Source organism: Exiguobacterium sp. KRL4 (assembly GCF_001870785.1).
Classification (GTDB): Bacteria; Bacillota; Bacilli; order Exiguobacteriales; family Exiguobacteriaceae; genus Exiguobacterium_A.
The window spans coordinates 57,672-115,000 of sequence record NZ_MOLV01000011.1 but is presented as its reverse complement, the minus strand read 5'-3'; the positions used below and the strand labels follow the sequence as shown (position 1 = coordinate 115,000).

Genomic DNA, 57,329 nt, shown 5'->3' with positions numbered 1-57,329 from the left:
TTTCAGTTCAGTTGCTTTCTGTCGTTGTTTTTTTTTGTTGTGCTTTTAATTATTTTTTTCCGTCAATCATACTGATGAATACCCATCAGTGATAAAAAAATCAGATCATTATCTACTCGATTTTAGCTAAGTTGACATCTATGGGCTCGTGTTTCGCCTGAGGAAAGCGAGTACAGGAACAAGATTTATTCGAGAGCGTCACGTGTCGGAGCTTGCAGCTGATGTGTCATTTGAACCAGTTTCCGGCGGGAGAAGAAACGGGTCATGAAGACGTAAATGGCGTTACTTCGACCCGGTATGACAAGCGTTTTTCCTTGCATATACCCAGTAAACGACAGCTGAGCAACGGTTGGTGCGTCCATGATTCCCGGTCGTTTAAACAGTCCGGACGTCGCAAGATCCGCTGTCGCAGCGAAATCAGTATGGGTGGCACCCGGACAAACGGCCGTCACTTGAATATTGTACGGGGCGAGCTCGTCCGCCAATGCTTCCGAAAAACTGAGGACATAAGCTTTTGTCGCATAATAGACAGTCATCAAAGGACCACCATGAAAAGAGGACGTTGAAGCAATCTGAATGATGCGACCTCCGCCTTGTGTTGTCATCCGCTGGGCGAATGCTTTAGTGAGATACGTCAGCGCACGAATATTAACATCGATCATGTTCAATTCACGCGAGAGATCCGTTTCGAGAAATTCACCGTAAAGCCCAAATCCTGCATTATTGATCAAGATGTCGACTTGGATGTGTTCGGTAGCCCGTAACAAGGCTTGGATATGAAGTATTTGACCAATGTCATATGGAAAGACTGTTGCCGAACCACCGCGTTGTTCGACGAAGTGTTTGGTTTCAAACAGCTGTTCGACGTTTCGTCCGACGAGTAACAGGTGGTGTCCTTGTTTTGCATGGAGATAAGCTAGTTCCCGCCCAATTCCGGCAGAAGCGCCGGTGATCAATACGTTCATGATACGTCCTCCTTTTTAAATGGGATAGAAAAAAAGCGATCGAGCCGATGCTCAACCGCTTGGTCATTTGTGAATTAAAGGTATGAACCCGCGCCGACAAGGCGTGAACCCCAGTACCCTGATTTGAAGCTAGAGTATTTAACGCCACCCGTTTCCGAGTTGACCATACTTGTTTTGTTTGTCGCCATACCGACGTGTTGAATGCCGTTACCGTGTGAGAAGAAAACAAGATCTCCTGGTTGAACGTTTGAAACACTGACTTTTTTAGACGATGCGTATTGTGAAGAAGACGTACGTGGTAATGTTTTCCCTGCTGCTTGCTTGTAAACATAGCTTGTAAAACCAGAGCAGTCAAATCCACGAGTCGTTGTTCCGCCCCAAACATAAGGAGTTCCTTTATGTTTTGCTGCTTCGCTTAGAAGGCGTGTCCGTGTTGATGACGAAGTCGTTGATTTTTTAGCTGTTGCAGTAGAAGCTTTGTATGTTTTCGTGTACTGCGTAGACACATAACGTGTTTTTCCGCCGTATGAAATTTTTGTCCAGCTGCCTGATTTACCTTTGTATGTAAATGATTGGCCTGCGTTTACTTTACCGACGATACTTGCTTTTGTAGAAGGAGCTGTACGAACACGTAATCCGCTGTCTGTGATCTTGACTTTCGTTACTGTAGAAGCAGCCTCAACCTTATCTGTTCCCACTGTTGCAAATCCTGAAACCACTAATGCTGCTGTCGCGACCGATGCTAGAAAACGTTTCATATGTGAAATCCTCCATGTCATTTTAAAGTAGTTTTGAAAACCGGGTTATATGATCAATCTCATTAAGTGTTTGTTTAAGCAGTTTTCCTTACAACTGTGTAAGTTTTTCTCTGCACGATTATCTTAGCATGCGGAGACATGAAAACGTTTTTTCAGTTCCGCTACAAAACATGACGTTTTTGTAACATAACTGCAATAATATGCTCGAATATTACAAAGAAGAAATTCCCATTCTTTAAATCACGACGAAAGAGGTGCAAATGTGATACCTTTAATGCACAAAGAAATTATTAAGCTACATTTGTAAAATAAACAGCGAGATCTTTGCAACTGAATTTATATGAAGAATAGGTGAATGCATATGCCAACTGAAAAAACCGACAAACCAGAACGTTCCTATACACTTGCTCAACTGAGTAACCTGACATTAAAAGACTTATATGAAATCGCAAAAACGAAAAATGTGCCGCAGTACCGAGAAGCCCGTAAACGTGAACTGATGTTCAAGATTCTGAAAGCGCAAGCGGAATCGACTGGCCTTTATTTCCTCGAAGGGGTATTAGAAGTCATCCCCGGTAACCCACAGATGCAAAATGACGGTGGCTTCGGCTTCCTTCGTCCTATCAACTATTCGCAATCCTCTGAAGACATCTACATTGCAGCCTCACAAATTCGCCGTTTTAACCTCCGTAATGGAGACGTCGTGACCGGAAAAGTTCGTCCGCCAAAAGAAAATGAGCGGTTCCAAGGTCTATTAAGTGTGGAAGCTGTTAATGGAGAAGCACCGGATACGGCACGAAATCGGTTGTTTTTCCCGGCATTGACACCGATCTATCCGGATCGTCTGATGCGACTCGAAACCGAACCACGTCATCTGTCCGTTCGTGTCATGGATATGATCGCGCCGGTTGGATTTGGACAACGGGGATTGATTGTCGCGCCGCCTAAAGCAGGTAAGACATCTCTATTAAAAGAAATCGCCAATTCGATTCAAGTTAATCATCCGGACGTCGAGCTGATTGTTCTTTTAATCGATGAAAGACCGGAAGAAGTGACGGACATCGAGCGGTCCGTACCGGGAGCAGACGTCGTCAGTTCGACGTTTGACGAAACACCGGACAATCACGTTCGGATTTCAGAACTCGTACTCGAACGAGCGATGCGTCTTGTGGAACATAAAAAAGACGTCGTCATCTTAATGGACTCCATCACACGTTTGACGCGTGCCTATAACTTAACCGTCCCGCAAAGCGGCCGGACGTTATCGGGTGGGATCGATCCTGCTGCTTTCCATAAACCAAAACGCTTTTTCGGTGCCGCGCGTAACATTGAGCATGGTGGCAGTTTGACGATTCTTGCAACGGCACTGGTCGAGACGGGCTCACGCATGGATGATGTCATCTATGAAGAGTTTAAAGGGACCGGCAACATGGAGCTCCATCTGGACCGGAAACTATCCGAGCGCCGGATTTTCCCGGCAATCGATATCCGGAAGTCGGGAACACGGAAAGAAGAGTTGCTGTTACCGCAAGATCAGCTTGATGCCTTGTGGACGATTCGCCGGACGATGAACGAGTCAAATGAGTTTGTCGACAGCTTCTTACGGAAGATTCGTGATACAAAAAACAATGAAGAATTTTTTGTGGAACTGAACAAAGAAAAGAAGAAACCGGTCCGACGTGCGCCTGTCAAACCGCGTGTGACGAAAACAGACACAATGACATGAAAATAGGTATTGCGAGTCGTCAAAAAATCGTTTAGTATAGGAAGGTAACTTACTCTGGCTCAGCAAATGAACCAGGGCGGAAGGAGAGAAAACAACCATGAAACAAGGAATTCACCCAAAATACAACAAAGTTGTGTTTATGGATTCAACTACTGAGTACAAATTCTTGACTGGTTCTACACGTTCTTCGAACGAGACAATCACTTGGGAAGATGGAAACGAGTACCCACTCATCCGCGTGGATGTGTCTTCGGACTCGCACCCATTCTACACTGGTCGTCAAAAGTTCAACGCTGCAGACGGTCGTGTCGATCGCTTCAACAAAAAATACGGCCGCAAGTAATTGCGACTTCTGTATTAAAAAACAGCCTGTCTCCATCACTGGAGCAGGCTGTTTTTGTATAGGCTGAACTTAGCGCGATAAGCTAAATACGTTTTCAAGACAAACGATAACCCAATCGCTCCAGCGGCACCAACGAGGTACGGAAGCGTATCCGGATTGTTCGCAAAATGTTCGAACAGCAAACCGAAGGAAAAGTGACGACCCAGGAAATAACCGGCTCCTAAAAAGAGACTGATCCAGATCAAAGCTCCTGTATAAGCATAGGTCGCGAAAACTTGAAACGGCATCTTCGAGACACCGGCAAAAAAAGCGGACAGCTGACGTAATCCGGGTATGTAATAGCCGATGATTAAAACGGATTTTCCATAACGTAAAAATCCGGCTTCTGCTTGAAAGATATGTTTTTCGGAAATTCGTAATTTCGGGGCAACCCGGTGTAGCAACGGCATACCAAGTTTCAGACCTAACAAATAGCTGATCGTCATGCCGATACAACTTCCAGCATAGGCTGCGAGAATCGTCCCGATCAGTGGTAAATCACCGCGATGCATCCAGAAACCAGACATGACGAGTAACGTCTCATCAGGAACAGGTAACCCGACGATACCACCAGCGAGTAGAATGGCGAGTCCGAACGCTCCATATTGATGGAGGACTTCATGTAGCATGTGATGAATCGGAGTCACCTTCCTTCAAAGAAACTTCTCTTTTATTGTACAGGAAAGAGATACCAGTTGAAATGACAAGATGAAGAATAAGGGAAATCGGAAATAGGTTTTTGATTTTGAGAAGTCAACTCTTTTTCTCAATTTAGATTCGGGCTATACTCGTTAAAGTGACTAATTTAGAGGACGGTGTTTTCGATGATGCATGTGATCAATCAATATGGTTGGATCGAAGTGATTTGCGGGAGTATGTTTTCCGGAAAATCAGAAGAGTTGATTCGTCGTGTCAGACGGGCACAGTACGGAAAGTTACCGGTTCAGGTCTTTAAACCGGCGATTGATGACCGGTACCACGAAGAACATGTCGTGTCGCATGGTGGCAATTCGGTCATCGCGATTCCGATGGCGACAAGCCGTGACGTGTACGCGGCGGTAGCAGAAGAGACGCAAGTTGTTGCAATTGATGAAGTTCAATTTTTTGACGATGAAATCGTCGCGGTCATCGAGGCACTGGCGCAAGACGGAAAACGTGTGATTTGTGCGGGGCTCGATCAGGATTTCCGGGCAGAACCATTTGGGAAGATGCCTGAATTATTGGCACGTGCGGAGTTCGTGACGAAATTACAGGCGATTTGTTTATCGTGTGGCGATCCGGCTTCCCGGACCCAACGCCTGATTGACGGGCAACCGGCCAACTACAATGATCCGATCATCTTAGTCGGGGCTTCTGAATCCTATGAACCACGTTGCCGTCATTGTCATCAAGTCCCGGGTAAACCACAACCGTTGCAGGAATGGAAAAAACAACAGCAAAATTAAGAGTACACGATATGAAAAAGCGAACGATTCTCTGGCCTCACTGCCTGAAATCATTCGTTTTTTTTTTGAACATCAACCGGTCCGTGTCAACTGACTGTACTGCTCGACGAAATAAGCCGTTTCGCGGATAATCGTCTCTTGGTCATGGTCGAGTGTCGCGACGTGATAGGAATCGAGTAGACAATAACTGCGTTTATCCGTCGAACCAATCGTCCGGTGCAGGTAATCCGAACAGGTCGGTGGGACGACATGATCTTCAGCAGAATATAAAATAAGCGCCGGAATTTGAATGGCGGGAAGGGTTGGAATGGTTTCGCGAATCAAGCGTAAAAGTTCGGACGCAGAGACCGCAGGCACAACATCATAGATGATTTCAAAAGCGGTTTGTTTGATATCGGGTGGGCTTTCCGGCAGATAAACCGGACAATCCGTAAATGATAACGCTTCGTAAGCGGGTACGGATAAAGCAGCATTGATCGTGATGATTCCTGCGACCGGAAGACCTTCGGCAGCGAGAGCCAGCGCAAGCGTCGCGCCCATCGATTGACCGACGATGAAGATGGATTCGCACTGGCGGGACAGTTGAGCAAAGCCCTCACGGACACTTTGTTTCCAGTCTTCGGCCGTCGCCGTTTCAAAGTCACGTACATCTGTCCCATGCCCATGCAGACGGGGGGCATAGACGGAAAAACCGTGTTCTGCGAAGCGTTCTCCTACAGCCCGAACACTTTGTGGTGTCGCATTAAAGCCGTGACACAGCAAAATGCCGACTGATCCACGTTCCAAGAAAAAGGCTTCGGCGCCCGGTAAAACAGGATAACTCATACTCATCATCTCATCCTCCATTTCAAAATAAAAACCCGTTTGGCTTTGGACGGCAAACGAGTTTCTCGTGTGTATCATCCAAAGCGGTTGCTTTGCTGGTCGGAGCACCTTGCAAATCGCAGGTTGCCGTGGAGTCCTAGAGCCAGGTCTCTCGTCCACTCTTGATATAACATATAGGAATTGTCGGATTAATCATTGAGAAGATGATAGCACTGACGGAAAAGGATTGTCAAACGGTCCTTGACCGGCGACAAGAACTTTTCTATGATGAAGCCCAACCCGGGAAACCAATCGATATGGGTCATATGGTTTATTTTTGAAAATATGGTTGACCTTTAAAAGATCTTTCTGTAATGTAAAAATTAGTTTTACGACATAAGTTTGAACAGCAACAACACACATATGAATATCATACCGCAACACTTATCCAGAGAGGTGGAGGGACTGGCCCTACGAAACCTCGGCAACAGACTCATTATGAGCACTGTGCCAATTCCATCAGACGATTGTCTGAGAGATGAGTCGAGTGGATTCTGCCTTTGTGCGGATCCAGGTCTCTTCTTGTTTCTTAAGAAGAGGCCTTTTTGTATTTTTAAGGGGGGAAACGTGGTGATTACATTCAAAAATGTAAAAAAAATCTATCAGACACAAGATCAGTCAATCGCTGCCTTAAACGGTGTCGATCTCGAAATCCGAAAAGGTGAAATCTTTGGCGTGATTGGGTTCAGCGGGGCTGGAAAAAGTTCTTTATTACGGTGTGTCAATCTTCTTGAACGTCCAACATCCGGCAGCGTGACGGTCGACGGGCAAGAACTGACGACACTTTCGGCGAAACAACTACGGGAAGCGAAACAAAACATCGGGATGATTTTCCAACATTTCAACTTACTTGATTCGAATACGGTCTTTGCGAATGTCGCAAAACCACTGGTCTTACAAGGCGTCAAAAAAGAAGAAGTCCACCGGCGCGTCACCGAGCTGCTGACGTTCGTCGACTTAGCGGACAAAGCCGATCATTATCCGGATCAGTTATCGGGAGGGCAGAAACAACGGGTCGGAATAGCGCGAGCACTCGCGATCCAGCCGTCGATTCTGTTGTGTGACGAAGCGACATCAGCGCTTGACCCGCAGACGACACAACATATCCTTCGGTTACTGAAACAGATCAACGCGGAATATGGCATCACGATTTTATTGATTACACACGAGATGGGCGTCATCCGTGAGATTTGTGACCGGGTCGCGGTCATCGAAGCCGGCAAGTTGATTGAATCGGGTACCGTGTTCGACGTCTTTTCGAATCCCCAGACGGCGACGGCGAAAAACTTTGTCCGGTCCGTCATGCAAGATGAGATTCCAGCGTCGGTGCAACGACTGATCGAACGACGTGAAGCAAATCATCATATTTATAAAATCAACTTTCTCGGAGCACATACCGGACAGCCGCTCTTGTCGCAAGTCGCCAAACGGTTTGATGTCGATGTCAACATCCTGCACGGGAGTATCACGGAACTGCAAAACATCCCGTTTGGCAGTCTGCTCGTCGAACTGATTGGTGAAACGGCAGAAATCAGTCGGGCCTTGCAATACATTGACCAGTCAGATGTCAACGTCGAGGAGGTGCTCGCAGATGCTGGTTAACTACACGGATATTTGGACCGCGTTCCTGCAGACCTTGACGATGGTTGGTCTGTCGTTACTCTTTTCAACCTTGATTGGTTTACCGCTCGGAATTCTATTGGTCGTCACACGAAAAGGGGCGTTGCTTGAACAAATCCCTTTCTTCAATGTCTTAAGCGGCATCGTCAATATCTTCCGGTCGGTTCCGTTCATCATCTTACTTGTCGCAATCATTCCGCTGACGCGGCTGATTGTCGGTTCATCGATCGGGACGCAAGCAGCAATCGTCCCGCTGGTCTTTTATGCGGCGCCGTACATCGCCCGATTGATTGAAAGTTCACTGCTCGAAGTCAGTACGGGCGTCTTAGAAGCGGCGGAAGCGATGGGCGCGACACCGTTGCAGACGATTTTCCGATTCCTGTTGCCGGAAGCACTCAGCTCGCTTGTCCTGAACTTGACGATCGCGACGATCGGACTGATCGGGGCGTCGGCGATGGCCGGGGCGATCGGCGGCGGAGGCCTCGGGGACTTGGCCATCACCTACGGCTACCAACGGTTTGATACGACCGTCATGATCATCACGGTCGGGATTCTCGTCATCTTGGTGCAAGGGTTACAGACGACAGGTAACCTGTTGGCACGAAAAATTCGGAGACACTAAAAAAAACATAGAGAAGATAAGGGAGAGATGAAGGATGAAAAAAGGATTAGCGATTGGTGCAGCATTGACGACGGTATTATTTGCAGGGTGTGCGGCGTCCGGTGAAGAGGATCAAAATACGGTCAAGCTCGGCGTCAGCAGTTCGGATACGCAAGTTTGGGAATACGTCGCGAAAAAAGCGGAAAAAGAGGGCATCACGATTGAACTCGTCAAGTTTTCCGACTATGTGCAACCGAACCTGGCACTCGCAGAAGGCGAAATCGATGCCAACTCGTTCCAGACAATTTCGTACTTCAATGCCTTTAAAAAAGAACATGACTTAAAGCTGTCGCCGATTGCGACGACTGTCATCGCACCGATGGGGATCTATTCGGATAAAGTCAAAGACGTCAAAGATATCCCGGTCGGTGGAAAGATTGCCGTCCCGAATGAAGCGACGAATATGGGACGGGCACTGCTGTTGCTGCAGGAAGCAGGCCTAATCAAGCTGCCGGAGGACTTTGACGGGAACGGATCCGTCGACAAAATCGTCGAGAATCCGAAAAAGCTGAAGATTGTTCCAGTCGTCGCCGGACAGACGCCACGTGTCCTACCGGATGTATCCGCCTCAATCATCAACAACGGAATCGCCGTTGATGCCGGCTTCAATCCGATCAAAGACTCGATTCTCCATGAAAATGAAACAGCGAAACCGTACATCAATATCATCGCGACACGAACGGAAGACAAAGACAAAAAGACGTTGAAGAAAATCGCTTCACTCTACCAACAGGATGATGTCGCGGCCTTCATCAAAAAAGAGTACAAAGGAAGCACGATTCCGACGTTCGTCCCACTCAGTGACATCGGCGAATAACTAAAAACCCAAAGGAGCGTGACCCAAATGACGGTTCAGACAAAACGGGAAAACCTAACACAAACGATCGAACAGGACATCGAACAAAAACGCGAGTCGTATCTCGAGACGAGTCACCGGATTCATGCGACACCCGAGATTGGGAACGAGGAATATTTTGCCTCGCGCCATCATGCAGAACGTCTGACGGCAGAAGGGTTCACAGTTGAACTCGGGGTCGCGGGACACGACACGGCGTTTCTGGCACGAAAGACTTCGGATAAACCGGGGGCGACGATTGCCTTCCTCGCCGAATACGATGCGTTGCCGGGGATTGGTCACGCCTGCGGTCACAACATCATCGGCACGACGAGTGTCGCAGCGGCAATCGCACTCAGTAAAATCATCGATGAAGTCGGGGGCAGTGTCGTCGTGCTCGGAACACCGGCAGAGGAAGGTGGACCAAACGGCAGTTCGAAAGGCAGTTTTGTCAAACACGACCTCTTGACGGGGATCGATGCGGCACTGATGATCCATCCGTCCGGACAAACGCGCATCACCGGTTCCTCGCTTGCCGTCGATCCACTCGATTTTGCCTTTACCGGCAAGCCGGCTCACGCGGCAGCGTCACCGGAAGAGGGCATCAATGCACTCGACGCCGTCATCCAACTCTTTAACGGCATCAATGCCTTACGCCAGCAATTGCCAAGCGACGTCCGGATTCACGGCATCATCACGGATGGCGGCGACGCGCCGAACATCATCCCAGAATACGCCAAAGCCCGCTTCTTCATCCGGGCGACGACGCGCGAACGGCTGAATGCCGTGACGAAGAAGGTCAAAGCGGTTGCCGAAGGGGCAGCGCTTGCGACCGGGGCGACGCTTGAGGTCATCGCATTCCAAAATGAGGTCGACAATCTCCTGTTCAACCGGACGTTTGACGAGATTTTCCGGGAAGAAGCGATTGCACTTGGGGAAAACGTCAAGACGGATGAACGTCCCGGACTCGGCTCGACGGACGCCGGAAATATCAGCCAAGTCCTGCCGACGATCCATCCGTACATCAAGATTGGAGCGGACGATTTGGTCGCCCACACGGAAAGTTTCCGGGAAGCGGCGCGGTCGGAACAAGGCGACGAAGCCCTGATCACCGGCGCAAAAATTCTGGCTCGGACGGCGTTACGTCTGTTGACGGACGGACAGTTACTCGGGACGGTCAAGCAAGAGTTCCATGACCGGAAAAACGGCTATTTGGCGTAACAGACAAAATGAAAAGTATGTTTCTGTTCGACGGATTATGTTTTTGAAGTCCGTCGGATAGCACATACTTTTTTTCGGAAATGGAAGTAAAAACAAATTCTTTTTTGTATTTTAAAATAACCTGTGCTAGTCTTGAGCTGTACAACTGAATAACCAGTTCTTCGGGGTAGGGTGAAAATCCCAACCGGCGGTGATGCGATTTCCGAATCGACGAGCCCGCGACCCATAGTGTACGCACTATGGCTGACTTGGTGTGACTCCAAGGCCGACGGTAAAGTCCGGATGGGAGAAGAACGAAAAAATGTGCTTGAAACCATTTTCTGAAAAAATCTGTTCAGGAAAAGGTCTATTTCTGTATGCTTTTAAACAGAAAAACAAGACGTTTCTTTCGTGACCCTTCAATCATGACGCCCTGCAAATGCAGCGGCGTCTTTTCTTTTGAAAGGAGCGAAACGATGAATAATAGAATGCATCAGGCGATGCAATTGGCAGAGATGTTAGACGGACAAACCAGTCCGAATCCGAGTGTCGGTTGTGTCATTACGAAACATGGAAAAGTGATCGGCTTCGGTGCGCACCGGTTTGCGGGTGGTCCGCATGCGGAAGTCGAGGCGTTGAAAATGGCGGGAGAAGCAGCGCGCGGTGCCGATCTCTACGTCACGCTCGAACCGTGCAACCATCACGGAAAGACACCGCCGTGTACGGAGGCGATTTTAGCCGCCGGCATCAAGCGGGTGTTCGTCGCAACGGAAGATCGACATGCAATCGTTTCGGGTCAGGGCATTACGCGTCTCCGCGAAGCCGGACTGACGGTCGAAGTCGGATTACTGGAAGACGAAGCAGTTCGTTTTTATACACCGTTTTGGCAAAGTCTCGAGCGAAAACGACCGAATGTCACCGTGAAAGTCGCTCAAAGTTTAAACGGGATCGTGACGACAGGTGAACAACGCTTTATTACGTCAGTTGCGGCACGAGTTGCAGGACGTGGGCTGCGGGCAACACATGACGCCATCTTAGTCGGGAGTGAGACGATTTTAGTCGATGATCCCGCGTTGACGTTACGCACGGAAACGGGAGCTGAACCGATTCGGGTCGTCGTCGACCGTCGCGGACGGTTGACGGAAACAGCCCAAGTCTTTCGGGACGGCTTGAATCCGACGTACTGGCTGACGGAACAACCACGTGTCTCAGCTCAATCGAACGTCACGGTTCTCGTCGGTACGTACGTAACACCAAATCAGATTTTAGACACATTGTATGACCAAGGTATCCGCAGTTTATTGATTGAAGGTGGACCCACGATTCAGTCGGCGTTTTTAGAAGCGGACCTTGTCGATCGTCTTGAAATCTATCAAGCCCCGTCGGTCTTACAAGGTACGACTGGATTGACGAGCCCGATCGAGATTGAAGACCGGTTCGATTTAACGGATGTCGCGAAAATTGGACAGGATGTGCATCTAAGCTATACGCGGAAAGGAGACGGCTCATGTTCACAGGATTGATTGAAGAAGTCGGGACGATTAAACGGAAAGTCCCGCGTCCGAACGGTCTGGCGCTTGAAATCGAAGCGAGGCATATTCTTGAGGGAACGAAAATCGGTGACAGTATCGCGGTCGACGGCATTTGTTTGACGGTCACGGCGATGACGGCGACGGGATTTACGGCGGATGCGGTTCACGAAACGATTCGGGCGACGTCTCTTCAGACATTGCGTGTCGGCACACCGGTCCAACTGGAACGGGCGATGCCGGCAAACGGACGATTCGGCGGTCACTTCGTTAGTGGTCATATTGACGGGACGGCCCGGCTGTTAAGCCGTCGACCGGACGGTGAAGCGATGGAATATCGGTTTGAGACAGGCGACTGGAGCAAATATTGTATTCCGAAAGGGTCAATTGCGATCAACGGAACGAGCCTGACGATTCAACATGTCGAGACGAACAGTCTGACCATTTCATTGATTCCGCACTCACGACAAGTGACGACGTTCGATCGGCTACAAAGCGGAGCCCTCGTCAATATCGAGTGCGATTTAATGGCGAAACACCTGTATCACTTTACGCAACAGGAGCAAAAGACGGATTGGTCGGCATTTTTAGGAGGCGGAGCAGGATGAACGGATTTGATCTCATAGAAGAAGCCATTGAAGAGTTAAAACAAGGACGTCCGATTATCGTCTGTGACGACGAAAATCGGGAGAATGAAGGCGACTTGATTCTCCTCGCGGAACACGCGACACCGGAACAAATCAACTTCATGATCACCTACGGCAAAGGACTTGTCTGTGTACCGGTCAGTCCGCAACTGGCAAAACGATTGGAACTGAATCCGATGACGGACGTCAATACCGATCCGCATGGAACAGCCTTTACCATCAGTATCGACCACGAAGAGGCGAAGACCGGTATCAGTGCGGCGGAACGCGCGTTGACGATCCAACGGATGCTGACGGATCGATCCGGTCAATTCAAACGACCGGGGCATATCTTTCCCTTGATCGCAAAAGAAGGCGGTGTCCGCGAACGGCGTGGTCATACAGAAGCTGGTGTTGACTTGGCACGACTCGCGGGAAGCGCAGAAGCGGCCGTCATTTGTGAAATCATCTTAGAGGACGGGACGATGGCACGTGTTGACGATTTGCTGACGTATAAAGAAGTCCATGGACTGAAGATGATTACGATCGACGCGCTTGTTTCTTACCTGGAACGTCCGGTCCGACGCGAAGCGGCCGTCTTGCTGCCGGCGGATCATGGGGCATTTCGGATGCTTGGTTACACGACTCCGGATGCGAAGGAACACGTCACCGTCTTGTCCGGTGAGGCAGAGGATGGCATGCTCGTCCGGCTTCATTCGGAATGTCTGACGAGAGACGTCTTTGGCTCCAAACGCTGTGATTGTGGACCACAACTCGACGCCGCCCTCGAACGAATCGGTCAAGAAGGAGGCGCCGTCCTGTATTTGCGACAGGAAGGGCGGGGCATCGGCTTGATGGCGAAACTCAAAGCCTATGAGTTGCAGGAGCAGGGGCTCGATACGGTCGAAGCGAATCACGCGCTCGGATATGCGACGGACTTACGCGACTACAAAGTCGCAGCCGCGATGTTACATGATTTAGGTGTGACGAAGATCCGCTTGATGACGAATAACCCGGATAAGCAACAAGCGCTTGAACAATACGGCATCACAGTACTCGAACGGGTGCCGCTTGAAATCGCACCGGTTCCGGAAAACAAACATTATCTGCAAACCAAACAAACGAAACTCGGGCACTTGCTCGACATCCAAGGAGGACAATAACATGGTATTCGAAGGATTTTTAACAGGCGAGGGACTACGCGTCGCAATCGTCGCGGCACGATTCAATGAATTGATCACATCAAAATTAGTCGGAGGCGCAAATGACGCATTCCGTCGACATGGTGTCGCGGCCGACGCGGTCGATACGGCGTGGGTGCCGGGTGCGTTTGAGATTCCGCTCGTCGCGGAGAAGCTTGCGAAAAGCGGCAACTACGATGCGATCATCACGCTTGGTGCCGTCATTCGTGGGGCGACGTCGCATTATGATTATGTCTGCAATGAAGTCGCGAAAGGTGTTGCGACTGCGTCACGTGAGACAGGCATACCGATCATCTTCGGCGTCCTGACCACCGATTCGATTGAACAAGCTGTTGAACGGGCGGGGACGAAGGCAGGCAACAAAGGATATGAAGCGGCCGTTTCAGCGATTGAGATGGCAAATCTGTTACGGACGATTTAAGGATAATCTGTAAGTCTTGAGACCTGTTTCTAGCAGAAGCAGGTCTCTTTTTTGTCGTTGTGCAGGACTTTGAAGGCTCCATCCCTAATGGAAGGGGAAGGACTTTTTCATGAAGGAGGAAGAGCCATGATCAGTCTTAAAAAATCTTATTATCTGCCGGGTATCTTGATCTTCATCGCGATCTATTACCTCTGGATCATTCTTTTAGAGGACCGACCGGCGTTGTCGGCTTTGGGAAACAATCTATTTTCCATCATCGGTTGCTTACTGGCAACAATTCTCCTGCTCCAGGCACATCAAAAATTCCGTCAACACGAAGGACGGTTTTTTCTTTATCTTGCGTGTGGGACAGGAAGTTATCTGATTGCCGAATTGATTTGGATGTCGTATGAGAATATCCGTCAAGTCGAGGTCCCGTTTCCGGGAGTGTCAGATATTTTTTATGTTTTTCAATCCGTTTGGTTTTTAGTGGCGTTTTTACATCTGATTCGCAGACATGTCACGAAAAATCGGCTGATCAGTTTTATTTTTGATATTGCGATCGTCATGACGGTTGCAGTCACCTACAGTTGGTTTTTTTTGATCCGTCCTTTATTTGATACACCGTTTGCGTCACGCGGGGAAGTGATTTTAGCATTTGCGTATCCGATGTGTGACATCGTGTTGCTGTTTTGTATGATCAGTATCTATTATCTGTTTGAGAAACGGGAGTGGCAGCAACGTCTCCGGTTGTTTCAATTTTTGTTTATCGGTCTGTTGCTTCAGGTCGGAGCGGATACGATGTTCGTCTATATGACGACGGTCAGCGGCAATGAAGCCGTCCGGCTGATTGATCCGTTATTCATCCTTGGCTTGTTGATGATAGGTGTCGCAGGACACATCGGTAGTCCGGTCGCCGAAGAGCCGCGGCAGGAAAGACTTTCGAGTGGGACGATGCAATTGGGAAAGTTGTTTCTACCGTATGTGTTGGTGATTCTCCTGTTTTCGACGATGGCGTTGTATGCGCGACGGGATGAGGGCTTAACAGGATTGATGCTCGGTTGTGCAATTACGATTCTTTTGATTTTGATCCGGCAGATTTTGATGATCTTGAGCAATCAAGACTTGATTGAGGAAATTCATCATAAGGCAGATGAACTGGAAGTAAGCGAAGAGCGTTACAAGTCCTTGTTCACGTATCATCCGGATGCGGTTTATTCGCTTGACCTGAAAGGACGGATCGAGAGTGCCAATCCGTCGTTTGAAAAATTGACGGAGCAAAGTGCAAACGAGTTAGTCGGCAAGTCATACCGTCAGTTGATGGAACAACAACAGGCAGCGACCGATAAGACGACCGCCCATCAATTTGAGACGATTTTTCGGAAATCGAGTGGAATGGACGTGTTGCTGAATGTGACGAACATCCCGATTCGTGTCCGGGACCGTTTCGTCGGCATGTACGGGATTGGTCAGGACATTACGACCGTCCGCGAAAATGAATTGAAGATCCGCCGTCTTGCCTATTACGATCATTTGACCGGAGCGATCAACCGGACGTATTTTGAGGAAGTCTTACACCATTTGGTTGAAGGGGAACAAGAGGATGAAACGATCATTCTCTGCTTTATCGACCTTGATGATTTTAAACTCGTCAATGATTCATTTGGACACCACGTGGGTGATCAGCTGTTGATTCAAGTCGTGCAGCGGCTGACAGAAGCCGTCGAACCGGAGGACATCGTCGCTCGTCAAGGCGGCGATGAGTTCACCGTCATCCTGCGAAAGGTCATGTCAGACGAACAGGGCCGAAATCGAACGGCCCGGTTGCTCGACCGCTTAAAGAAGACGTATTCGCTTGACGGAATCGAACTGATCTCAAATCCAAGCATCGGAGCCGTCAGCTGTCCACGGACTACGGGTAAACATGTCGTGACCTTGTTGAAACAGGCGGACCTCGCGATGTATCAAGCGAAGTCAAGCGGCGGTAAATCCATCGTCTTTTTCGAAGATATTGCCGAGAAGGCATCGTACCGCCTGCGGCTGGAGTCAGAGCTACCGATCGCAATCGAAACGGACCAATTGATTTTGTATTACCAACCGCAAGTCGATACGGTAACGTACCGGATGGTCGGTGTCGAAGGGTTGATCCGTTGGAATCATCCGGAACTTGGGATGATTGCCCCAAACGATTTCATTCCGATGGCAGAAGAAGCGGGGATGATCATTCGCCTGGGCGAATGGGTATTACGTGAAGGGTTTTTACAAGCGAAACGGTGGGAAGATGACGGCTTGATGCTGAAGGTCGGATTGAATGTCTCGATGCAACAGTTCCATCATCCAACGTTTGTCCTGACACTGATCCGCTTAGTGGAAGAAACGAAGGTTAATCCGAAACGAATCGACCTCGAGATCACGGAAGTCTCGGCGGTCGAAGATATCGAAGAGACGGTCGAGACGATGAACCGACTGAAGGAGCTCGGTTTTACGATTTCGATCGATGACTTCGGAACCGGCTACTCTTCCTTATCCCGTTTAGCGGATTTTCCGATTGACACACTGAAGATTCCGCGTGAGTTCGTCGAAAAAATCCAGCCGGCAACAACCGGCTACTCGATGATTTCTTCCATCATCCATTTAGCGAAATCGCTTGAGCTCGAAGTCATCGCCGAAGGAGTCGAGACGCTGGAACAGGTCAACGTCCTCAATCGTTTGGAATGTTCACGGATGCAGGGATATTACTTCGGTCGTCCGATGCCGCACGAACAGATTCCGGCGTTGTATCAAAAATAGGCAATCCCTTCCGCATCATTCGGAATGGATTGCCTGTTTTTTTGTTTTCACTTAAGTTTGGTTGAGACCGAAACGCCTTTTTCGATGACGTCGCGTTTCTCGTTCAGGACGTCACTTGTCAATAATTCAACAGACTCGAGCGGTTGTTCGATGATGAAACCGAAGTTACCGGTCCGTGTCTCGGCTGGCGCATACGTCGTCGCGAGTGACTCGAGATAGACATCGTCCTCGATCGTCTTCTCGGTCTTCGCGTCGAGTTTGAAATGGGCGACAGGGTTAAATGTGACCGGCTCGTCACCCGTGTTGGTGATGGTCACACGCGTCTTGACGAGGTCGAATGATTCCTCATGGGTAAAGCCATGGAAAAAGTCGATCATCCCGTAACTCGGACGGGCATGAAAAACCTTCACCTCTTCAATCGTCATCGTAATCGGTCCGATGGTGCGTGTCACGTCGGGCTGGACCATCTGTTTTAACGTCAATTCACCTTTATCGTCAGATACCGATTGGTTGACGGTCGTCAGTTCGCGATCATCTGGTAATTGTGGGTTCGGGACGTAAGCGGCAGACTTTTCGATCGATACCGGCGTCTCCTGTTTCGGGGACGATTTCTCTGACGACTTCTCTTGTGTGGTGTCTGGCGCATTGCCGCAACCCGAAAGGATCGTCCCGAGCATCAAGGCAGCAAGTATCTGTTTCATGGAAAGTCTCCTTATTTCTTCGATTTCAACAGGTCGAAGATGATTTTGGCGTGATCCGTATTATCGACTTGACCGGCGAATCGTTCTTTCGCTGGACCAAAGGCATAGACAGGGACATCTTCACCGGTGTGACCACCTGTCGTCCAGCCTGTGTGTGAACGTTCATTGAAGATGGCTTCGATCGCATTATCAACGTCGAGTAATTTCTTCGACTCCGCAGCACGTGAGACCGACTGGATCTCGTCTTCCGTCAAAGCGAGTCGGTTTTGGTCGATGTACGTCGTCAAAGTCTTCTGGACATCCGCGCCCTCGATGATTTTTGCCGCCATGAAGTCCGGCGTCTTTTTCGCGGCTTTGATCGGCTCGGCGAACCAGTTGTAGATGCCGTCTGCTCCGATTGAGTAACCACCGGTCGAATGGTCGGCTGTTGCGACGACGAGCGTGTGTTTATCTTTTTTGGCGAAAGCGATCGCTGCTTTGAAGGCACGTTCGAAGTCTTCCATCTCGCTCATCGCCCCAACGATGTCGTTATCGTGACCCGCCCAGTCGATTTGGCTACCTTCGACCATTAGGAAAAAGCCTTTTTTGTTCGAATCAAGACGCTTGATGGCCGAGTTCGTCATCTGCTCGAGGGACGGAACGGTGTTCTCGCGGTCGATTCGTTTTGGCAGTCCGCCATCCGCAAACAGACCAAGAACCTGTTTATTCTTATCCGCCTGCATTTGATCAAGATCCGTGACGTAGCTGTAACCATCTTTCTTGAACGATTTCGTCAAATCGACATCCGGACGGACAAAGTTCGATTTCCCGCCGCCGAGCAGGACGTCAATTTTATGTTTGCCGTTGACCCGCTCCTTGAAATAATCGTCGGCGATGGCGTTCATGTTCTTGCGGTTCTCATCATGCGCACCGAATGAGGCCGGCGTCGCGTGTGTGATTTCGGACGTCGCGACGAGTCCCGTCGATTTGCCGCGCTCTTTTGCAGCTTCGAGAACGGTCTTGACTTCTGATTTATCGTTATCGACAGCAATCGCCGCATTATATGTTTTGACACCGGACGACATTGCCGTCGCGGCAGACGCCGAATCGGTGATGTTTTGCTCCGGGTCTTCCGGATAGGTCATCTGTTGACCGACAAGGTATTGATCGAATGCTGTTTTCTCAGCAATCGGCGTCGATGGATCGTTTTTCAGATAACGGTGGGCAGACGTATAAGAAACACCCATTCCGTCACCAATCAAAAAGATGACGTTACGGATTTCTGGTGATTTTGGTTGTTTCGTCTTCGCCTCGGCATCGCTCATCGAGACCATCGTGCTGAGGGAAAGTGTGGATAACGCCATAATCGGAATGATTCGCTTCAATTTCATGGGTGTTCCTCCTTTAGGAAAATGAGTACTGGTTGATATGGGGTACGACCTACAGACCTAACTGTAGCGTTCAAATGTAAAATGAACATTTTTCTGATGTAAATTTTCATGAAGAACGTATATCAATTTAATGAGTAGAAAACTTGAAGAACGGTAATAAGGTACTATGTGGATTTGAAACATTTTCCAGTGAGAGCGGGTAAATACAGATAATCCGTTTAGAGGAGGAATGACGATGAAGAAGATGAGATGGATGACGATCGGGATTGTCACGGCAACGATTGGTTTAGCAGGCTGCAGTCAGACCGGCGACAACAGTGGAGCTTCAACTGATTCCAGCCAGCTGTCGAATACGGAGCTGTTAAAAAAAGCTACAGCCGCACAGGAGGACATAAAATCGTTTCATATGGACAGTGAGATGATGTCTGAAGTTGGCGGTATGCCGATCAGTCAACAGATTTCGGCAGACATCATCCAAAAGCCGATGACGATGTACCAAAAAATGACGATGAAAAATGCAGAAGACGGGACCGATATGGAAACGGAACTATATCTCGTTGATGACAAGATGTATATGTCGCAAGCGGGTCAGTGGTTAGTACAAGATACATCCGAACTCGGTGACATGTTAGAAAACATGGAGTCATCCGCATCGACGGAACAAAGTTTACAGTTACTGAAAAAATATAAAGAGAACTGGACGATGAAAAAAGACGGCGATGTCTATCAAATCGATGTTGATCTAAAAGGGGATCAATTGAAAGCCTTCATGAAGGATTCTCTCGAGCAGTCGGGACAGCTTGCGCAGATGAAAGATGTCATGGACCAGGTCGACTACAAAAAGATGGAATACTCGATGACGTATGACGCAAAAACCTACTATCCGAAGACGCTTGACATGGAAATGGCATTTGAGATTGAAGAAGGAACGGAATTCACGATGAAAAATGCCTCGACGTTCTCGAAATTCAATGAGATTAAATCGATTGCATTGCCGGCAGAAGCGAAAGACGCTCAAGCGTTACCGACCGGCGATCAATAAAATTGATTGCCTGATTCATACGTTGATTGAAATGTGGATGACGACGAACTTGAATATGGTTTGGGCGATCTCCGATGTCTTAACGGACTGATGGCAATCCCGAACTTGATCGGATTGATTGGATTGTCCGGTTTCGTCATTGCCGAAACCCGGCTGTTCCGTGAACAGTTGAAACGGGAGGAAGCGAATCGATGAGTCTCGTAGTAAGTTAATCAAAAAAACCCCGCACTCTCAGTCGAGAATGCGGGGTTTTTGAAATTCAAAGCGTCTTATACAACATGACCGATTCGTAAGGACGTAACGTGACTTGTTGCGCCTCATGCAAGAAATCGGGATAGTTCTGAATCAATACCTGATGGTCCAGCCACTCGTTTGGTAACGTGAACGAAGCTGCCGTACCGTAAAAGTTCGACAGGACAAGTAATTGTTCTTCATCCGTCGTTCGTTCGTACGCCCAAAGCGCAAGGTCGTCCGGTGTCAGCAGTCTGTAACTCCCGTGCGTCAAGACATCATACTGTTTGCGTAATTGAATCAACTTTTGGTAATGATAAAACACAGAGTCAGGATCAGCGAGTGCCGCTTCGACATTGATCGTCGCATGATTCGAAGCGATCGGAATCCATGGTGTCGCCGTCGAGAAGCCGGCATGCGTCGAGGCATCCCATTGCATCGGCGTTCGCGCATTATCACGTGATTTTTGACGGATTGCAGCGAGAATCTGGTCCTCTGCTTCGCCTTGAGTGACTTTTTCTGCATAAGCGTTCAGCGTCTCGACATCCCGGTAGTCGGTCATATCAGTGAAGTCCGGATTCGGTGTCCCGATTTCTTCCCCTTGATAGATGTACGGCGTGCCTTGCAGTCCGTGTAATGTCGTCGCGAGCATCTTCGCACTTTCGACACGATAGACTGTATCGTCGCCAAACCGGCTGACGACACGGGGTTGGTCGTGGTTGCACCAGAAGATGGCGTTCCAGGCACTCCCCTGCATCCCGACCTGCCAGTCTGACAGAATCCGTTTTAATTCTAAGAAGTCGAACGGGGCAGCCGTCCACTTTTGACCATCCGGATAATCGACCTTTAAATGATGGAAGTTGAACGTCATCTTGAGTTCCTGCTCGTTCGTGTTCGAGTAACGTAAGCAGTGATCGAGTGTCGTCGAGGACATCTCACCGACCGTCATCAAGTCGTGACCGTCAAATACCCGTCGATTCATTTCCTGCAGGTAGTCATGGACATGGGGGCCGTCCGTATAAAACTGTCGTCCGTCTCCCGTCGGATCATTTTGGAAAGACCCGTCTTTTGAAATCAAGTTGATGACATCGAGCCGGAAGCCGCGGACTCCTTTGTCGCGCCAGAAGCACATCATCTGATAGACGGCTTCCCGGAGTGCCGGGTTTTCCCAGTTGAGATCGGCTTGTGTCTCGTCAAACAAGTGCAGGTAGTACTTATTGGCGACGTCATCAAACGACCAAGCCGGTCCGCCGAATTTTGACACCCAATCGGTTGGCTGATCGCGCCAGATGAAGTAGTCATGGTAGGGACTTTCCGGATGCCGTCCCTGCTTAAACCAGACGTGATCCGTCGAACAGTGATTGACGACGATATCCATCATGACGGAGAGTTGTCGTTTGTTCGCTTCAGCAAGCAACTCATCAAAGTCCGCCATTGTCCCGTAAGACGGATCGATCGCGTAGTAGTCACTGACATCATAGCCGTTATCCCGTTGCGGGGACGCATAGACCGGTGTCAGCCAGAGATAGTCGACACCGAGTTGCGCCAAGTAATCAAGTTTTGCCGTCACACCGCGGAGCGTGCCGGTCGCGGTGCCTTCCGGACTGTAAAAACTTTTCGGATAAATCTGGTAGACGGCGGATTTGCGCCAGTCGGTTGTCGTAAGGGTCATGCCAGGTCACACCTTTCTAAAAACGGTTAAGCCGCGTCTTTGAGTGCTGCTTTTCGGGCGCGTTTCGTCGAGACATAATGGAACAGGAACGTACAGACGATCGGAACGATGACCGCGATTACCATCCCGATGATGAAGGAAAGAATCGAGCCAGGGACGATCGAGATGAAGGCGGGAAGACCACCAACACCAATCGCTGGTGCCAAGACACCACTGACCGCGATGAACGACGATGCGATGGCGGATCCGACAAGTGCCGCATAAAACGGATACTTGAACCGGAGATTGACCCCGAACATGGCGGGTTCGGTAATGCCGAAGTAGGCAGAAATCGCTGAAGTCGATGCCATATTCTTATCGTTGGCATTTTTCGCAAGGAACAGCATTGCAAGTGTCGCTGAACCCTGGGCGATGTTCGAAATCGCGATCATCGGCCAGATGAAGGTCGTGCCGCTTTGTCCGATCAGCTGTAAGTCGACGGCGATGAACATATGATGCATCCCGGTGATGACGAGTGGGGCATAGAGGGCACCAAACAATAGAGCGCCGAGCAACGGAACGGCTTCAAACGTATTGACGACACCGATCGTGATCCAGTCACCGATTTGACGGGTGACGGGACCGATGACGGCAAGGGCGAGGAACCCGGTCAACGTGATCGTCGTAATCGGGACGACGAGGAGCTGGATCGCATTTGGTACCCTGTCTTTTAACCAACGTTCAATCGTACTTAAGACGTAAGCGGCTGCGAGGACGGGTAAAATCTGTCCTTGGTAGCCTACTTTTTCGATTTCAAATAAACCAAGGATATTAAAGGTCGGAATGTCACCTTTTAAAGCACTTTGTCCGTAATTCCAAGCGTTCAAGAGATCCGGGTGAACAAGCATCAACCCCATGACGATCCCCAGGATTTCACTGCCGCCAAATCGTTTCGTGGCGGACCAACCGACAAGTGCCGGCAAGAAGACGAAGGCGGTATTCGCCATCATGTTGATCAAATCCCATAACCCTTGGAGGTTCGGATACCGTTCAATCATCGTCTTGCCGCCGAACTCGATGCCGAACAAATTGTTGATCCCCATTAAGAGTCCGGCAACGATGATGGCAGGAATGATCGGCATGAAGACATCAGAAAAGACTTTGATCAGTTTTTGGAACGGATTCATTTTTGACGCACCCGACGATTTGACATCGGCGATTGTCGTGGCCTGCAAACCTGTCAATTGAATGAATTCAGCATAGACACGGTCGACGTCACCGGCTCCGATGACGATTTGATAGACACCTGCGTTCAGGAAGGCACCTTTGACGAGCGGGACTTCGAGTAATGCCTCCTGCTCGACGAGGCTTTGATCTTTAAGTGTTAAGCGAAGGCGGGTGACACAATGAGCGGCTTGTTCGACATTGTCTTTGCCGCCGATCCGTTCGATGATTTGTTCTGCGATGTGCCGGTAGTTGGGTTTCATCTCACATTCTCCTTTTGGATTGAACTGAAGACATCCTTTGAAATGAAAACGTTTTCTTATCTGCGCCCATTTATCTTAACTTATCTATATAAGTTAAGTCAATCACTTATATAGATAAGTTTATTCGGGTTCGAAATGAAGGTTGGAAAGGATCGTAAATCAGTTGTTCGCTAGAAAAAGCCGTTCTTCCGATTCACATCGAAACAACGGCTTTTTAGGAATGAAATGAGTGAACGATTAAGAGGACTGCAGTGCTTGAAAGACAAGGTGGGATTGGGTCAAATCGAGATACTGGCATTCGTACTCCATCAAGCCGTTATCAAGTTCAACCGTTTGAATCGGTCGGACCGGAATCGGCTGTTGGTTTAAAATTAAAACGAGTTCAATGCCTTCGTGGACGGGAAGGTGCAACGTCGAATAAAAGAAGACACTGTGCATCGTTCCTTTCGAGACGGAGATGTCCGTCCGGCCTACGGTGATGTCTTGTCCGTTTAAGCGTTGGATCGTGATGGACGCATCGATCGTCCGATTGTTCGTGGCGATCGTCATCGCCTCCGTCGCACGGATTTGCCGTGCTTGCATCGTCCGTTCGAAATCGGCTTTCGGTAACGGTTTACTGAACAAGTAACCTTGGATCGTCGTGCATTGTAACTGCCGGAGGAAGTGCAGTTGTTCCATCGTTTCGACACCTTCTGCGACGACATCCATCCCGAATTCCTTTGCCATGAAGAGGATACTGCGGACGACGGACTGGGTTTTCTTGTCTTGAATGAGCGTCGTTGCGAACTGACGATCGATTTTGATCGTATCAATCGGGTATTGTTGCAGATAAGAAATCGATGAATACCCTTTTCCGAAATCATCCAAAGCAATTTTGATGCCCATCTGACTGAGTGTCTGAAGCGATTGATGGATTTTACTGTTGTCGAACAAGACATCGGTTTCGAGAATCTCGATTTCGAGCATGCTCGGGGAAACCCCAAACCGATTAAGCGTTTCCTGGCAAGTCTCGGCGAAGTTTCCGTGAATCAATCGTTTCGGTGAGACATTGATCGAAATCGGGACAATCGGCAGACCGGTCAAAATCCATTGATTGATGTTCCGGCACGTTTCCTCGAGCACCCAGTCGGCAATCAAGATATGCATTTCGCTTTCTTCTGATAGCGAGATAAAGTCGTTGGGCGGAATCCGGCCCCATACGGGATGCTGCCAGCGGATCAATGCTTCCGCACCGATGATCGTCCCGGACCAGGCGTTGACCTTTGGTTGGTACTCGAGAAACAGCTCGTTTCGTCGAATCGAGGTCCGAATACTTTTCTGAAGCTGATGGCGGCGATATGTCTCGATATTGAAGGTCGACGAATAGACACTGTAGTCATTTGCCCGTGCCCGTCCGAGCGCGATGCTCGCTGCCTTGACGAGTTCCTCCGCTGAATCGGCATCTTCCGGGAAGCGGCTGACGCCGATAGCGATCGACGGATACCATTCGTACGAATCGATGATGATTTTTTGTTTGGATAGTTCGAGTAACTGCTCACAAATCTTGTTGATGGAACATTCCGCGACGACGTTCGGAAAGAGGATGATGTACTCATCACCATAGAGATGACCGAAGTAAGAAGCGGTCGGTAGATGATATAACAATTGTGTCGCTGTTTTCGACAACCACTTATCACCGATCGAATATCCGAAATCATGGTTGATGTCCTGGAGGGTGTTATAGCTGACCGTCAGGACACTGAATGTCGGATACGTCGCGATCCATTGCGTCATCTGCTCGAGGACGAGGGTACGGTTCGGCAGTCCGGTCACCCGGTCGTGCATCGCGAGCTGAAAGATTTTTTCTTCTTGTTGTTTTAACTGAGTGATGTCTTGGATGACACTTTGAAAGGCAAATACCGCACCACTCGGATTGCTGATCGGTGTCCGATTTTCCAAAATCCAGTGAATCGCACCATCATGCTGAATGCGGTAAGAGACTTCCGTTTCATGATGAGCAAGGATCCGTTGGTAACTCGCTTCGACTTTCGATCGGTCTTCCGCCAGAATCAATCCGTTTTCCCAGATGCCATCCACTTGTTCGTGTCGGTGCAGTAACCCGTCGAAGATGTTTTCAAATCCCCGGGTATGAAAATCAATTTTGTGTTGTGTGATGTCATAACGATAGATGGCACTCGTCGAAACTTGTTGGAACGTCAAAAATTTTTCTTTTTCCGCATGAAGTTGCTTGTCCAACGATTTATGATCGGACAAGTTATAGAGGACATATGTCAACTCCGCCTGAGGATGATGTTCCGCTTGGTGGAAAGCGCAGCGGCAAAAAACATCCTGATAACCATACTGTGAATGAAGCAGACGGGTTTCGATATCCAGTGACGACAAGCAGCGATTGGTTTTCAACAAATCCAGATACTCACGGAACTCCTGCTGGTCGGCAGGATGAATCCGCTGTAACAAGTCTTGGTTCGACAATGTTTTGAGCTGCTCCGGATGCAATCCAAATAGTTCGGCGAAGGACTCGGACGAGCGGACCAATTGCCCTTCTTCGCTGAAGGTGGCGAGGGCGATTCCAGGTAACGTCTCGACCAACTGTTGATCAAACTGGATCGCATCCATCTGTTGTTTCATCAATCGGCTCGTCGTTAAATCCCTAGCAATTCCATAAGCACCAACAATCAATCCGTTTGCAAAAATCGGAATGTTGACGATCATCAGCTCCAGATACTGTCCTTTCGAATGCCGGATCCGTGCTGTATACGTTTCGCTTTTTCCTTGCATGACCTGTTGGAAATGGTACACCGTACTATCTTGATCGTCCGGATGGACAAAGTGTTTAAAATGGTTCGTTAAAACCTGTCTCGTATAGCCCAGTAACAGGGACGTTTTATCGTTTAGACGCGTGACACGTCCTAATACATCAAGGGTATAAATCGCATCTGGATGGTTTTCCACAAAATGTTCATCAATGACGGATACATCCTGACCACGTTTTAGTAGGGCGTGTAGTCCTTTCTTCAATGGCAACAGCAAAACCTCCAGTTAAAAAATATCAAAATAAACCTAAAAATTGGTTCGTATTTTTATAATATAACATCGAAATGGGAGAATGAACGATTCGTTTTTAAAAAAAGGGGAGAACGGAATTCGAGTTCCGTTCTCCCCTTTTCATCTAAGGATAATCTTACAGTTTGAGCCATCAACGCCGCGCGATGTCGGTGAATTGGAATTTATCAAGCCGGTGACGCGACTGCGTCCTCTCGAAATGTTGCCCTTCGTAATAATACGTATCGTTCGTGATGACGATGACATGCGTCGTCCCTTCAAGATCGAGGTGCTGTTGATCATCGATCGTTGCCGGTTGCGCCTCGATTTTCCGTTTCGCATAACTGATTTGCCGGCCTAACGTCTGTTCGATGTAAGCGTAAATCGATCCGCCGGCAATGTCTGTGGTCAGACCGGGAACAAGTGACGTCACGAACAGGTTGATGTCGTAGATGACCCGCTCTCCGTCAATCGTCCGGACGCGTTTGACTTCTGTCAGAGGTGTCCCGGGTGCGACATGAAACTGGTAGGCCAGTTCAGCGTTCGCTTCGATCGTCGTACAGGAGATGACATCGGTTTTGACGTCATGTTGTCCCATTTGACGGTGGGCTTCAGAAAAGCTGACGATGCCGTTGAACTGAAAGGCGATCGCGTCTTGACTAAGGACGAACACCCCTTTGCCTTGGTGTTTGCGGACAAAACCTTTTTCTTGCAGAGCATCGATGGCCTTTCGGACTGTCCCGCGACTGGCTTCGAATTCCTGCATCAACTCCGTTTCAGACGGCAGTTTTGTGTCGGCAGGTAACGTGCCGTCTTGAATCCGGCTGACGAGTTGGTGATAGATGTGTAGATATTTTGGCATCATACATTCCGTCCTTTATCCAAGAGTTTGGGCATAGTGTAGCACGGAATCAACGTTTCCACCCAATCATCCGGCGGTAGGAGCTGAATGCCGGCCAAGCAAGAATCGCGACGGCAAGCCAGTATAGAAATTGATTTTCAGACGAGATGATGCCGATGACGGCAGCGAGTAAAATCGTCGTATAGACGGAGAACACGATGATCAGGAACGGATGGATCTTCGGGAAGACGGTGAAACGACCAAGCCGTTCATTTTCGCTCCGTACATACAAGAGACTGCCGAAGCTGACTAAAATCACAAGTAACACGGCATGAAACAAGAGGGCACCCGTTAGTTGCTCACCTTGGAACAACAACGTGAACGGTGAAGCGATCGTCATCAAGACATCAAACAAGGAAGCACCTTCTTCAGTCTGCCCTAGCCCAAGCGTCATGACCGCCATGATGGCGAAAAACGTTAGGTAGTTCAAGAACAGGAAAAAGAGTCCGAGCAACAATTGTCCGATGACATCGCCGGCAATCGTTCCTGCCAACAAAAAGATGCTGAAGACGACGAGATCAAACAAGAAGTACGACATGAAGTCGAAAGCCAGATCAGCTAACGTCACATAATCAAACGGATGGATACCGCCGAGACCTTGTAAAATGAGCCAACTGACGAAAAAACCAAGCAATGGAAGAACCAATAAGACAACGACACCAAGTCCCCATTTGACCCAGTAGAGGTTTCTTTTCTTAAAAGGCAAGGCGTGGAGCATCAAGCTCCGGCCACTGCCACGTTCTTGTCCGAGCATCAGGATTGCGAAGACGGCGATCAAAATCGCACCGAATCCGGCAAAGCTTGGGCTGACGAGGACGGACTGGATGATTTTTGCCTCAGCTCCGCCATACGTATCGAAGTTATCGATGACCGTATAGCTGCCGAACGCGTAACTGAAGACGGCGAGCAGGAAAAATGAAGCGAGTGGCCAGATGCCTTGTTTGATATGATACCGAATCAACTGTTTATACATGATGATCGCCTCCGAACGTGCCTAAAAAATAATCTTCCATTTGAACCGGTAACATGTCTTTAAGTAAGGGGTACGTTTGTTCGACATACTGGGCGCCTGCTTCCGAGCGGACAATCAGTGTGACGACCCGTCCTGTTTGCGATAAGACATGGACATCATTATGTTGGAATTCAGGAACGATTTCGTAAGCGAGTTGCCACTTTTGCATACTCGATTTCGCATCTTCCAGTAATTTTGGTTCTTTGACGAGGTGTTGTTCGATCGTCATCACTCGGTCCGCGAGTGAGTCCAGTTCCTCGAGTTGATGCGAAGCGATCAAGACGGCTGTCTGGCGTTCCGCGAGCAAGGCGACCAGTTGTTTGAGGTAATCCCGTTTATTGATCCGGTCGAGACCGTCCGTCGGCTCATCGAGCAACAAGACGGGAGCATTCGTCGCAAAAGCCAGCTGAAGTAAAAACAGTTGTGCTTGTCCTTTTGAGAGCGACGTCACACGACGTCCACGATCTAGATTCGACGACCGGCAATAGTTTTCGATATAGGTCCGTTCGAAGTTCGGATAAAAGGCTTGATAAAATTCCATCAGTTCGCCGAGTGTCATCTGACGGTAGACACTGACGGAGTCCGGAACTAAAAACAGATGTTGCCGGGTAGCCGGAACATGGTGGATCGACTGCTGGTTCCATTCGACCTTCCCGCGTGACGGCTCGAGCGATCCGACCAGTGTCTTGAGCAACGTCGTCTTCCCGGCGCCATTGCGTCCGATCAATGCCGTGATCGTTCCGGCGGGTAATGTAAACGATGCATTCTCATAAATCATCTTGGAATCAATCTGTTTGGTCAGGTGAGACACGGTCAACATGATAAATCCTCCCTTGTCTGAATCAGTAATTGATACAGGTCGTCGTTTGATATCGATAGTTCGTCAGCGACGGTACACAGTGTCACGATATGACTCTGGATTGCTGCGTGTTTGACCTGTTCGAGCGGTAGGTCAGAGATAAAGGATCCTTTGCCGCGCATCGTGACGATGAAGTTGCAGCTCTCGAGTTCCTGATAGGCGCGCGAGACCGTGTTCGGATTGACGAGTAAGTTACTCGCGAGTTCGCGGACAGACGGCATCTGTTCGCCGGACCGGAGCAGACCACGGGCAATCGCACGGATGATTTGGGCGACCAGCTGCTCATAGATCGGCAATGAACTTTTGGGATCGACCGTAAACATTCAATTACCTCCTTAAGTGTATTAATTCAATTAGTACACTAATTATAGGAAGTTTCCTTTAGTAAGTCAATAGAGGGGGATGAGGCTCATATCAAGGTAAGTTTAATGAAGAAGAAACGGTTCTTCTGCGCAACGTTCTCATAAATATTTGCTATACTGACGACAGAAGAACCAGCAGGAAGGATGACCGATAATGTTAGAACGATTGAGCGCTTTGGAAGATCGATATGAAAAATTAAATGACCTGTTGGCTGACCCAGCCATCATTAAAGATACAAATCAATTGCGTGAGGTGTCAAAAGAACAATCACAGCTGGCACCGACCGTCGAAGTCTACCGGGTCTACCGCGACAAGATGGAAGCGTACCAAGAGGCGCGTCACATGCTGACGGACCCCGAGATGCGCGATCTCGCGAAAGAAGAGGTTTCGATCCTCGAGCCGGAAATCAAGGAACTCGAGACGAAGCTGAAGGCACTACTGTTACCAAAAGATCCGAACGATGATAAAAACGTCATCGTCGAAATCCGTGGTGCAGCGGGTGGAGACGAAGCGGCGTTGTTTGCCGGTGACTTGTTTAAGATGTATTCGAAGTTCGCGGAAAAACAAAACTGGAAGATTGAGATCATCGACGCCAGTTATACGGAACTTGGCGGCTACAAGGAAATCATCTTTATCGTCAAAGGAACGGGTGCGTATTCGAAGCTAAAGTATGAGAACGGGGCGCACCGGGTTCAGCGTGTCCCGTCAACCGAGTCGGGCGGACGGATTCATACCTCGACCGCAACGGTTGCTGTCTTGCCGGAAGCAGAAGACGTCGAAGTCGAGATTCACGACAAGGATGTCCGCGTCGATACATTCACGTCAAGCGGTCCGGGCGGACAGTCGGTTAATACAACCCAGTCCGCCGTCCGTGTCACGCACGTACCGACGGGAATCGTCGCCAGCTGTCAGGATGAAAAATCACAAATCAAAAATAAAGAAAAAGCGATGAAGGTCTTACGGGCCCGCGTCTACGATAAGATTCAACGCGAGCAACAGGCCGAGTACGACGAAAAACGGAAATCGGCGGTTGGAACAGGCGACCGTTCGGAACGGATCCGGACGTATAACTTTGCGCAAAACCGGGTGACGGATCACCGGATCGGTCTGACGATCCAGAAGCTCGACCGGATTCTGCAAGGCGAGATGGATGAAGTCATCGACACGCTCGTCATGGAGTACCAGGCGCGGGCATCGGAGGCGGCAAACTGATGCGGATCGCAAAACGTCTCAATCAGGCACAAACGATGCTCGTGACGGCAGGACGCGAGGCCTCGAGTGCCGAATGGTTACTTATGCACGTTTTACAGGTCGACCGGACCGGATTGTTGATCCGCTTGTCGGACGAACTTCAGCCGGAACAGGACCTGTTGTTCAGCGAATATTTACTGGCCCATTTAAATGGTGTCCCGGTCCAGCATTTGATCGGATACCAGCCGTTTTACGGACGCGACTTCCGCGTTTCCCCCGCTGTTTTGATTCCGCGGCCGGAGACGGAAGAATTGATTGAATTCGTGACGGGACGCCTGCAAGGGGAATCGTTTCAAGCAGGGGAAATCGTCGATATCGGGACCGGAAGCGGAGCGATTTGTCTGACGCTTGCGCTTGAACTCGGACAACCCGTCACGACGGTCGATATTTCAGCGGACGCCATCGCTGTCGCAAAAGAAAACCAACAGGCACTTGGCGGAGAGGTCACCTTTTTAGAAGGAGATTTACTCGCACCGCTTGCTGACCGATCAGTCCGGGTGTTGGTCTCGAATCCTCCTTATATTGAAGAAGATGAATTACTCAGTGATGTCGTGTTTGACCATGAGCCCCACCTCGCCTTGTTTGGAGGGAAAGATGGCTTAGTATTTTATCGCCGATTGATTGAGGACAGCAGCCGGGTCTTACGCGACGATTTTCGACTGATTGCGTTTGAAATCGGACACAATCAAGGCAATGAAGTGCAAATGATGTTAAAAAAACGTTATCCAACTGTAGAAACGGGTATTTTAAAAGATATAAACGGTAAAGACCGTATCGTGTATGCGGAACGAAAGGATTGTACGGAGTGAAGACGGAAATGATTCAGCAAGAGACGTTAAATGAAGCGGTACGACTGTTACTGGAAGGAGAGGTCGTCGCGATTCCGACCGAGACCGTCTATGGTCTGGCGGGAGACGCAACGAATCAAACGGCCGTTCGGCGAATTTTCGCCGCGAAGGGTCGACCTTCCGACAATCCGTTGATTGTCCATGTCGCATCCATCGAACAGGCAAAGCAGTTCGTCACTCATATTCCGGATGTCGCGACCCAGTTGATGGATACGTTTTGGCCGGGTGCCTTGACGATCATTTTGGATTCAAACGGGCGCGCGTCCTCACTCGTCACCGCAGGACTGGATACGATCGGATTACGGATGCCGGACCACCCGCTCGCGCTTCAATTGATCGAAGCGACCGGACTGGGTCTAGCCGCACCGAGTGCCAACCGATCCGGTAAACCCTCACCGACGTCATCTGCGCACGTCGCACATGACCTCTCGGGACGCATCGCTGCAATCGTCGATGGTGGGGAGACCGGGATTGGTGTAGAATCGACGGTCATCGACTGTACAGCGAACCCGCCGGTGATTTTACGACCGGGTGGTGTGACACGCGAACAGATTGAAGCGGTGATCGGCACGGTGGCACTTGATCCTGCCTTATCGATGAAGAATCAGACACCGAAGGCACCAGGCATGAAGTACACGCACTACGCACCGGAAGCGACATTGTCCGTCGTAGTGGGCGACCTCTCATTCCTGCAACAACTCATCGATGAAGCACGCCAAACTGGACAAAAGACAGGCGTCATTCTCTTTGACGGAGAAGACATCGAAGCCGATGTCCGTTGTTTCCTCGGTTCAACGATGGAAACGGCAGCGCAACGTCTTTACGATTGTTTACGGCGATTTGATCAGACGACGGTAGATCAGATTTTTGTACGAGACCTATCAGAAGAAGGGGTTGGGCTAGCAGTCCGAAATCGGCTCCACAAGGCAGCAGGTGGTCGGATCATTCGCCCGTAAAGAAGGAGGATACTGAGATGAGCACACGTCGTGTATTGTTTATCTGTACAGGAAACACATGCCGAAGCCCGATGGCGATGGCGTTACTTCGTTCAAAAGTCGCTGATCAAGAATTTGATGTCCGTTCGGCTGGATTACGTTCGATGCAAGGATTCGATGCTTCTGAAAACGCGTTGCAGGTCTTGCGCGAACGAGGGATCGAACTCGAACATTATACGCAAGTGTTTGACGACGTCCTCGGACGTTGGTCGGATATCATCTTGACGATGACGCGGAGTCATAAACAAGAAGTCGGCGAACGGTACCCGGAACTGAAGGACCGGACGTTTACGCTCTATGAATATGTGACGGGACTTGAACGGGACATCAACGATCCATACGGTGGATCGATGAACGTCTACCGGCAGGTCCGAAATGAACTCGAACCCCTCGTCAACCGTCTTGTGTTAAAATTGACGCAGAACGGAAACGGAAGAAAAGCACCGGACAACCGGAAACTTCCGAAAAAACAACCTAAACAAACGGGGGAATAGTTAACGATGAATGTAGCAATTGGAGCAGACCATGGTGGCTTTAAGCTGAAAGCAGAACTGACTGAACTCTTACAGGAACTTGGAATGGATTATACCGACTTCGGCACGTATTCATCCGACTCGATCGATTATCCGGACGTCGCGATTCCGGTCGCGGAAGCGGTCGCAAACGGTGAGTTTGACCGCGGAATCTTGATTTGCGGGACCGGAATCGGAATCGGAATTGCTGCAAATAAAGTCAAAGGTATTCGGGCAGCGCTTGTCCACGATACGTTCAGCGCAAAAGCGACACGTCAGCACAACAACTCGAATATCTTGACGATGGGCGAACGCGTCATCGGACCGGGTCTTGCGCGTGATATCGCGAAGATTTGGCTTGAGACCGAGTTTGAAGGTGGACGTCACGAAAACCGTGTCTGCAAAATCTCGGATTATGAGGTGAAGTAAATGGATATAGAACAAATCAAACAAGATCTCGAAGCTTCGTTGACCGAGCTGAATGAGCGCTTCCCTTTAAAAGGAAAGTTGCTTGTGATTGGTTGCTCGACCAGTGAAGTCATCGGCAAACAAATCGGTAAGGCAGGATCACCCGAAGTCGCGGAAGCATTGTTTGACGTGTTCGACGCGTTCCGTCGTTCGCATCAAGTCGATCTTGCGTTTCAAGGGTGCGAGCACATCAACCGTGCCTTGACACTCGAGCGGCAGATCGTCGAACGTCTAGGACTTGAAGCCGTGACGGTCGTCCCCGTACCGGAAGCTGGTGGCTCGATGGCAAGTGTCGCTTATCAACGGTTTTCCGCTCCGGTCGTCGTCGAAGCGATTCAGGCGGATGCCGGGATCGATATCGGCGATACGTTCATCGGGATGCATTTGAAACAAGTTGCCATCCCAGTTCGTCTGCCGCACCGTGAAATCGGTGAAGCGCACGTGACGGCCGCCGTCACACGACCAAAACTGATTGGTGGCGCTCGCGCTAAATACGAATGATTTGCGCAAGGGGTTGCATTCCCCTTGCTTTTTTAATGTGTTTTTAGAGGATGCGCGTGATCAATTATTCGTGTTAAGATAGCTGTATCGAAATGAATGGGGGAATTCAGATGGAACAAACACCGCTTACGTATCTGAAACAGCAAGATGAGGAACTCTTTTCAGCCATGCGCAAGGAACTGGGACGTCAACGCGATAATATCGAATTGATCGCTTCAGAAAACTTTGTCTCACAAGCTGTCATGGAAGCTCAAGGTAGCATGCTGACGAACAAATACGCAGAAGGTTACCCGGGTCGTCGTTATTATGGAGGTTGTGAGTTCGTTGATTTGGCTGAAAACTTAGCGCGCGATCGGGCGAAGGCGATTTTCGGAGCTGAGCATGCCAACGTGCAACCGCACTCTGGTGCACAAGCGAACATGGCTGTCTACTTCACGATTCTTGATCAAGGTGATACCGTCCTCGGGATGAACCTGTCACACGGTGGTCACCTGACACACGGCAGTCCTGTGAATTTCTCCGGTGTTCAATACAACTTCGTCGAGTACGGCGTCGATCCAGAAACAGAGATGATCGATTACGATGTCGTCGCGAAGCTTGCGGAAGAACACAAACCTAAACTGATTGTTGCGGGAGCATCGGCTTATCCGCGCGTCATCGACTTCAAACGATTCCGTGAAATTGCGGACAGTGTTGGTGCCTACTTGATGGTCGACATGGCCCACATTGCGGGACTCGTCGCAGCAGGCGTGCACCCGAACCCGGTCGAACATGCGCATTTCGTCACGACGACGACGCACAAGACACTTCGTGGACCGCGCGGCGGAATGATTCTTTGTAAAGAGGAACATGCCAAAGCAATCGACAAATCGATTTTCCCAGGGATCCAAGGTGGACCGCTGATGCACGTCATCGCAGCGAAAGCCGTAGCGTTTGCAGAAGCACTGGCACCTGACTTCAAGGACTACATCAACCAAGTCGTTACGAACGCAAAAGTCCTCGGTGAAGAGTTGACGGCACGTGGTCTGCGGATCGTCTCGGGCGGTACGGACAATCATCTGCTTCTTGTTGACCTGCAACCACTTGGGATCACAGGGAAGCTAGCGGAACATGCCCTCGACGAAGCCGGCATCACGGTCAATAAAAATACGATTCCGTTTGATCCGGCAAGCCCGTTCGTCACAAGCGGCATCCGGATCGGAACGGCGGCAATGACGTCACGCGGTTTCAAAGAAGCCGAGATGAAACAAATCGCAGAACTCATTGAACTCGTTCTGAAAAATCCAGAAGATCCAGAAACACTGACAAGTGCCCACAAGCAAGTCCTGGCCTTGACAGGTCGTTTCCCGCTTTACCCGGAACGCGGTTAAGTTTCGGACGCATCAGGACCACCTCTACCTTTTCGATCGATGAGAAGTGCGGGGTGGTTTTTCTGATGGCATGAACCAGACACGAAAGGAGTGAGCACAGTGGAGATTTTAGTAGTAGAGGACGATTTGAACATCCAGCGGCTTGTCCGCGAGACACTCGAAGCAGACGGACACCGGGTCCGAGCGACCGCAGACGGCAACGAAGCGGCGCGTTGGATTGACGGGCAGGTATTTGAAGCCGCAGTGCTCGATGTGATGGTCCCGGGACGAAGCGGCTTTGAATTATGCGCCCTGTTGCGGGCGAATCAGGAAATTCCGATTTTGATGCTGACGGCACTCGGCGAGCTGACTGATAAACGCTATGGTTTTACGGCGGGAGCGGATGATTACATCACGAAACCGTTTGATCCGGAAGAATTGGTATTTCGTCTGCATGCCGTCGCGCGGCGTTATCAAAAAGCCGTTGTACCGGTCATACGGTTTGGTGACGTCACGATCGATAAACGGAGTCAACAACTGACGATTGGGACGACCTGCTTAACGATTCCCCGACGTGAGTTTGATTTGTTACACCAGTTAGCCAGTTTTCCGGGACGGGTTTTCAGCCGCGAGGAATTGATCGAACACGTCTGGGGACTTGATTTCATGGGTGACGACCGGACGATCGACGTCCACATCAAACGACTGCGCAGTCGCCTGGAAGGAACGGACGCGATTGAGATCCGGACCGTCCGTGGACTCGGCTACCGATTGGAGACCCAGTCATGAAATCGTTATATACGAAGATTGTTGGTCTCGTTTGCCTCGTCTTGCTCGGATCAGCGTTGATTGCCTTATTGATCAGTAATCTGTTTTATTACACCGTCTTACAAGCTTCTTATAGTAAAAAGGTCGAAGAGGCGGTTCAGACGTCTTTTGCCTATTATGAACAACATGGGGACCAACAGATCGACTCGTTTTACGAAATGCTCAGTGCGACCGGCTTTCAATTATATGTCGTCTCGGAAGTAGGAGAAATCGAGCGCTACGGCAATCCGTTTCGGGATGAGACGATCGCACCTGACATCGTCCAGATGGTTCGGGACGGGCAAGTCTATCAAGGCATGCGGGATTATCCGTTCCATCTGTTTTTACTTGGTCTATTTGATAATGAAGTCATCAATACGTACGGCGCGTCCTTACAAACGGACACGGGAACGGATGCTGTCTTCATCCGACCTGATTTAAGCCGGCAGATTCGTGAGTTGCATTTGTTCGTCGGTGCCTTTCTCGCGTTACTCGTCCTGATCAGTTTTCTGCTGCTTGTCTTTTCAATTCGTTATCTCGTCCGTCCGATCAAACGATTGACGAAAGCGACGGAACAGATGACGACGGGAGATTATTCCGTCACGGTCGCGACGACGGGGCAGGATGAAATCGGGGAACTGTCGCGTCGGTTTGACGAGATGGCGCAAGCTGTCGCAAAATCCGATGCGGAACGAAAAACGTTTGTCGCGAATGTCTCCCACGAATTCCAATCCCCGCTGACGACGATCAAAGGCTACGCCGGACAGCTGGAGCAGACGGCGAAACCGGACGACCAGGCGAAGCTTGTGACGATTGGACAGGAGGCAACGCGGATGGCGGAACTGACACGGCAATTGTTGGTGCTCGCCCGACTCGACGAAGGACGACAGATGACACGGCATCCGATTGAGCTCGGTCAGGCGATTCAGTCGACGTTGCAGACACTCAGCTATCAACTGGACGAACAAGGAATTGCCGTCGCCCTGACCGTGCCGGACAAGACGATGATTTTCGCAAACGAGCTGGCGCTGGAACAGATTTTCCACAATCTCATCCGGAATGCACTTCATGTCTCGACAGACGGACAGTTGATTTCGATTCAAGCCGAGACAGATGGAAAGACAGTCATGGTGCGGATCAGTGACGAAGGACCAGGAATGACGGATGAGATGATCGAACATGCCTTCGAACGATTTTATCAGGGAGACGCCTCGCGTGGGGCGGCCGGGACGGGACTGGGTCTTGCAATCGTTCAGGAAACGATCCATCAACTCGGTGGGACGGTCCGGATCGAGTCGCAACTTGGAATCGGAACGACGTTTCTCTTAACTTTTCCCCGAGCCGAGTAACTTGTTCATGTTCCGTTCATCTTCAGCCTCTAAGATAAGACTTGTAATGAACAAGCAGGAGGGATAACAGATGAAGATGGGGTGGCGTGAATTAATTCGGATGAAACAACGGTTCACCTTGATGGCAATCGTGACGACCTTGATCGTCTTATTAATTTTAATGATTTCCGGTCTTGCGGACGGACTGGCGTATGATAACGGGGCCGTCGTCCGAAACTTACCGGTCGAACAGATGGCGCTCAGTCAAGACGCCGAAGGACAACTGACACGATCGTTTTTAGATCAAGCCGATCAGCCGTCCGGGACGGAAGCGTTAGGGGTCCAAAGTATGGTCCTTGAGAAAAAGAATGGCACAAAAGATGATGTGACAGTTTTTGCCTCTCCAGCTGATACGACATATGGACCAAGCCAATTGTCGGAATTGAAGACGGGACAAGTCTTGGTCGATACGGAGTATGCAAAACAAAGCGGAACAAAAGTCGGTGATACCATCACGGACTTCCGGACAAAAACGACGTTTGAAATCGTCGGGACGGTCAGCGATGGACGGTATAGCCATGCACCGGTTCTTTGGACGACACTAAATACGTGGAACACGTGGCAGGACAAGATGAAGACAAGTTATGTGTCAGCGTTCCTCAGTCAGGATCCGATCAAGACGGATCTTGCGACGTATACGAAAAAACAAATCGTCAAACAAGTACCGGGTTATGCGGCAGAACAAAATTCATTCCAAATGATGCGGATTGCCCTCGTCTTGATTGGTTCCCTGATTTTGACCGCCTTTTTCTACATCCTGACGATGCAGAAGATGAAACAGCTTGGCATCTTAAAAGCGATTGGAATCCGGACACGAACGATCGGACAAGGACTCGTCTTACAAGTATTCCTCTTGACGGTAGTCTCGTTTTTGATCAGTTTACTTTTGACATGGACGATTGGTCAGCTCTTACCGGGCAGCCTACCGTTCCGATTTGAATGGATGACGAGTTTCGGATATGGCGGGTTGATTGTGCTGACAGCGATGCTTGGGAGTCTGATTCCATTGCGCGCCTTGAAAAAACTGGAGCCGGCTGATGCGATGGGAGGAATGACGGGATGATTAAGATGACGCAGGTCGAGCAAACGTATGGAGCGATGAAGGTCTTGCAGGATGTTTCATTTGAAGCTGAGACAGGTGAGCTGATTGCCCTCGTCGGACCGAGTGGAAGTGGAAAAAGTACGTTACTTCAATTGCTTGGTCTACTGCAGACGCCTTCAAGTGGTGTGATTCAGTTCGATGGAAGTCCGCTCAGTGATACATCGGACGAGGGACGACGTCAGATGCGACTCGAAGAAATCGGCTTCATCTTCCAAGAGTCACACCTCGTTCCGTTTCTGACGGCAGCGGAACAACTGGAGCTCGTGGCGGAAGAAGCGGGACGAACAATTGATGCTGCTGCCCAGTTGGATGTCTTCGGCTTACGTGACAGACGAGATCACTTACCGCACGCCTTATCGGGTGGGGAACGGCAACGGGTGGCAATTGCCCGCGCCCTCGTCAACGATCCGCGTCTCGTCTTAGCGGACGAACCGACGGCGAGCCTCGATTATCAGAACGCGCAACAAGTAATGGAACTGTTACGCAAGCAAGCACATGAGTACGGGAAGACCGTCATCGTCATCACCCATGATGAACGGATGCTGACGTATTGTGACCGTGTCTTACGGATGGAAGATGGACAGATTCAAGAAATCAATTAAAACAGGATACTGCTCTGACTTTTGTTTTCGCACTAAAAATAAAAGTTGGAGCAGTATTTTTGATATACTGAACTGAACACGAATAATCTAAGGGTGGATTTAAACCATGGACTTATCTAAATTCATACAGTCGGAACTAGAGACGATTAATACTGCACAAATTACGAAATGGCTGGAAGATAAAAGTTTATCGAAACGTGATTATAAACGCCTGGTTGAAGATTTTAAAGCAATTGTCATCATGGAACAAGCAGGTTTTTATGAACAGGCCGATGCACGATTCATGCAATGGAAAAACCTGCCGTTACCGGCAGAAATCTACCGTTATCGATTAGCGATCGCAGGGAAAATCGGTGGGAAACGATTAATCCGCAAACGCTTCTCGACCTTTCCTGCTGCTGTACAAAACCATCCGCAACTGAAGCCATGGAAAAAAAATCTTCATTCCAATCCGTTGTGGTTAGGTGGAATCGTCGTAGCCGGTCTATTAGTAGTCGGAATTACGCAGGTTGATTTTTCCAAGGAAGCTACGCCGGAAAAAGTTTCGGAACAAACGAACGTCGAACAAAAGCTTGCGTCTTTAGAAAAAGAAGTCGAACAGCTGAAGCAAAAAAATGAGAAGCTGACGACGTCTGAAGAAAAAAAGACGGAAACAAAAAAGCCAAAAGCCGACCAATCGAAAGAGAAGGAAACAGAGGAGCCACAGGCGTCAACGAAGGACCCTGAGCAAGCCCTTAAAGAGGCGGTCTCTTCCGTTCAGTCCAAAGAGTATAAAACGGCGAACCAACTATTGACCGGAAATGTCCTGACGAATAAAGAGACAGCCGGTATGGCGCGTTTCTATAAGTTGATCGCAGCCGGAAAGCTGAAGGAAACAAAACAAAGTGACTACATAGCCTATCGGAATGATTTTCCGGAATCCGGTTACATGAGTGATGTCTTATGGATGCAGGCTGTTTACGAACAAAAAAATAAAGTCGGGAACTACAAAACGACGTTACAGGAATTAGCGAAACAACCAGACAACGAATGGTCTTATGCTGCGAAGGCAATCCTGGAAGGGAAGAGTACGCTAGGAGATTGATTCGAAGAAAACAGTTCCCAAGCGGTCGCTTTTTAGAGTACAATGCGAAAAGAGAATGGAGAGGAGATGCAAAACAATGAGTAAAGTACATGTATTTGATCACCCATTGATTCAGCACAAGATGACGATCATGCGTAAAGTCGAAACAGGAACGAAACAATTCCGGGAGCTTGTCGACGAAGTGGCTTCATTGATGGCATATGAACTCACGCGTGACCTTCCACTTACCGACGTTGAAATCGAGACACCGGTCACGAAAACGACGCAAAAGATGATCGAGGGCAAGAAACTGGGGATCGTTCCAATCCTGCGTGCCGGTCTCGGGATGGTCGACGGAATGCTTCGGATGATGCCGAACGTCAAAGTAGGGCATATCGGTCTTTACCGTGATCCGGAAACACTTGAGCCGACAGAATACTATCTCAAATTACCGACAGACGTCGCAGAACGTGATTTCGTCGTCGTCGATCCAATGCTTGCGACAGGCGGTTCTGCTGCTGACGCAATCTCCTCTTTAAAGAAACAAGGCGCACAAAGCATTAAGCTCGCGTGCCTCTGTGCAGCACCTGAAGGCGTCAAACGGATTCAGGAAGAGCATCCGGATGTCGATATCTATCTTGCGGCACTCGATGAGAAATTAAATGACCATGGTTACATCGTTCCTGGACTTGGGGATGCGGGTGACCGTCTGTTTGGTACGAAGTAACGGACAGATCGTGAGACGCTTCCTGCGAAGGGAGCGTCTTTTTTTCGTTTTCAGTGAGAAGACAAACGGGAACTGCGCGTCCGATGGGGAATATGTTTTAATAAGAAAAGAAGTAAAAAGGAGGAAGTTTGTATGCCCATCAAAGTCATGCCGATCTTCGGCACACGACCGGAAGCGATCAAGATGGCACCACTCGTCAATGTTTTAAAACAAAATCCTGCGTTTGACGTCCATGTCACGATCACAGCCCAACACCGGGAGATGCTCGATCAAGTATTGGAGCTGTTCGAAATTACGCCCGATCACGACTTGAACATCATGAAAGCGCGGCAGACCTTGGTCGACATCACGACGCGAGGTCTGGAAGGGCTCGACGCCGTCATGAAGGAAGTAAAACCTGATCTTGTCTTGGTCCATGGCGATACGACAACGACGTTTGTCGGAAGCCTCGCTGCCTACTACAACCAGATTGCAGTCGGTCATGTCGAAGCCGGGCTTCGTACATATGACAAGTACTCACCGTTCCCGGAAGAAGTAAACCGGCAGTTGACATCGGCTTTAGCCGACCTGCATTTTGCACCGACCGAGCAGGCGGCAGCGAACCTTGCGTCGGAAAACAGACACGCAGGCGTTTTCGTGACGGGGAACACGGCAATCGATGCGCTGCAAACGACGGTCCAACCGGATTACGTCCATCCTGTTCTCGAACAAATTGGTCAAAAACGACTCGTCCTGATGACGGCCCACCGGCGTGAAAATCTCGGTACGAAGATGCATCAAATGTTCCGGGCCATTCGACGTCTCGTCGATGACCACCCGGATATCCATATCGTCTATCCGGTCCATTTGAATCCTGTCGTCCAGGAAGCGGCGAATGATGTTTTTGGAGGACACGACCGCATCACCTTGATTCCACCGCTTGACGTCTTCGACTTCCATAACTTTGCCAGCCGTGCGCACCTCATTCTGACTGATTCCGGCGGTGTCCAGGAGGAAGCTCCGTCACTCGGCGTTCCCGTCCTTGTCCTTCGCGATACGACGGAACGTCCGGAAGGCGTCAAAGCAGGAACGCTTAAGCTTGCCGGAACGGACGAAGAAACGATCTATCGTATGGCGAGTGAGTTGCTTGACGATGAACAAGCCCATGCGAAGATGGCACAAGCGTCGAATCCGTATGGAGACGGTCATGCTTCAGAACGAATTGCAGCAGCGATTTTGCAACATTTTAATCAAGGACCGGTAGTAGAACCGTTTCGGGCAAACTAATTGGTGACACGAGTTATTTTTCATGAACGTTCATGACAGGTGAATCACTCGATGTTCTGATCTTGATTCAGTGATGGAAGCAGGATGATTTTGACCGATGCGACTGCGCTCGACTCCTACGGGAAAAGGAAGCGGAACGCTTCCGGCAGGGACAGGCAAGACCCGGTCATCGAAAAGATGACCGCGACTTGCGTTTTGCCCGAGGAAAGCGAGATGAGAAAGCGAGGTCAAGTCACTCACTTATAGAAATGAATATATGGTTTTTGTTAAAAATAGCTGACATATGACCTCGAAACGAGAAAACGACCGATGACATTTTACGCTGTGACAAGACACACACGAGACGAATTGGAAATCGTCCGTTTGCTTTGTTACAAACAGATGTCAGAGGGGTTTTTCTGTCTCAAAACGAAAGCGTTTACAATTGTGAATAAAAATTGTTTTTTCACAAAATCGACACAAATCAAATTTAGACGACTTGTTTCTCATTCCGAAACACGATATAACGTTACTGTTCAATGGTTTTGTTCACCTAGTGAACCATCTCGCTAAACGTTGATAGTACTACATATTTTCTTCACATCTTCGTGAAAAGAGTGGCACGGGATAGCTCTGTGAAAACCTTATCAATTGTTGATATACAATGGTTTTGACGCTCCATTTTAATTGTGAATTCATTTGACTATGAAATGGTTCTCATTGTATTCTTGACTAGTATGAAAATCCGCAAATTGTGGGAAAGAAAAAGAGCTCACAACTGGGAAAAGGGGGTCGTCTCTAGTGCGCCAAAAAGGGCTCGCGACGAGTATGGTCATGGCCTCGCAAATTTCGACGGCACTTGCCGCACCAATCGTCATCGGCTTTCTTGTTGGGAACTATGGGGAACAGCAGGACTGGTGGCAAAAGATGGGCGCGACGTTTTCAGTGTTCATCGGGATTTTCATCGGCATTCTCTGCATGATCGCAATGATCAGGCACTTGTTAGGAGACAAGACATGAACATCATCCTTCAAGATGCGTTGTATCGTGCGTACTTAAGATGGTTTGGACTCTATTTTGGAATCCTTGCCGTCCTGTTACTTGTCGGTTATCCGAGTGATCCGGTGATTTATGGGCTGGCACTAGGTGGGGCAGGTAGCTTCATGATTTTGACGCTTCAGCGATTAAGCGTCGATCGAATGTATCGTGTAATCGAGCGTGGGCGTAAGCCGATGTCTCGAGGGACCGTATCACGCATGGCGGTCGCGGTACTCTGTGTGATGATCGGTTTGAAGTATGAAACCGAATTGTCATTAACTGCGGTGGTAATAGGCCTTCTCGCCGGCCACGTCATACAATTTTGTGAGTTTTTCACTCACGAACTTAAGCGGGAAAAGAGGTGAATAGTCAAATGAACCACGAAATGCCACTTTACGAAATCCCACTCTGGGGCGACTTCGTTCTGTACGGTAGTTGGACAAACTTGATCACAGTGCTGATTGCAGCTGCTCTCGTTTTCCTGATTGCCGTGGCCGGTACGCGACGTCTTGCGATGAAGCCAACCGGTTTTCAAAACACGCTGGAGTTTTTCCTCGAATTCGTTCGCGGAATCATCAGCAGTACGATGGACTGGAAAACAGGGGGTCGCTTCCTAACTTTCGGAATGACACTGTTCCTATTCATCATCGTGTCCAACTTAATGGGTCTTCCCTTTAACGTTGTGACGGGTCACTACATTTGGTTCAACTCACCAACTGCGGATCCGTACGTGACACTTGCACTTTCATCTTTAGTAGTGGTCATGAGCCATTATTATGGTGTGAAAATGCGCGGCTTCGGTGCTTATGCAAAAACGTTTATGACGCCGATGTTCATTATTACCATCATCGAGGAGTTCGCAAATACGTTGACACTTGGTCTTCGTCTTTACGGTAACATCTTCGCGGGTGAGATCATGATTGGTATCATTCTCTCGATCGGTATCGTCTCTGGAACGAACGATTTCCAATTCTTCGGACCAGTAGGTGTCATCCTGTCAGCGATTCCAATGATTATCTGGCAAGGATTCTCGCTCTTCATCGGAGCAATCCAAGCGTATATCTTCCTTATCTTAACGATGGTTTACATCGGGCATAAGGCAGCGCACGACCATTAATTCGAAGGTAAAGCATCTGCTTTTCCGATAACGGTACGACCAAATTTCGAACACAATCTAGGGAGGCAATTCATCATGGAACTTATTGCAACAGCGATCATCATCGGACTCGGCGCACTTGGCGCAGGTATCGGTAACGGTCTTATCGTAAACGGTACAGTATTAGGACAAGCACGTCAGCCAGAACTCAAAAACGAACTTCGTCAAACAATGTTCATCGGTATCGGTCTCGTTGAGGCACTTCCAATCATCGGTGTAGCGGTCGGTTTCCTTCTCCTCAACTCTTAATCCGTATTTAATCTTACGTACAAAGAACTGAGCTACATAGGGCGCTATTCGTTCAACAAGAGTGAACCGTCACGGGAGCTTTGGCTCCCTTATGTAGATATTGAAGTAGGACCAACCACGAGGGGAGTGTAATCGAATGAATCTCACGTATCTTGCGGCAGAGGCAGGCGGCGAAGGCAGCCAGCTCTTACTTGCCAATATGATCGTCACGATCGTCGTTTTCCTCTTGCTCCTCATCCTCTTGAAGAAATTCGCATGGGGCCCGCTCATCAACATGATGAAAGCGCGTGAAGAGCATGTGGCGAGCGAGATCAATTCGGCTGAAAAAAGCCGGAAAGACGCTGAAGTCTACGTAGAACAACAACAAGCAGAACTTAACAAGGCACGTACGGAAGCACGTGACCTTTTAGAAGCATCACGCCGTCAAGCTGAGGCAGAACAAGCACGTGCGATGGAGCAGGCACGTGTTGAAACAGAATTGAGCAAGGAAGAAGCCCGCCGTGCAATCGAACGTGAACGCGCTGAAGCACAGGCTGCTTTGAAGAACGATGTTGCTCTTCAGGCAATCGCTGCAGCACGCCACGTCATGAAAACACAGCTTGCGACAGACGAAGCAGCACAACGTGCACTCGTCGATCAATTCCTTGCTGACACTAAGGGCACGAACTAATGCGTGACCACGTAGCGGGACGCTACGCAAAAGCGCTCTTCGATCTTGCACTTGAGCACCATGTGCTCGAACAAGCAGAAGCTGATGTGCGAACGCTCGGCGAAGTGCTCCACGCAACACCAGAGCTCGCATCGGTGTTAGACAACCCATCGATTTCTGCAGAAGAGCTGAAGCAAGTACTTCATACGAGCTTCACAGGCTTCAACACGATTGTCTTGAATACGATCCTCGTCATGGTCGAAAACGACCGCGCGGCGGAAGTATTATCATTGCCGGAGCATTTCATTGCGTTGTTAAATGAGCACCGTAACGTTGCGACAGCAATCGTCACAAGTGCATACAAACTGTCAGACGCAGAACTCACGAATGTGAAAGAAACGTTTGGCCAAAAATCAGGTAAAACGCTTGAAGTAGAAAATGTTGTTGATATGAACGTAATCGGTGGACTTCGTGTTCAAATCGGTTACACGACATATGATGGCACGATCGAAACGAAACTAACGCGACTTGAGCGTGAGCTGTTAAAAGCGTAAGAAAATAGGGGTGAAACGCATGAGCATTAGAGCTGAAGAAATCAGCGCCCTGCTTAAAGCGCGTATCGCGCAGTACGGTTCTACGATGGAAGTGAACGAGACAGGTACAGTCATCCAAATCGGTGATGGTATCGCTCGTGCACACGGACTCGACAACGTCATGTCGGGAGAGCTCGTAGAATTCGCTAACGGCACAATGGGCTTGGCGCAAAACTTAGAAGAAGGCAACGTCGGTATCATCATTCTTGGTGACTACCTTGAAATCAAAGAAGGCGACTCTGTTCGCCGTACGGGCCGCATCATGGAAGTACCAACAGGAGACGCACTCCTCGGACGTGTCGTCAACCCGCTTGGTATGCCAATCGATGGTCTTGGTCCAATCGAAACAGAACACTATAACCCAATCGAGCGTAAAGCTTCTGGTGTTATGGCACGTAAATCGGTTCACGAACCACTTCAGACGGGAATCAAGGCAATCGATGCCCTCGTTCCAATCGGTCGCGGCCAACGTGAGTTGATCATCGGTGACCGTCAGACGGGTAAGACGTCGATCGCCATCGATACGATCATCAACCAAAAAGAAGAAAACATGATCTGTATCTACGTCGCAATCGGACAAAAAGAATCAACGGTCCGTGGTGTTGTTGAGACACTCCGTAAAAACGGTGCACTCGATTACACGATCGTCGTTTCGGCAGCCGCTTCACAGCCGGCGCCACTTCTTTACCTTGCACCATTCGCTGGTGTAGCGATGGGTGAACACTTCATGGATCTCGGCAAGCACGTTCTTGTCATCTATGATGATCTTTCAAAACAAGCAGCGGCATACCGTGAGCTTTCGCTTCTTCTGAAGCGTCCACCAGGCCGCGAAGCCTACCCGGGTGATGTCTTCTACCTTCACTCACGTCTCCTTGAGCGTGCAGCGAAATTGAATGACGGACTGGGTGGCGGTAGCTTAACAGCCCTTCCGTTCATCGAGACACAAGCGTCGGATATCTCGGCTTACATCCCGACAAACGTTATCTCGATCACGGATGGTCAAATCTTCCTTCAATCGGATCTCTTCTTCTCAGGTGTCCGTCCAGCGATCAACCCGGGTCTCTCGGTATCGCGTGTAGGTGGTTCAGCTCAAGTAAAAGCGATGAAGAAGGTAGCGGGTACGCTCCGTCTTGACCTCGCGTCTTACCGTGAGTTAGAAGCCTTTTCACAGTTCGGATCTGACCTTGATAAAGCGACACAATCGAAGCTTAACCGTGGTGAGCGGACAGTAGAGGTTCTGAAACAGGATCTCAACCAACCGTTGACTGTCGATAAGCAAGTCATCATCATCTATGCCTTGACTCGTGGTCACCTTGATGATGTTGCCGTTTCAGATATTCGTCGTTTTGAAAAGGAACTCAACCTTTGGCTCGATCAAAACCGCAAACAACTTTGCGACGAGATCCGTAAAACAGGTAACCTTCCAGCTGACGAAGAAATCGTTACTGCAATCTCAGAATTTAAGAAAACGTTCCAACCGACTGTCTAAGAGATTTCTCTTAGGCTCGGCCGGACGCTCTTGATACTAACAAGGTGGTGAATCGAAATGGCATCGTTGCGCGAGATACAAATGCGGATCAACTCGACGAAAAGTACGAAACAGATCACGAAAGCGATGAACATGGTTTCGGCGTCGAAACTGAACCGCGCTCAAGCACATAGCGCGAAGTTCCAGCCTTACATGCTGAAAATGCAGGAAGTGCTCGGAACCATTGCGAATGGCACGACAGGTGCTAGCCATCCGATGCTCGAAAAACGTCCTGTCAAAAAGACAGGCTATATCGTCATCACATCGGATCGCGGCTTAGCTGGTGCATATAACGCCAACGTGCTGCGTGAAGTCTACCGGGAAATCAATGAAAAGCATACTACGGACAGTTACGTCTTGTTCGTGGTCGGTAAAGTCGGTGTCCAGTTCTTCCGTTCACGCGGAATTACGGTCACGGACGCGATCACAGGACTAAACGATTCTCCTTCGTATGTCGATGTCGCAGAAATCGTGAAGCGTACAGTGAGTGCGTTCACGCTCGGCGAAATCGACGAACTCAAGCTGTGCTACAACCACTTCATGTCTGTCATCAGCCAGGAAGTGAAAGTCGAAACCCTTCTCCCGCTCGGAGAAATCGAAGCTTCGTCTTCGACGACTTATGAGTACGAGCCAAGTGAGGAACAAATCCTTTCTGAACTCCTTCCGCGTTATGCGGAGAGCTTGATTTTCGGTGCGCTTCTTGACGCGAAAGTAGCAGAACATGCGTCACGTATGACAGCAATGCAAAGTGCGACAGATAACGCAGATGACTTGATCGGTCGATTGACTCTCGTCTACAACCGGGCTCGACAAGCTGCAATCACGCAAGAAATCACAGAGATCGTCAGTGGAGCCGCTGCTCAGCAGTAAGCCACTCGGCGTAATGATAGCTAGGAGGAAACACGATGAACGAACTCGGTTTAAAAGGCCGCGTCGTCGCGGTCATGGGACCTGTCATCGACGTTAAGTTCGACGGACACTTGCCGAACATCTACAACGCGCTTCGTATTCAATATACGCCGCAAACAGTAGAAGAAGTGGCTATCGACTTGACGCTTGAGGTCGCCTTGCACCTTGGTGACGATGTCGTCCGTACCATTGCGATGGATTCTACGGATGGTGTACGCCGTGGAGTGGAAGTACTGGACACTGGTGCTCCAATCTCGGTACCTGTCGGAGAAGCAACGCTTGGTCGCGTCTTCAACGTACTCGGTAACCCAATTGATGAAAAAGAACTCGATGCAAGCGTGGAACGTCTTCCGATCCACAAAAAAGCACCGACGTTTGATAACCTTTCAACAAAAGTTGAAATCCTCGAAACAGGAATTAAAGTCGTTGACTTACTCGCTCCTTACATCAAGGGTGGTAAGATCGGTCTCTTCGGTGGTGCCGGTGTAGGTAAGACCGTCCTCATCCAGGAATTGATCAACAACATCGCGCAAGAGCACAGCGGTATCTCGGTATTCGCAGGTGTTGGTGAGCGGACGCGTGAAGGTAATGACTTGTACCATGAGATGACGGATTCAGGCGTTATCAAACAAACAGCGATGGTCTTCGGTCAGATGAACGAGCCGCCGGGCGCACGTCTTCGTGTTGCCTTGACTGGTTTGACGATGGCGGAATACTTCCGTGATGAGCAAGGACAAGACGTTCTTCTCTTCGTCGATAACATCTTCCGTTATACACAAGCCGGTTCAGAAGTATCGGCCCTTCTCGGTCGTATGCCGTCTGCCGTTGGTTACCAGCCGACACTTGCAACAGAGATGGGTATGCTCCAAGAGCGTATCACGTCAACAAACAAAGGCTCGGTTACATCGATCCAAGCGGTTTATGTACCAGCCGATGACTATACTGACCCGGCTCCTGCGACGACGTTTGCTCACTTAGATGCAACGACGAACCTTGAGCGCCGTCTCTCTGAGATGGGTATCTATCCTGCCGTGGATCCACTTGCTTCTACATCACGTGCCCTTTCACCGGAAATCGTCGGCGAAGAGCATTACGGCGTAGCACGTCAAGTTCAGGAAACACTTCAGCGTTACAAAGAACTTCAAGATATCATCGCGATCCTCGGTATGGACGAGTTGTCTGAAGAAGACAAATTGACTGTACACCGTGCGCGTCGTATCCAGTTCTTCTTGTCGCAGAACTTCCACGTAGCTGAGCAGTTCACAGGACAAACAGGATCGTACGTCCCGGTTAAGGACACGATCCGCGGCTTCAAAGAAATCCTCGGTGGGAAACACGATGATTTGACGGAAGAAGCATTCCGTCTCGTCGGTCCAATCGAAGATGCGATTGAAAAAGCGAAGACGCTTGTCTAAGTGACAAAGCATAAGGGGGACTTGAGATGAACACACTTCATGTCAATATCGTCACCCCGGATGGCGAAGTGTATGATGGCGATGTCCGTATGGTCGTTGCGAAAACGATATCTGGTGAGATCGGGGTTCTCCCGCACCACGTACCGCTCGTAACACCACTCGACATCAGCATCTTGAAGTTGCGCCACGAAGATGGCGGACGCACGTTGATCGCTATCAGCGGTGGCTTTATGGAAGTGCGCCAGGATACAGTGACGGTTCTTGCGGAAACGGCTGAAGCAGCGGATAAGGTCGATTATGACCGCGCCTCTGCTGCAAAAGTCCGTGCAGAACGTCGTCTCCAGGACACGAAATTATCAGATCTTGAGTTCAAACGCGCTGAGCTTTCATTGAAACGCGCAATCAACCGTCTCAACTTAAAAGAGTACGGTCGCGATTGATCCAAGTAAAAAGACCCGGTTTCCGTCATGGAAACCGGGTCTTTTTTTGATGGCAGGTCAATAAAATCCGTTAGGACAACCGTTTTCACAAAAGAGTGAAGGCATTCAGGTTTAACAACGGTCAAAAACGTAAAAGTACACTATATGTGTCCTCTTCACACATTTTTCAATCTTATTATGTGAAATTTTCCATAATCATCTTCCAATAATATATTTTATACGCTAAAATAAATTATCTTGTGTCATTTTGTTTGCGCAATCATTCATTGTATGAAATCATGGTAAGGTTGAGAAATCTAAAATAGAAACAGAAGAGGTGCAGGAACAGTGACGTCAATCGGTTTAAGTGCATTAGTCAGTATGCTCGTCTATCTCACGGCGATCGTCTTCGCCTGGTGGGCACTCCTTCCTGTCAAGTGGGAGAAGTTCCTGCAACATCCTAAAGGACCACAGGCGGTTGCCTTACGAGTGTCACTTGCCATTGCGCTCGGTTCACTTGTTGCCCGCTTTTTGCTCGATTATTCTGGATTCGCACAGCGTCTCCAGTTCTTAGTCGGGTGAACTTGTAACTTCATTGTAAACCCTAAATTGGAAATCTGATTTAGTATGAAACAGGATAGTATTCTTATAATGAAGAAACAAAACCATTGTGAAGCTGAAAAGTCGTGTTGGATTTGGAACGAGAGATCAACTACAGGGTGTTTCTCTTCTATCATGCGTTGGTCTTCAACTATGACTCACACCAATCGCGAATTATAAATAGTAGAACAGAAACGAAAGCAGAGGAGTATGAGTAATGGAAAAAATTGTTGTCCGTGGCGGACGTAAACTAGCTGGAACGGTAAAAGTAGAGGGTGCAAAAAATGCAGTCTTAAAAACATTGGTCGCAACATTGCTTGCTTCAGAAGGAACATCAGTCCTTCAAAATGTCCCACGTCTTGCAGACGTCTATACGATCAATAACGTCCTACGTAATTTGAATGCAGAAGTGACTTTTGATGCAGAAGCAAACACGGTGACGGTTAATGCGGAAGCAGAACTCAAAGATGAGGCACCACTTGAATACGTTCGTAAGATGCGTGCGTCGATTCTCGTCATGGGACCACTCCTTGCTCGTCTCGGGCGCGCGCGCGTCGCGATGCCGGGCGGCTGTGCGATTGGTTCACGTCCAATCGATTTACACTTAAAAGGTTTTGAAGCAATGGGTGCGAAAACGATCATCGGAAACGGGTTTGTTGAAGCACACGTCGACGGTCGTCTCCAAGGTGCAAAAATTTACCTCGACTTCCCGTCCGTCGGCGCGACTGAAAACATCATGATGGCAGCAACACTTGCTGAAGGAACGACCGTCATCGAGAACGTCGCCAAAGAACCTGAAATCGTGGATCTCGCTAACTTCTTGAACGCAATGGGCGCAAAAGTCCGTGGTGCCGGAACAGAGACGATCCGTATCGAAGGTGTCGAAAAACTTCATGGCGGCAACCACTATGTCATTCCGGACCGGATTGAAGCAGGAACGTTCATGATTGCAGCCGCCATCACAGAAGGTGACGTCGAAGTCATCGGGGCAGAGCGCGAACACCTTCGTCCATTGATCTCAAAAATGGAAGAGATGGGCGTCAAAATCTCGGATACAGAAGAAGGCCTTCGTGTCATCGGACCGAAAAAGCTGATTGCGATTGATGTCAAGACGATGCCACACCCTGGTTTCCCGACAGACGTCCAAGCGCAGATGATGGCATTGGTCTTAAAAGCAGAAGGTACGTCAGTCATCACGGAAACGGTCTTCGAAAACCGCTTCATGCACGTCGAAGAATTCCGTCGGATGAACGCCGATATCAAGATTGAAGGACGTTCATCGATCATCACAGGCGGCATCCAGCTGCAAGGCGCAGAAGTGCTTTCAACGGATCTTCGTTCAGGAGCAGCACTTGTCACGGCAGGATTGATCGCTGAAGGCGAAACACGTGTCGGAGCCTTACACCACATCGATCGTGGGTACGTCGATTTCCACCTTAAATTACAAGCACTCGGCGCAGATGTCGAGCGGATTACGGAAGAAACGGTTGCGATTGAAGAAACAGCAGCTACGAAGCTTTAAGCTCTTATTTCATTCCACTATATTCTTGACGACTTTCTCAAAAAGAAAGTCGTCTCTTTTTGTTTTGCTGTGCTAAAATTGAAAGGTATGTATACATAAATGGGTTAGACGTCCAAACGACGTTCTATATTTTGGAATAATAGCCAGTGGATAAAGGAGATCACGCGAGATGTTTTTTACAAAGGATATCGGGATTGACCTAGGGACGGCAAATGTCGTCATTCATGTAAAAGGTAGGGGAATCGTGCTCGATGAGCCATCGGTTGTCGCCATTGATAAAGCAACAGGAAAAATTCATGCCGTCGGAACCGAAGCGCATCAGATGGTCGGTCGGACACCAGGAAATATCGTCGCGATCCGCCCGCTTCGGGATGGGGTAATTGCCGATTTTGAGATGACAGAAGCGATGTTACGCCATTTCATCGACAAGATTGAAGTCCGGAGTATGTTTGGTGGCGTCCGGATGTTGATCTGTACACCAGCGAGCATCACGACGGTCGAAGCTAAAGCGATTCGCCAAGCTGGAGAAAAATCGGGTGCCAAAACCGTTTTCCTCGAAGTCGAACCAAAAGTCGCGGCAGTTGGTGCCGGAATGGACATTTGGATGCCGGCTGGTCATATGGTGATTGACATTGGTGGTGGTACGACGGATGTCGCGGTTCTTTCAATGGGAGACATCGTCTGTGGCGAAACGATTAAAGTGGCGGGTGACCGGTTTGATCATGATATCATTCGCGCTATCAAGGATCACCATAAACTGATCATCGGGGAGCGGACGGCTCAAAACGTCAAGATGACGGTCGCGACCGTTTCAGACGAAGGGCGTCAAGAAGAGATGGACATTCGTGGTCGTAATCTCGTGACGGGTCTCCCGGACAACATCACGATCTCTTCACAAGAGATGCACGAAGCGTTGGCAGAAGCGGCGATGGAAATCGTCGAAGCAACGAAACGTGTCCTCGAGAAAACACCACCGGAACTTGCGGCCGACATCATCGATCGCGGCATCATCCTAACGGGTGGTGGGGCACTGCTCGACGGGATTGATCAGCTACTCGCGAAGGAACTTGGACTTCCGGTCTTGATCGCAGAGGATCCGATGTTATGTGTCGCACGCGGGACAGGCATCATGCTCGATCACTTAGGGAAATGAGACGAATCAAACAAGGGGTCATTCCAATCGCGGAATGACCCCTTGTTGTATGGAAAACGTAAGAAAAAGTGATAATTCTGGAACCAATCTTTCCTGATTATTGCGTACTCCGCATGAATGCCTGATACGCTTCAAAATCATGATAGACGATGGCGCTTGGCGGCAGCGAACCGTTCATCGTCTGATTGATCAGTTGATTAAGCGTAGTCCGTGTCTTTCCGTAAAAGGTGATGCTCGGTGTTTCCGGCAGTTCCGTGAATTCCAGTGCATAGGACAGGCGATGTTGATGACTCGCGGCATATAAGGCATCGGTCATCGTGATTGCGGCAAGACCATTCCCGCCGCCGTAGACCGTCCGGTAACTCATCAAGGTCACTTCATCAGCGAGCTCCATCGCCCATTCACTGAGCGGGCGTCCGGAGACGTCAGTGACCGTATGGAACCAAAAAGGTAAGAACAGTTGCAACGGAAGCCCACGAGATGCGCTGACATCATGAAAAGCCGTCAAGAGGCGTTGATAGGAAGCGATGACGGCCGCTTGGTCCGTTTCCCAGGCAGGTAAGGCATACGGCTCGAGATCGACACTGATTCCGTCCGGTCGTTCCATCGTTTCTTCGAGATAGACGTTGATCCAAGCTAGCGGATCTTCGACGTTCGGTCGGTTCGTCGTCCCTTCATTCGTAATCCAGCCGGGCTGACCGAATAAGAAATAAACTTCGATTCCGGCAAGATGAGCTTTTTCAACGAATGTGCGGTAGAGAGTTCGGTCACCCTCGACAGCGACATGCAGGTAGACACGTTTCATCTGTCTGTTTGCCAGCTGTGTGACTTTCGTTGAAATTTGTTTCGCTTCAGGAATGGACCACATCACGGTGTGACGCGTGACGGTGACGGCCGCTTCGCTCTTCACAGGAAGAAATGCACTGACGAGCGAGAGACAGATCAGACTAACGATGAAACGTTTCATATCTTCACTCTCCTTTTGTTGTTACCTAAGTATCGGTCGTTTGGACAGATTTGGATATAAGGCAATGGAATCAGTTTAATCCGTAGACATTTCACTTTGTGAAGTGTATATTAGAAGTTGTTGAATTAACACGGATTTACCATTAAAAAGGAAGTGATGCCACAATGCCATTGTGGAAACGAAATCTAGTTGTCGTCTGGATCGGTAGTTTTTTGACCGCTGCTGCCTTGAGTTTAGTCTTACCGTTTTTGCCCTTATTCATTGAAGAACTGGGCGTGAGTGGTCGTCAGGAAATCACGACATGGTCCGGCGTCGCGTTTGGTGCGACATTTCTCGTCGCAGCGATCGTCTCACCGATTTGGGGACGACTCGCGGATAAAAAAGGACGGAAGCTAATGTTGCTCCGCGCGAGCCTCGGGATGTCGATCGTCATGTTCTTGATCAGCTTCGTTCAGGATGTCTATCAACTCGTCTTCTTACGACTCGTGATGGGTGCCGTCTCCGGATTCATCTCCGCCGGAATCACCTTGATTGCGTCACAAACCCCAAAAGAGAAAAGTGGCTGGGCGCTCGGTACATTATCGACCGGTGGGATTGCCGGTGGATTACTCGGACCTCTGATTGGAGGATTCCTTGCCGATATGATTGGGCTTCGACCCGTTTTTCTCTTTACGAGCATTCCGCTCTTTCTGACGTTCCTCGTCACGTATTTCTTCGTCAAAGAAGACTTCGTACCGCTGCAGACGAAGTCGATGGCGTCAGCCAAAGAAGTCATTCAATCACTGCGTCATCCGGAATTGATTCTAAGTCTCTTTTTGACGACGTTTTTGATTCAGTTCGCGGCTCAATCGATTAGTCCGATTTTATCGCTATACGTCCGGGAACTCAGTCCCGGTACGGAACGGTTGGCGCTGTTATCCGGAATCGTCGCATCAGCACCTGGGATTGCCGCCTTGCTGGCGGCGCAGCGGCTTGGTCGCCTGTCGGATAAGATTGGGGCGGAACGTGTTCTGTTCTTCGCCTTGCTGATTTTCGCCGCGTTCCTGATTCCGCAGGCGTTCGTGACGGATACAAGCCAACTGATCATCTTACGGATGGGAATCGGTTTTGCGACCGCGGCGTTGATGCCGTCGGTCCAGACACTTCTCCGCAAACATACGCCGGCGAATGCATCGGGTCGGATCTTCGGTTACAACCAGTCGGCGCAGTTCATGGGGAATTTCCTCGGACCACTGGCCGGTGGTCAGATTGCCGGTCACTTTGGTTTTGAAGCGTTGTTCCTGTTCACCGGTTTGATTGTCATTACGAATGCGGTGCTCGAACGGACGCAAACGGCGGTCCTCAGTAAAAAACATTCTTGATTCATACGAAAAAGGCGGTTCCGATGTTGCATTGGGATCGCCTTTTTGATGGAGGATCATCAGGATAACATGAAGAACTCATCGAGCTTCAGTTGCTGGGACGTTTCGAGTGCCTTCATGATTTGTCCCGACTGAGCACGGATTTTATAGTCGGCCGAATAATGGAACAGCCCGTTATCGAGTTCGGTCACGGCGAGCGGTTCAATCAGTATTTTCGGGTGGACGATATCCGTTAATTGAAGCGACAGCTCGATTTGATGGTCGACCGGCAGGCGGATTGACGCATAAAAATGAACAGAACGGTTCGTACTGCGGGTGATGAGGATCGGGGAAGCCCCGACGTTGACATCCTTTCCATTCAATCGTGTGATCGAGATAAGTCCGTGTAGAGACGGCAACGGTTTTTTCGGTGACTTCTTCATCGATTCAACCGGCTGCAGGACTCCTTGTTTCAAAAGAAGACGTAACGCTTCGATGCCGACGGGACGGCTGAACAGATAACCTTGAACGGCATGGCATTCAAAATCCCGGAACTGATCGAGTTGGTTAAGCGTCTCGATGCCTTCAGCGACGACGGATAACTGAAATTCTTTCGCCAGGTAGACGATGCTTTTGATGAGCGGAACGGACCGATCGTCTTTCTCGAGTCGGGCGACGAACGACCGGTCAAGTTTCAGACTGCTGATCGGATAACTCTGGAGGCTGCTTAAGGAAGAAACACCGCTTCCATAGCCGTCGAGGATCAGCTGGACTCCTAACTGATGGAGCTGTTGTAACGTCTCTTTGACGAACTCGCTTTCATGCAACAACACGCTTTCCTGAAGCTCGAGTTGTAAGTACCGGGTCGGGACTTGATAGCGGTGCAGGCACGAACGGATCGTTTGGACGAAGTCCCGGTGAAGCAGTTGATTCGAAGAGAGATTGATTGAAATCGGGACGACCGGAACATGTTGTTGCATGAGAGACTGGATGGTCCGACAGACGGTGTCGAGTACCCATTCTCCGATCGGCAGATAACAATGACCTTCTTCCGATAACGGGATGAAGTCTTGTGGGGGAATGCGTCCCCATTCAGGATGATCCCAGCGAATCAGGGCTTCGCACGCCAAAATCTGTCCGCTCCATATGTCGACCTTTGGTTGGTATTCAAGAAACAGTTCGTCTTGTTCGATCGCATGACGCAGACTTTGTTCGAGCTGATGACGACGATAGATTTCAAGGTCGAGCTGTGACGTATAAAATTCGTAAGA

56 protein-coding genes and 3 riboswitches (1 of these 59 only partly in view) are annotated in these 57,329 nt (G+C 49.4%); of the genes, 41 read left to right on the top strand and 15 right to left on the bottom strand.

Going from position 1 to position 57,329, the window contains the following annotated elements; genetic code table 11:
• Positions 1–185: 185 nt before the first annotated feature.
• Together BLD48_RS09120 and BLD48_RS09115 are read right to left on the bottom strand one after the other, a co-directional pair.
• Positions 186–965: an SDR family NAD(P)-dependent oxidoreductase gene (locus tag BLD48_RS09120; protein ID WP_071499937.1), complete on the bottom strand. Its 780-nt coding sequence runs from the start codon at positions 963–965 to the stop codon at positions 186–188.
• A 74-nt stretch (positions 966–1,039) separates the two neighbouring features.
• Positions 1,040–1,723, bottom strand: a complete 684-nt coding sequence (locus BLD48_RS09115; protein ID WP_071499936.1) for a C40 family peptidase — start codon at positions 1,721–1,723, stop codon at positions 1,040–1,042.
• 361 nt (positions 1,724–2,084) lie between these two features.
• Between BLD48_RS09115 and rho the strand changes: the two genes are divergently transcribed.
• Positions 2,085–3,449 carry a transcription termination factor Rho gene (rho, locus tag BLD48_RS09110; protein ID WP_071499935.1) on the top strand — a complete coding sequence of 455 codons (1,365 nt, stop codon included), beginning with the start codon at positions 2,085–2,087 and terminating at the stop codon, positions 3,447–3,449.
• A 97-nt stretch (positions 3,450–3,546) separates the two neighbouring features.
• Positions 3,547–3,792 (top strand): type B 50S ribosomal protein L31, encoded by a 246-nt coding sequence (locus BLD48_RS09105; protein WP_026830296.1) that lies wholly within the window; start codon positions 3,547–3,549, stop codon positions 3,790–3,792.
• Positions 3,793–3,827: 35 nt separating this feature from the next.
• On the opposite strand, the gene BLD48_RS09100 is transcribed toward BLD48_RS09105, so the two are convergent.
• Complete coding sequence (locus tag BLD48_RS09100) at positions 3,828–4,460, bottom strand: DedA family protein (protein ID WP_071499934.1); 633 nt, start codon at positions 4,458–4,460, stop codon at positions 3,828–3,830.
• Positions 4,461–4,655: 195 nt separating this feature from the next.
• Between BLD48_RS09100 and BLD48_RS09095 the strand changes: the two genes are divergently transcribed.
• The gene (locus tag BLD48_RS09095) at positions 4,656–5,276 is read left to right on the top strand and encodes a thymidine kinase (RefSeq protein WP_083412285.1); all 621 of its coding nucleotides are present in this window, start codon (positions 4,656–4,658) and stop codon (positions 5,274–5,276) included.
• 72 nt (positions 5,277–5,348) lie between these two features.
• Here the strand turns inward: BLD48_RS09095 and BLD48_RS09090 are convergent, their stop codons facing one another.
• On the bottom strand, positions 5,349–6,179 hold the full coding sequence (locus tag BLD48_RS09090; RefSeq protein WP_236629979.1) for an alpha/beta hydrolase: 831 nt from the start codon (positions 6,177–6,179) through the stop codon (positions 5,349–5,351).
• Positions 6,170–6,272, bottom strand: a riboswitch (SAM riboswitch). It overlaps the preceding gene by 10 nt.
• A 249-nt stretch (positions 6,273–6,521) precedes the next feature.
• A riboswitch (SAM riboswitch) is annotated at positions 6,522–6,625 on the top strand.
• Positions 6,626–6,710: 85 nt separating this feature from the next.
• On the opposite strand from BLD48_RS09090, the gene BLD48_RS09085 reads away from it, so the two are divergent.
• From BLD48_RS09085 to BLD48_RS09045, 9 genes are all read left to right on the top strand, one after another.
• A complete protein-coding gene (locus tag BLD48_RS09085) occupies positions 6,711–7,742 on the top strand; it encodes a methionine ABC transporter ATP-binding protein (RefSeq protein WP_071499932.1) in 1,032 nt (343 codons plus the stop codon).
• Positions 7,732–8,382, top strand: coding sequence for a methionine ABC transporter permease (locus BLD48_RS09080; protein ID WP_071499931.1), 651 nt, complete (start codon positions 7,732–7,734; stop codon positions 8,380–8,382). The genes BLD48_RS09085 and BLD48_RS09080 overlap by 11 nt, the downstream gene beginning before the upstream one ends.
• A gap of 34 nt (positions 8,383–8,416) precedes the next feature.
• Positions 8,417–9,238, top strand: coding sequence for a MetQ/NlpA family ABC transporter substrate-binding protein (locus BLD48_RS09075; protein WP_071499930.1), 822 nt, complete (start codon positions 8,417–8,419; stop codon positions 9,236–9,238).
• A gap of 27 nt (positions 9,239–9,265) precedes the next feature.
• Positions 9,266–10,477, top strand: a complete 1,212-nt coding sequence (locus tag BLD48_RS09070; protein ID WP_071499929.1) for a M20 family metallopeptidase — start codon at positions 9,266–9,268, stop codon at positions 10,475–10,477.
• Positions 10,478–10,630: 153 nt separating this feature from the next.
• Positions 10,631–10,775: riboswitch (FMN riboswitch) on the top strand.
• Between the two features lie 157 nt (positions 10,776–10,932).
• Positions 10,933–11,979 (top strand): bifunctional diaminohydroxyphosphoribosylaminopyrimidine deaminase/5-amino-6-(5-phosphoribosylamino)uracil reductase RibD, encoded by a 1,047-nt coding sequence (gene ribD, locus BLD48_RS09065; protein ID WP_071499928.1) that lies wholly within the window; start codon positions 10,933–10,935, stop codon positions 11,977–11,979.
• Positions 11,964–12,593, top strand: coding sequence for a riboflavin synthase (ribE, locus tag BLD48_RS09060; RefSeq protein WP_014971434.1), 630 nt, complete (start codon positions 11,964–11,966; stop codon positions 12,591–12,593). Before ribD ends, ribE begins: the two co-directional genes overlap by 16 nt.
• On the top strand, positions 12,590–13,774 hold the full coding sequence (locus BLD48_RS09055) for a bifunctional 3,4-dihydroxy-2-butanone-4-phosphate synthase/GTP cyclohydrolase II (protein ID WP_071499927.1): 1,185 nt from the start codon (positions 12,590–12,592) through the stop codon (positions 13,772–13,774). The genes ribE and BLD48_RS09055 overlap by 4 nt, the downstream gene beginning before the upstream one ends.
• A 1-nt stretch (position 13,775) precedes the next feature.
• On the top strand, positions 13,776–14,234 hold the full coding sequence (gene ribH, locus BLD48_RS09050) for a 6,7-dimethyl-8-ribityllumazine synthase (protein ID WP_071499926.1): 459 nt from the start codon (positions 13,776–13,778) through the stop codon (positions 14,232–14,234).
• A 126-nt stretch (positions 14,235–14,360) separates the two neighbouring features.
• Complete coding sequence (locus tag BLD48_RS09045; protein WP_071499925.1) at positions 14,361–17,003, top strand: putative bifunctional diguanylate cyclase/phosphodiesterase; 2,643 nt, start codon at positions 14,361–14,363, stop codon at positions 17,001–17,003.
• Positions 17,004–17,050: 47 nt separating this feature from the next.
• Here the strand turns inward: BLD48_RS09045 and BLD48_RS09040 are convergent, their stop codons facing one another.
• The gene (locus BLD48_RS09040) at positions 17,051–17,704 is read right to left on the bottom strand and encodes a DUF4352 domain-containing protein (protein WP_071499924.1); all 654 of its coding nucleotides are present in this window, start codon (positions 17,702–17,704) and stop codon (positions 17,051–17,053) included.
• Positions 17,705–17,715: 11 nt separating this feature from the next.
• Entirely contained in the window at positions 17,716–19,074 is a 1,359-nt protein-coding gene (locus BLD48_RS09035) for an alkaline phosphatase (protein WP_071499923.1), read from the bottom strand.
• Between the two features lie 235 nt (positions 19,075–19,309).
• Here BLD48_RS09035 and BLD48_RS09030 point away from each other — a divergent pair, with 235 nt between their 5' ends.
• On the top strand, positions 19,310–20,116 hold the full coding sequence (locus BLD48_RS09030; RefSeq protein WP_071499922.1) for a DUF6612 family protein: 807 nt from the start codon (positions 19,310–19,312) through the stop codon (positions 20,114–20,116).
• A 259-nt stretch (positions 20,117–20,375) separates the two neighbouring features.
• Here the strand turns inward: BLD48_RS09030 and treC are convergent, their stop codons facing one another.
• The 7 genes from treC to BLD48_RS08995 all read right to left on the bottom strand — a co-directional run bounded on the left by treC (position 20,376) and on the right by BLD48_RS08995 (position 29,622).
• The gene (gene treC / locus BLD48_RS09025) at positions 20,376–22,019 is read right to left on the bottom strand and encodes an alpha,alpha-phosphotrehalase (protein WP_071499921.1); all 1,644 of its coding nucleotides are present in this window, start codon (positions 22,017–22,019) and stop codon (positions 20,376–20,378) included.
• 26 nt (positions 22,020–22,045) lie between these two features.
• Positions 22,046–23,485 carry a PTS system trehalose-specific EIIBC component gene (gene treP, locus BLD48_RS09020; RefSeq protein WP_071499920.1) on the bottom strand — a complete coding sequence of 480 codons (1,440 nt, stop codon included), beginning with the start codon at positions 23,483–23,485 and terminating at the stop codon, positions 22,046–22,048.
• 237 nt (positions 23,486–23,722) lie between these two features.
• Positions 23,723–26,509: a sensor domain-containing protein gene (locus BLD48_RS09015; RefSeq protein ID WP_071499919.1), complete on the bottom strand. Its 2,787-nt coding sequence runs from the start codon at positions 26,507–26,509 to the stop codon at positions 23,723–23,725.
• A gap of 172 nt (positions 26,510–26,681) precedes the next feature.
• The gene (gene treR / locus BLD48_RS09010) at positions 26,682–27,392 is read right to left on the bottom strand and encodes a trehalose operon repressor (RefSeq protein WP_201723144.1); all 711 of its coding nucleotides are present in this window, start codon (positions 27,390–27,392) and stop codon (positions 26,682–26,684) included.
• A 46-nt stretch (positions 27,393–27,438) separates the two neighbouring features.
• Positions 27,439–28,401, bottom strand: a complete 963-nt coding sequence (locus BLD48_RS09005; protein ID WP_071499917.1) for a hypothetical protein — start codon at positions 28,399–28,401, stop codon at positions 27,439–27,441.
• Positions 28,394–29,260, bottom strand: a complete 867-nt coding sequence (locus BLD48_RS09000) for an ATP-binding cassette domain-containing protein (protein WP_071499916.1) — start codon at positions 29,258–29,260, stop codon at positions 28,394–28,396. Before BLD48_RS09000 ends, BLD48_RS09005 begins: the two co-directional genes overlap by 8 nt.
• Positions 29,254–29,622: a GntR family transcriptional regulator gene (locus BLD48_RS08995; protein ID WP_071499915.1), complete on the bottom strand. Its 369-nt coding sequence runs from the start codon at positions 29,620–29,622 to the stop codon at positions 29,254–29,256. Before BLD48_RS08995 ends, BLD48_RS09000 begins: the two co-directional genes overlap by 7 nt.
• Before the next feature lie 193 nt (positions 29,623–29,815).
• On the opposite strand from BLD48_RS08995, the gene prfA reads away from it, so the two are divergent.
• The 27 genes from prfA (at position 29,816) to mreB (ending at position 53,751) form a co-directional block, all read left to right on the top strand.
• A complete protein-coding gene (gene prfA / locus BLD48_RS08990) occupies positions 29,816–30,874 on the top strand; it encodes a peptide chain release factor 1 (RefSeq protein WP_071499914.1) in 1,059 nt (352 codons plus the stop codon).
• The gene (gene prmC / locus BLD48_RS08985; RefSeq protein ID WP_071499913.1) at positions 30,874–31,722 is read left to right on the top strand and encodes a peptide chain release factor N(5)-glutamine methyltransferase; all 849 of its coding nucleotides are present in this window, start codon (positions 30,874–30,876) and stop codon (positions 31,720–31,722) included. The genes prfA and prmC overlap by 1 nt, the downstream gene beginning before the upstream one ends.
• Complete coding sequence (locus BLD48_RS08980; protein WP_071499912.1) at positions 31,719–32,717, top strand: L-threonylcarbamoyladenylate synthase; 999 nt, start codon at positions 31,719–31,721, stop codon at positions 32,715–32,717. The genes prmC and BLD48_RS08980 overlap by 4 nt, the downstream gene beginning before the upstream one ends.
• 17 nt (positions 32,718–32,734) lie before the next feature.
• Positions 32,735–33,250 (top strand): low molecular weight protein arginine phosphatase, encoded by a 516-nt coding sequence (locus BLD48_RS08975; protein ID WP_012371560.1) that lies wholly within the window; start codon positions 32,735–32,737, stop codon positions 33,248–33,250.
• 6 nt (positions 33,251–33,256) lie between these two features.
• On the top strand, positions 33,257–33,697 hold the full coding sequence (gene rpiB / locus BLD48_RS08970; RefSeq protein ID WP_071499911.1) for a ribose 5-phosphate isomerase B: 441 nt from the start codon (positions 33,257–33,259) through the stop codon (positions 33,695–33,697).
• Positions 33,698–34,237 carry a TIGR01440 family protein gene (locus BLD48_RS08965; RefSeq protein ID WP_071499910.1) on the top strand — a complete coding sequence of 180 codons (540 nt, stop codon included), beginning with the start codon at positions 33,698–33,700 and terminating at the stop codon, positions 34,235–34,237. It begins immediately after the preceding gene.
• A gap of 110 nt (positions 34,238–34,347) precedes the next feature.
• The gene (locus BLD48_RS08960; RefSeq protein ID WP_071499909.1) at positions 34,348–35,607 is read left to right on the top strand and encodes a serine hydroxymethyltransferase; all 1,260 of its coding nucleotides are present in this window, start codon (positions 34,348–34,350) and stop codon (positions 35,605–35,607) included.
• Between the two features lie 99 nt (positions 35,608–35,706).
• The gene (locus tag BLD48_RS08955; RefSeq protein WP_071499908.1) at positions 35,707–36,375 is read left to right on the top strand and encodes a response regulator transcription factor; all 669 of its coding nucleotides are present in this window, start codon (positions 35,707–35,709) and stop codon (positions 36,373–36,375) included.
• Positions 36,372–37,742: a sensor histidine kinase gene (locus tag BLD48_RS08950; RefSeq protein WP_071499907.1), complete on the top strand. Its 1,371-nt coding sequence runs from the start codon at positions 36,372–36,374 to the stop codon at positions 37,740–37,742. Before BLD48_RS08955 ends, BLD48_RS08950 begins: the two co-directional genes overlap by 4 nt.
• A 70-nt stretch (positions 37,743–37,812) precedes the next feature.
• Positions 37,813–38,844 carry an ABC transporter permease gene (locus BLD48_RS08945; RefSeq protein ID WP_071499906.1) on the top strand — a complete coding sequence of 344 codons (1,032 nt, stop codon included), beginning with the start codon at positions 37,813–37,815 and terminating at the stop codon, positions 38,842–38,844.
• The gene (locus tag BLD48_RS08940) at positions 38,841–39,485 is read left to right on the top strand and encodes an ABC transporter ATP-binding protein (RefSeq protein ID WP_071499905.1); all 645 of its coding nucleotides are present in this window, start codon (positions 38,841–38,843) and stop codon (positions 39,483–39,485) included. Before BLD48_RS08945 ends, BLD48_RS08940 begins: the two co-directional genes overlap by 4 nt.
• Positions 39,486–39,591: 106 nt before the next feature.
• A complete protein-coding gene (locus BLD48_RS08935) occupies positions 39,592–40,569 on the top strand; it encodes a hypothetical protein (protein ID WP_071499904.1) in 978 nt (325 codons plus the stop codon).
• A gap of 76 nt (positions 40,570–40,645) precedes the next feature.
• Positions 40,646–41,275, top strand: a complete 630-nt coding sequence (gene upp / locus BLD48_RS08930) for a uracil phosphoribosyltransferase (RefSeq protein ID WP_012371551.1) — start codon at positions 40,646–40,648, stop codon at positions 41,273–41,275.
• Positions 41,276–41,407: 132 nt separating this feature from the next.
• Positions 41,408–42,541, top strand: a complete 1,134-nt coding sequence (gene wecB / locus BLD48_RS08925; RefSeq protein ID WP_071499903.1) for a non-hydrolyzing UDP-N-acetylglucosamine 2-epimerase — start codon at positions 41,408–41,410, stop codon at positions 42,539–42,541.
• Positions 42,542–43,321: 780 nt separating this feature from the next.
• Entirely contained in the window at positions 43,322–43,540 is a 219-nt protein-coding gene (locus BLD48_RS08920; protein WP_014971404.1) for an AtpZ/AtpI family protein, read from the top strand.
• Complete coding sequence (locus BLD48_RS08915) at positions 43,537–43,923, top strand: ATP synthase subunit I (RefSeq protein WP_071499902.1); 387 nt, start codon at positions 43,537–43,539, stop codon at positions 43,921–43,923. Before BLD48_RS08920 ends, BLD48_RS08915 begins: the two co-directional genes overlap by 4 nt.
• 8 nt (positions 43,924–43,931) lie before the next feature.
• Positions 43,932–44,675, top strand: coding sequence for a F0F1 ATP synthase subunit A (gene atpB / locus BLD48_RS08910; protein ID WP_071499901.1), 744 nt, complete (start codon positions 43,932–43,934; stop codon positions 44,673–44,675).
• Positions 44,676–44,750: 75 nt separating this feature from the next.
• Entirely contained in the window at positions 44,751–44,963 is a 213-nt protein-coding gene (gene atpE / locus BLD48_RS08905; RefSeq protein ID WP_012371545.1) for a F0F1 ATP synthase subunit C, read from the top strand.
• A gap of 136 nt (positions 44,964–45,099) precedes the next feature.
• A complete protein-coding gene (atpF, locus tag BLD48_RS08900) occupies positions 45,100–45,633 on the top strand; it encodes a F0F1 ATP synthase subunit B (RefSeq protein ID WP_014971401.1) in 534 nt (177 codons plus the stop codon).
• Positions 45,633–46,166, top strand: a complete 534-nt coding sequence (locus BLD48_RS08895) for a F0F1 ATP synthase subunit delta (RefSeq protein ID WP_071499900.1) — start codon at positions 45,633–45,635, stop codon at positions 46,164–46,166. Before atpF ends, BLD48_RS08895 begins: the two co-directional genes overlap by 1 nt.
• A 19-nt stretch (positions 46,167–46,185) precedes the next feature.
• Positions 46,186–47,694 carry a F0F1 ATP synthase subunit alpha gene (gene atpA / locus BLD48_RS08890; protein WP_014971399.1) on the top strand — a complete coding sequence of 503 codons (1,509 nt, stop codon included), beginning with the start codon at positions 46,186–46,188 and terminating at the stop codon, positions 47,692–47,694.
• 57 nt (positions 47,695–47,751) lie between these two features.
• Positions 47,752–48,603 carry an ATP synthase F1 subunit gamma gene (gene atpG / locus BLD48_RS08885; protein WP_014971398.1) on the top strand — a complete coding sequence of 284 codons (852 nt, stop codon included), beginning with the start codon at positions 47,752–47,754 and terminating at the stop codon, positions 48,601–48,603.
• A 35-nt stretch (positions 48,604–48,638) separates the two neighbouring features.
• A complete protein-coding gene (gene atpD / locus BLD48_RS08880; protein ID WP_014971397.1) occupies positions 48,639–50,057 on the top strand; it encodes a F0F1 ATP synthase subunit beta in 1,419 nt (472 codons plus the stop codon).
• 26 nt (positions 50,058–50,083) lie between these two features.
• Positions 50,084–50,497 carry a F0F1 ATP synthase subunit epsilon gene (locus tag BLD48_RS08875; protein ID WP_012371539.1) on the top strand — a complete coding sequence of 138 codons (414 nt, stop codon included), beginning with the start codon at positions 50,084–50,086 and terminating at the stop codon, positions 50,495–50,497.
• Positions 50,498–50,824: 327 nt separating this feature from the next.
• Entirely contained in the window at positions 50,825–51,058 is a 234-nt protein-coding gene (locus BLD48_RS08870) for a DUF1146 domain-containing protein (protein WP_014971395.1), read from the top strand.
• A 235-nt stretch (positions 51,059–51,293) separates the two neighbouring features.
• Positions 51,294–52,598 carry a UDP-N-acetylglucosamine 1-carboxyvinyltransferase gene (gene murA / locus BLD48_RS08865; protein ID WP_071499899.1) on the top strand — a complete coding sequence of 435 codons (1,305 nt, stop codon included), beginning with the start codon at positions 51,294–51,296 and terminating at the stop codon, positions 52,596–52,598.
• A gap of 169 nt (positions 52,599–52,767) precedes the next feature.
• Positions 52,768–53,751, top strand: coding sequence for a rod shape-determining protein MreB (gene mreB, locus BLD48_RS08860; protein ID WP_071499898.1), 984 nt, complete (start codon positions 52,768–52,770; stop codon positions 53,749–53,751).
• A 97-nt stretch (positions 53,752–53,848) separates the two neighbouring features.
• Here mreB and BLD48_RS08855 read toward each other — a convergent pair whose 3' ends face one another.
• On the bottom strand, positions 53,849–54,718 hold the full coding sequence (locus BLD48_RS08855) for a hypothetical protein (RefSeq protein WP_071499897.1): 870 nt from the start codon (positions 54,716–54,718) through the stop codon (positions 53,849–53,851).
• Between the two features lie 164 nt (positions 54,719–54,882).
• On the opposite strand from BLD48_RS08855, the gene BLD48_RS08850 reads away from it, so the two are divergent.
• Positions 54,883–56,079, top strand: a complete 1,197-nt coding sequence (locus BLD48_RS08850; RefSeq protein ID WP_071499896.1) for a multidrug efflux MFS transporter — start codon at positions 54,883–54,885, stop codon at positions 56,077–56,079.
• A 59-nt stretch (positions 56,080–56,138) separates the two neighbouring features.
• Here BLD48_RS08850 and BLD48_RS08845 read toward each other — a convergent pair whose 3' ends face one another.
• Positions 56,139–57,329, bottom strand: partial view of a sensor domain-containing protein gene (locus tag BLD48_RS08845; protein WP_071499895.1) — the end only. It continues 1,308 nt past the right edge of the window; 1,191 of the gene's 2,499 nt are visible here — the last part of the coding sequence; its start codon lies beyond the right edge, outside the window — the gene reads right to left on this strand; the stop codon is at positions 56,139–56,141.

What these genes read in the sequence shown, in the direction of transcription:
- BLD48_RS09120 (WP_071499937.1), bottom strand. Translation starts at nt 965, where the DNA reads ATGAACGTATTGATCACCGGCGCTTCTGCCGGAATTGGGCGGGAACTA.
- BLD48_RS09115 (WP_071499936.1), bottom strand. Translation starts at nt 1,723, where the DNA reads ATGAAACGTTTTCTAGCATCGGTCGCGACAGCAGCATTAGTGGTTTCA.
- rho (WP_071499935.1), top strand. Translation starts at nt 2,085, where the DNA reads ATGCCAACTGAAAAAACCGACAAACCAGAACGTTCCTATACACTTGCT.
- BLD48_RS09105 (WP_026830296.1), top strand. Translation starts at nt 3,547, where the DNA reads ATGAAACAAGGAATTCACCCAAAATACAACAAAGTTGTGTTTATGGAT.
- BLD48_RS09100 (WP_071499934.1), bottom strand. Translation starts at nt 4,460, where the DNA reads ATGCTACATGAAGTCCTCCATCAATATGGAGCGTTCGGACTCGCCATT.
- BLD48_RS09095 (WP_083412285.1), top strand. Translation starts at nt 4,656, where the DNA reads ATGATGCATGTGATCAATCAATATGGTTGGATCGAAGTGATTTGCGGG.
- BLD48_RS09090 (WP_236629979.1), bottom strand. Translation starts at nt 6,179, where the DNA reads ATGATACACACGAGAAACTCGTTTGCCGTCCAAAGCCAAACGGGTTTT.
- BLD48_RS09080 (WP_071499931.1), top strand. Translation starts at nt 7,732, where the DNA reads ATGCTGGTTAACTACACGGATATTTGGACCGCGTTCCTGCAGACCTTG.
- BLD48_RS09075 (WP_071499930.1), top strand. Translation starts at nt 8,417, where the DNA reads ATGAAAAAAGGATTAGCGATTGGTGCAGCATTGACGACGGTATTATTT.
- BLD48_RS09070 (WP_071499929.1), top strand. Translation starts at nt 9,266, where the DNA reads ATGACGGTTCAGACAAAACGGGAAAACCTAACACAAACGATCGAACAG.
- ribD (WP_071499928.1), top strand. Translation starts at nt 10,933, where the DNA reads ATGAATAATAGAATGCATCAGGCGATGCAATTGGCAGAGATGTTAGAC.
- ribE (WP_014971434.1), top strand. Translation starts at nt 11,964, where the DNA reads ATGTTCACAGGATTGATTGAAGAAGTCGGGACGATTAAACGGAAAGTC.
- BLD48_RS09055 (WP_071499927.1), top strand. Translation starts at nt 12,590, where the DNA reads ATGAACGGATTTGATCTCATAGAAGAAGCCATTGAAGAGTTAAAACAA.
- ribH (WP_071499926.1), top strand. Translation starts at nt 13,776, where the DNA reads ATGGTATTCGAAGGATTTTTAACAGGCGAGGGACTACGCGTCGCAATC.
- BLD48_RS09045 (WP_071499925.1), top strand. Translation starts at nt 14,361, where the DNA reads ATGATCAGTCTTAAAAAATCTTATTATCTGCCGGGTATCTTGATCTTC.
- BLD48_RS09040 (WP_071499924.1), bottom strand. Translation starts at nt 17,704, where the DNA reads ATGAAACAGATACTTGCTGCCTTGATGCTCGGGACGATCCTTTCGGGT.
- BLD48_RS09035 (WP_071499923.1), bottom strand. Translation starts at nt 19,074, where the DNA reads ATGAAATTGAAGCGAATCATTCCGATTATGGCGTTATCCACACTTTCC.
- BLD48_RS09030 (WP_071499922.1), top strand. Translation starts at nt 19,310, where the DNA reads ATGAAGAAGATGAGATGGATGACGATCGGGATTGTCACGGCAACGATT.
- treC (WP_071499921.1), bottom strand. Translation starts at nt 22,019, where the DNA reads ATGACCCTTACGACAACCGACTGGCGCAAATCCGCCGTCTACCAGATT.
- treP (WP_071499920.1), bottom strand. Translation starts at nt 23,485, where the DNA reads ATGAAACCCAACTACCGGCACATCGCAGAACAAATCATCGAACGGATC.
- treR (WP_201723144.1), bottom strand. Translation starts at nt 27,392, where the DNA reads ATGATGCCAAAATATCTACACATCTATCACCAACTCGTCAGCCGGATT.
- BLD48_RS09005 (WP_071499917.1), bottom strand. Translation starts at nt 28,401, where the DNA reads ATGTATAAACAGTTGATTCGGTATCATATCAAACAAGGCATCTGGCCA.
- BLD48_RS09000 (WP_071499916.1), bottom strand. Translation starts at nt 29,260, where the DNA reads ATGTTGACCGTGTCTCACCTGACCAAACAGATTGATTCCAAGATGATT.
- BLD48_RS08995 (WP_071499915.1), bottom strand. Translation starts at nt 29,622, where the DNA reads ATGTTTACGGTCGATCCCAAAAGTTCATTGCCGATCTATGAGCAGCTG.
- prfA (WP_071499914.1), top strand. Translation starts at nt 29,816, where the DNA reads ATGTTAGAACGATTGAGCGCTTTGGAAGATCGATATGAAAAATTAAAT.
- prmC (WP_071499913.1), top strand. Translation starts at nt 30,874, where the DNA reads ATGCGGATCGCAAAACGTCTCAATCAGGCACAAACGATGCTCGTGACG.
- BLD48_RS08975 (WP_012371560.1), top strand. Translation starts at nt 32,735, where the DNA reads ATGAGCACACGTCGTGTATTGTTTATCTGTACAGGAAACACATGCCGA.
- rpiB (WP_071499911.1), top strand. Translation starts at nt 33,257, where the DNA reads ATGAATGTAGCAATTGGAGCAGACCATGGTGGCTTTAAGCTGAAAGCA.
- BLD48_RS08965 (WP_071499910.1), top strand. Translation starts at nt 33,698, where the DNA reads ATGGATATAGAACAAATCAAACAAGATCTCGAAGCTTCGTTGACCGAG.
- BLD48_RS08960 (WP_071499909.1), top strand. Translation starts at nt 34,348, where the DNA reads ATGGAACAAACACCGCTTACGTATCTGAAACAGCAAGATGAGGAACTC.
- BLD48_RS08950 (WP_071499907.1), top strand. Translation starts at nt 36,372, where the DNA reads ATGAAATCGTTATATACGAAGATTGTTGGTCTCGTTTGCCTCGTCTTG.
- BLD48_RS08945 (WP_071499906.1), top strand. Translation starts at nt 37,813, where the DNA reads ATGAAGATGGGGTGGCGTGAATTAATTCGGATGAAACAACGGTTCACC.
- BLD48_RS08940 (WP_071499905.1), top strand. Translation starts at nt 38,841, where the DNA reads ATGATTAAGATGACGCAGGTCGAGCAAACGTATGGAGCGATGAAGGTC.
- BLD48_RS08935 (WP_071499904.1), top strand. Translation starts at nt 39,592, where the DNA reads ATGGACTTATCTAAATTCATACAGTCGGAACTAGAGACGATTAATACT.
- upp (WP_012371551.1), top strand. Translation starts at nt 40,646, where the DNA reads ATGAGTAAAGTACATGTATTTGATCACCCATTGATTCAGCACAAGATG.
- wecB (WP_071499903.1), top strand. Translation starts at nt 41,408, where the DNA reads ATGCCCATCAAAGTCATGCCGATCTTCGGCACACGACCGGAAGCGATC.
- BLD48_RS08915 (WP_071499902.1), top strand. Translation starts at nt 43,537, where the DNA reads ATGAACATCATCCTTCAAGATGCGTTGTATCGTGCGTACTTAAGATGG.
- atpB (WP_071499901.1), top strand. Translation starts at nt 43,932, where the DNA reads ATGAACCACGAAATGCCACTTTACGAAATCCCACTCTGGGGCGACTTC.
- atpE (WP_012371545.1), top strand. Translation starts at nt 44,751, where the DNA reads ATGGAACTTATTGCAACAGCGATCATCATCGGACTCGGCGCACTTGGC.
- atpF (WP_014971401.1), top strand. Translation starts at nt 45,100, where the DNA reads ATGAATCTCACGTATCTTGCGGCAGAGGCAGGCGGCGAAGGCAGCCAG.
- BLD48_RS08895 (WP_071499900.1), top strand. Translation starts at nt 45,633, where the DNA reads ATGCGTGACCACGTAGCGGGACGCTACGCAAAAGCGCTCTTCGATCTT.
- atpA (WP_014971399.1), top strand. Translation starts at nt 46,186, where the DNA reads ATGAGCATTAGAGCTGAAGAAATCAGCGCCCTGCTTAAAGCGCGTATC.
- atpG (WP_014971398.1), top strand. Translation starts at nt 47,752, where the DNA reads ATGGCATCGTTGCGCGAGATACAAATGCGGATCAACTCGACGAAAAGT.
- atpD (WP_014971397.1), top strand. Translation starts at nt 48,639, where the DNA reads ATGAACGAACTCGGTTTAAAAGGCCGCGTCGTCGCGGTCATGGGACCT.
- BLD48_RS08875 (WP_012371539.1), top strand. Translation starts at nt 50,084, where the DNA reads ATGAACACACTTCATGTCAATATCGTCACCCCGGATGGCGAAGTGTAT.
- murA (WP_071499899.1), top strand. Translation starts at nt 51,294, where the DNA reads ATGGAAAAAATTGTTGTCCGTGGCGGACGTAAACTAGCTGGAACGGTA.
- mreB (WP_071499898.1), top strand. Translation starts at nt 52,768, where the DNA reads ATGTTTTTTACAAAGGATATCGGGATTGACCTAGGGACGGCAAATGTC.
- BLD48_RS08855 (WP_071499897.1), bottom strand. Translation starts at nt 54,718, where the DNA reads ATGAAACGTTTCATCGTTAGTCTGATCTGTCTCTCGCTCGTCAGTGCA.
- BLD48_RS08850 (WP_071499896.1), top strand. Translation starts at nt 54,883, where the DNA reads ATGCCATTGTGGAAACGAAATCTAGTTGTCGTCTGGATCGGTAGTTTT.